Origin of the sequence: Hahella sp. CR1 (genome assembly GCF_029813005.1) — a bacterium.
In the GTDB taxonomy this organism is placed as follows: Bacteria; Pseudomonadota; Gammaproteobacteria; order Pseudomonadales; family Oleiphilaceae; genus Hahella.
This window is the reverse complement of record NZ_JAPELK010000005.1, coordinates 288,357-346,027: the sequence shown is the minus strand read 5'-3', so window position 1 is coordinate 346,027 and position 57,671 is coordinate 288,357. Positions and strand designations below refer to the sequence as shown.

52 protein-coding genes (2 of these 52 cut by a window edge) are annotated in these 57,671 nt (G+C 54.5%); 20 read left to right on the top strand and 32 right to left on the bottom strand.

The genetic code is table 11. From position 1 onward, the window contains the following. The 3 genes from ONV78_RS14765 to ONV78_RS14755 all read right to left on the bottom strand — a co-directional run. Nucleotides 1-33: the 5' portion of an ATP-binding protein gene (locus tag ONV78_RS14765; RefSeq protein ID WP_279504156.1), read on the bottom strand. The gene continues 2,472 nt to the left of window position 1, outside the view; 33 of the gene's 2,505 nt are visible here — the first part of the coding sequence; it begins with the start codon at nucleotides 31-33; its stop codon lies off the left edge, out of view. After that, complete coding sequence (locus ONV78_RS14760) at nucleotides 23-631, bottom strand: hypothetical protein (RefSeq protein WP_279504155.1); 609 nt, start codon at nucleotides 629-631, stop codon at nucleotides 23-25. The genes ONV78_RS14765 and ONV78_RS14760 overlap by 11 nt, the downstream gene beginning before the upstream one ends. A 205-nt stretch (nucleotides 632-836) precedes the next feature. Then, on the bottom strand, nucleotides 837-2,624 hold the full coding sequence (locus tag ONV78_RS14755; protein ID WP_279504153.1) for a GAF domain-containing protein: 1,788 nt from the start codon (nucleotides 2,622-2,624) through the stop codon (nucleotides 837-839). 316 nt (nucleotides 2,625-2,940) lie between these two features. Here ONV78_RS14755 and ltaE point away from each other — a divergent pair, with 316 nt between their 5' ends. After that, the gene (gene ltaE, locus ONV78_RS14750; protein ID WP_279504151.1) at nucleotides 2,941-3,948 is read left to right on the top strand and encodes a low-specificity L-threonine aldolase; all 1,008 of its coding nucleotides are present in this window, start codon (nucleotides 2,941-2,943) and stop codon (nucleotides 3,946-3,948) included. Nucleotides 3,949-4,167: 219 nt separating this feature from the next. Continuing rightward, nucleotides 4,168-4,917 carry a hypothetical protein gene (locus ONV78_RS14745; RefSeq protein WP_216736397.1) on the top strand — a complete coding sequence of 250 codons (750 nt, stop codon included), beginning with the start codon at nucleotides 4,168-4,170 and terminating at the stop codon, nucleotides 4,915-4,917. Between the two features lie 59 nt (nucleotides 4,918-4,976). Here the strand turns inward: ONV78_RS14745 and ONV78_RS14740 are convergent, their stop codons facing one another. Further along, nucleotides 4,977-5,366: a DUF2721 domain-containing protein gene (locus ONV78_RS14740; RefSeq protein ID WP_216736396.1), complete on the bottom strand. Its 390-nt coding sequence runs from the start codon at nucleotides 5,364-5,366 to the stop codon at nucleotides 4,977-4,979. Nucleotides 5,367-5,576: 210 nt separating this feature from the next. Here ONV78_RS14740 and ONV78_RS14735 point away from each other — a divergent pair, with 210 nt between their 5' ends. After that, entirely contained in the window at nucleotides 5,577-6,107 is a 531-nt protein-coding gene (locus tag ONV78_RS14735) for a hypothetical protein (RefSeq protein WP_279504146.1), read from the top strand. 82 nt (nucleotides 6,108-6,189) lie between these two features. Here the strand turns inward: ONV78_RS14735 and choV are convergent, their stop codons facing one another. The 7 genes from choV to ONV78_RS14700 all read right to left on the bottom strand — a co-directional run bounded on the left by choV (nucleotide 6,190) and on the right by ONV78_RS14700 (nucleotide 13,864). Continuing rightward, on the bottom strand, nucleotides 6,190-7,368 hold the full coding sequence (gene choV, locus ONV78_RS14730; protein WP_279504142.1) for a choline ABC transporter ATP-binding protein: 1,179 nt from the start codon (nucleotides 7,366-7,368) through the stop codon (nucleotides 6,190-6,192). Between the two features lie 45 nt (nucleotides 7,369-7,413). After that, on the bottom strand, nucleotides 7,414-8,259 hold the full coding sequence (choW, locus tag ONV78_RS14725; protein WP_216736394.1) for a choline ABC transporter permease subunit: 846 nt from the start codon (nucleotides 8,257-8,259) through the stop codon (nucleotides 7,414-7,416). 12 nt (nucleotides 8,260-8,271) lie between these two features. Then, a complete protein-coding gene (locus tag ONV78_RS14720) occupies nucleotides 8,272-9,210 on the bottom strand; it encodes a choline ABC transporter substrate-binding protein (protein WP_279504139.1) in 939 nt (312 codons plus the stop codon). Between the two features lie 66 nt (nucleotides 9,211-9,276). Continuing rightward, a complete protein-coding gene (gene betA / locus ONV78_RS14715) occupies nucleotides 9,277-10,953 on the bottom strand; it encodes a choline dehydrogenase (RefSeq protein WP_279504137.1) in 1,677 nt (558 codons plus the stop codon). A 9-nt stretch (nucleotides 10,954-10,962) separates the two neighbouring features. Next, nucleotides 10,963-12,426, bottom strand: a complete 1,464-nt coding sequence (gene betB / locus ONV78_RS14710) for a betaine-aldehyde dehydrogenase (protein ID WP_279504135.1) — start codon at nucleotides 12,424-12,426, stop codon at nucleotides 10,963-10,965. After that, on the bottom strand, nucleotides 12,423-13,019 hold the full coding sequence (betI, locus tag ONV78_RS14705) for a transcriptional regulator BetI (protein WP_216736390.1): 597 nt from the start codon (nucleotides 13,017-13,019) through the stop codon (nucleotides 12,423-12,425). Before betI ends, betB begins: the two co-directional genes overlap by 4 nt. A gap of 368 nt (nucleotides 13,020-13,387) precedes the next feature. Then, nucleotides 13,388-13,864, bottom strand: a complete 477-nt coding sequence (locus ONV78_RS14700) for a helix-turn-helix domain-containing protein (RefSeq protein WP_279504132.1) — start codon at nucleotides 13,862-13,864, stop codon at nucleotides 13,388-13,390. Nucleotides 13,865-14,000: 136 nt separating this feature from the next. Here ONV78_RS14700 and ONV78_RS14695 point away from each other — a divergent pair, with 136 nt between their 5' ends. Beyond that, nucleotides 14,001-16,304, top strand: a complete 2,304-nt coding sequence (locus tag ONV78_RS14695) for a molybdopterin-dependent oxidoreductase (RefSeq protein WP_279504130.1) — start codon at nucleotides 14,001-14,003, stop codon at nucleotides 16,302-16,304. Between the two features lie 127 nt (nucleotides 16,305-16,431). Here the strand turns inward: ONV78_RS14695 and ONV78_RS14690 are convergent, their stop codons facing one another. Continuing rightward, entirely contained in the window at nucleotides 16,432-17,328 is an 897-nt protein-coding gene (locus ONV78_RS14690; protein WP_279504128.1) for an alpha/beta fold hydrolase, read from the bottom strand. Nucleotides 17,329-17,523: 195 nt separating this feature from the next. On the opposite strand from ONV78_RS14690, the gene ONV78_RS14685 reads away from it, so the two are divergent. Then, the gene (locus tag ONV78_RS14685; RefSeq protein ID WP_279504126.1) at nucleotides 17,524-18,567 is read left to right on the top strand and encodes a GlxA family transcriptional regulator; all 1,044 of its coding nucleotides are present in this window, start codon (nucleotides 17,524-17,526) and stop codon (nucleotides 18,565-18,567) included. On the opposite strand, the gene ONV78_RS14680 is transcribed toward ONV78_RS14685, so the two are convergent. From ONV78_RS14680 to ONV78_RS14665, 4 genes are all read right to left on the bottom strand, one after another. Continuing rightward, nucleotides 18,564-20,030 (bottom strand): sensor histidine kinase, encoded by a 1,467-nt coding sequence (locus tag ONV78_RS14680; protein ID WP_279504124.1) that lies wholly within the window; start codon nucleotides 20,028-20,030, stop codon nucleotides 18,564-18,566. The two genes, ONV78_RS14685 and ONV78_RS14680, sit on opposite strands and share 4 nt — an antisense overlap. A 26-nt stretch (nucleotides 20,031-20,056) precedes the next feature. Next, on the bottom strand, nucleotides 20,057-20,827 hold the full coding sequence (locus tag ONV78_RS14675) for a hypothetical protein (RefSeq protein ID WP_279504123.1): 771 nt from the start codon (nucleotides 20,825-20,827) through the stop codon (nucleotides 20,057-20,059). A gap of 34 nt (nucleotides 20,828-20,861) precedes the next feature. After that, a complete protein-coding gene (locus ONV78_RS14670; RefSeq protein WP_216736383.1) occupies nucleotides 20,862-21,617 on the bottom strand; it encodes a ribonuclease Z in 756 nt (251 codons plus the stop codon). 251 nt (nucleotides 21,618-21,868) lie between these two features. Further along, nucleotides 21,869-22,552, bottom strand: coding sequence for a hypothetical protein (locus tag ONV78_RS14665; RefSeq protein ID WP_216736382.1), 684 nt, complete (start codon nucleotides 22,550-22,552; stop codon nucleotides 21,869-21,871). A gap of 666 nt (nucleotides 22,553-23,218) precedes the next feature. Between ONV78_RS14665 and ONV78_RS14660 the strand changes: the two genes are divergently transcribed. The 6 genes from ONV78_RS14660 (at nucleotide 23,219) to ONV78_RS14635 (ending at nucleotide 29,445) form a co-directional block, all read left to right on the top strand. Further along, a complete protein-coding gene (locus ONV78_RS14660; protein ID WP_279504118.1) occupies nucleotides 23,219-23,917 on the top strand; it encodes a type IV pili methyl-accepting chemotaxis transducer N-terminal domain-containing protein in 699 nt (232 codons plus the stop codon). Nucleotides 23,918-24,299: 382 nt separating this feature from the next. Continuing rightward, nucleotides 24,300-25,085 (top strand): type IV pili methyl-accepting chemotaxis transducer N-terminal domain-containing protein, encoded by a 786-nt coding sequence (locus ONV78_RS14655; protein WP_279504116.1) that lies wholly within the window; start codon nucleotides 24,300-24,302, stop codon nucleotides 25,083-25,085. A gap of 184 nt (nucleotides 25,086-25,269) precedes the next feature. After that, on the top strand, nucleotides 25,270-26,118 hold the full coding sequence (locus ONV78_RS14650) for an alpha/beta hydrolase (RefSeq protein WP_279504114.1): 849 nt from the start codon (nucleotides 25,270-25,272) through the stop codon (nucleotides 26,116-26,118). Between the two features lie 181 nt (nucleotides 26,119-26,299). Beyond that, nucleotides 26,300-27,217 (top strand): hypothetical protein, encoded by a 918-nt coding sequence (locus ONV78_RS14645; RefSeq protein ID WP_279504112.1) that lies wholly within the window; start codon nucleotides 26,300-26,302, stop codon nucleotides 27,215-27,217. A gap of 157 nt (nucleotides 27,218-27,374) precedes the next feature. Beyond that, a complete protein-coding gene (locus tag ONV78_RS14640; RefSeq protein WP_279504110.1) occupies nucleotides 27,375-28,646 on the top strand; it encodes a pectate lyase in 1,272 nt (423 codons plus the stop codon). A 145-nt stretch (nucleotides 28,647-28,791) separates the two neighbouring features. After that, complete coding sequence (locus ONV78_RS14635; RefSeq protein ID WP_279504108.1) at nucleotides 28,792-29,445, top strand: HAD family phosphatase; 654 nt, start codon at nucleotides 28,792-28,794, stop codon at nucleotides 29,443-29,445. 38 nt (nucleotides 29,446-29,483) lie between these two features. On the opposite strand, the gene ONV78_RS14630 is transcribed toward ONV78_RS14635, so the two are convergent. Both ONV78_RS14630 and ONV78_RS14625 read right to left on the bottom strand, forming a co-directional pair. Beyond that, nucleotides 29,484-29,708 (bottom strand): hypothetical protein, encoded by a 225-nt coding sequence (locus ONV78_RS14630; protein WP_127968414.1) that lies wholly within the window; start codon nucleotides 29,706-29,708, stop codon nucleotides 29,484-29,486. A gap of 134 nt (nucleotides 29,709-29,842) precedes the next feature. Further along, the gene (locus ONV78_RS14625) at nucleotides 29,843-32,155 is read right to left on the bottom strand and encodes a M4 family metallopeptidase (protein ID WP_279504105.1); all 2,313 of its coding nucleotides are present in this window, start codon (nucleotides 32,153-32,155) and stop codon (nucleotides 29,843-29,845) included. 265 nt (nucleotides 32,156-32,420) lie between these two features. Between ONV78_RS14625 and ONV78_RS14620 the strand changes: the two genes are divergently transcribed. After that, a complete protein-coding gene (locus ONV78_RS14620; RefSeq protein ID WP_216739983.1) occupies nucleotides 32,421-33,449 on the top strand; it encodes an AraC family transcriptional regulator in 1,029 nt (342 codons plus the stop codon). Between the two features lie 11 nt (nucleotides 33,450-33,460). On the opposite strand, the gene ONV78_RS14615 is transcribed toward ONV78_RS14620, so the two are convergent. After that, a complete protein-coding gene (locus ONV78_RS14615) occupies nucleotides 33,461-33,712 on the bottom strand; it encodes a hypothetical protein (protein WP_011394796.1) in 252 nt (83 codons plus the stop codon). Nucleotides 33,713-34,045: 333 nt separating this feature from the next. On the opposite strand from ONV78_RS14615, the gene ONV78_RS14610 reads away from it, so the two are divergent. The 5 genes from ONV78_RS14610 (at nucleotide 34,046) to fos (ending at nucleotide 37,061) form a co-directional block, all read left to right on the top strand. Beyond that, nucleotides 34,046-34,720, top strand: a complete 675-nt coding sequence (locus ONV78_RS14610; RefSeq protein ID WP_279504102.1) for an alpha/beta fold hydrolase — start codon at nucleotides 34,046-34,048, stop codon at nucleotides 34,718-34,720. A 34-nt stretch (nucleotides 34,721-34,754) separates the two neighbouring features. Then, complete coding sequence (locus ONV78_RS14605) at nucleotides 34,755-35,630, top strand: SGNH/GDSL hydrolase family protein (protein WP_279504097.1); 876 nt, start codon at nucleotides 34,755-34,757, stop codon at nucleotides 35,628-35,630. Nucleotides 35,631-35,719: 89 nt separating this feature from the next. Then, a complete protein-coding gene (locus tag ONV78_RS14600) occupies nucleotides 35,720-36,175 on the top strand; it encodes a thioesterase family protein (RefSeq protein WP_127968402.1) in 456 nt (151 codons plus the stop codon). Nucleotides 36,176-36,188: 13 nt separating this feature from the next. Then, nucleotides 36,189-36,617 (top strand): hypothetical protein, encoded by a 429-nt coding sequence (locus tag ONV78_RS14595; protein WP_279504095.1) that lies wholly within the window; start codon nucleotides 36,189-36,191, stop codon nucleotides 36,615-36,617. Nucleotides 36,618-36,629: 12 nt separating this feature from the next. After that, nucleotides 36,630-37,061 carry a fosfomycin resistance glutathione transferase gene (fos, locus tag ONV78_RS14590; RefSeq protein WP_279504093.1) on the top strand — a complete coding sequence of 144 codons (432 nt, stop codon included), beginning with the start codon at nucleotides 36,630-36,632 and terminating at the stop codon, nucleotides 37,059-37,061. Here the strand turns inward: fos and ONV78_RS14585 are convergent. The 5 genes from ONV78_RS14585 to ONV78_RS14565 form a co-directional block, all read right to left on the bottom strand. Continuing rightward, nucleotides 37,050-37,925 carry a hypothetical protein gene (locus ONV78_RS14585; RefSeq protein WP_279504091.1) on the bottom strand — a complete coding sequence of 292 codons (876 nt, stop codon included), beginning with the start codon at nucleotides 37,923-37,925 and terminating at the stop codon, nucleotides 37,050-37,052. The genes fos and ONV78_RS14585 overlap by 12 nt on opposite strands. 161 nt (nucleotides 37,926-38,086) lie before the next feature. Then, complete coding sequence (locus ONV78_RS14580) at nucleotides 38,087-38,809, bottom strand: hypothetical protein (protein WP_279504089.1); 723 nt, start codon at nucleotides 38,807-38,809, stop codon at nucleotides 38,087-38,089. Between the two features lie 111 nt (nucleotides 38,810-38,920). Continuing rightward, nucleotides 38,921-40,132, bottom strand: a complete 1,212-nt coding sequence (locus ONV78_RS14575) for an Ig-like domain-containing protein (RefSeq protein ID WP_279504088.1) — start codon at nucleotides 40,130-40,132, stop codon at nucleotides 38,921-38,923. Next, on the bottom strand, nucleotides 40,122-40,637 hold the full coding sequence (locus ONV78_RS14570; RefSeq protein ID WP_279504086.1) for an outer membrane beta-barrel protein: 516 nt from the start codon (nucleotides 40,635-40,637) through the stop codon (nucleotides 40,122-40,124). Before ONV78_RS14570 ends, ONV78_RS14575 begins: the two co-directional genes overlap by 11 nt. 361 nt (nucleotides 40,638-40,998) lie before the next feature. Next, entirely contained in the window at nucleotides 40,999-41,577 is a 579-nt protein-coding gene (locus ONV78_RS14565; RefSeq protein WP_279504084.1) for an HD domain-containing protein, read from the bottom strand. A gap of 382 nt (nucleotides 41,578-41,959) precedes the next feature. On the opposite strand from ONV78_RS14565, the gene ONV78_RS14560 reads away from it, so the two are divergent. Then, nucleotides 41,960-43,048 (top strand): beta-galactosidase, encoded by a 1,089-nt coding sequence (locus tag ONV78_RS14560; protein WP_279504083.1) that lies wholly within the window; start codon nucleotides 41,960-41,962, stop codon nucleotides 43,046-43,048. 184 nt (nucleotides 43,049-43,232) lie between these two features. On the opposite strand, the gene ONV78_RS14555 is transcribed toward ONV78_RS14560, so the two are convergent. The 4 genes from ONV78_RS14555 to panB form a co-directional block, all read right to left on the bottom strand. Then, nucleotides 43,233-44,123, bottom strand: coding sequence for a transporter substrate-binding domain-containing protein (locus tag ONV78_RS14555; protein WP_279504082.1), 891 nt, complete (start codon nucleotides 44,121-44,123; stop codon nucleotides 43,233-43,235). Nucleotides 44,124-44,267: 144 nt separating this feature from the next. Continuing rightward, nucleotides 44,268-44,777 (bottom strand): endonuclease V, encoded by a 510-nt coding sequence (locus ONV78_RS14550; RefSeq protein WP_279504081.1) that lies wholly within the window; start codon nucleotides 44,775-44,777, stop codon nucleotides 44,268-44,270. Between the two features lie 56 nt (nucleotides 44,778-44,833). After that, nucleotides 44,834-45,412: an exonuclease domain-containing protein gene (locus ONV78_RS14545; RefSeq protein WP_279504080.1), complete on the bottom strand. Its 579-nt coding sequence runs from the start codon at nucleotides 45,410-45,412 to the stop codon at nucleotides 44,834-44,836. Between the two features lie 98 nt (nucleotides 45,413-45,510). Further along, a complete protein-coding gene (gene panB / locus ONV78_RS14540; RefSeq protein ID WP_279504078.1) occupies nucleotides 45,511-46,347 on the bottom strand; it encodes a 3-methyl-2-oxobutanoate hydroxymethyltransferase in 837 nt (278 codons plus the stop codon). A 339-nt stretch (nucleotides 46,348-46,686) separates the two neighbouring features. Between panB and ONV78_RS14535 the strand changes: the two genes are divergently transcribed. Continuing rightward, nucleotides 46,687-50,478 (top strand): response regulator, encoded by a 3,792-nt coding sequence (locus tag ONV78_RS14535; protein ID WP_279504076.1) that lies wholly within the window; start codon nucleotides 46,687-46,689, stop codon nucleotides 50,476-50,478. Nucleotides 50,479-50,522: 44 nt separating this feature from the next. Here the strand turns inward: ONV78_RS14535 and ONV78_RS14530 are convergent, their stop codons facing one another. The 4 genes from ONV78_RS14530 to ONV78_RS14515 form a co-directional block, all read right to left on the bottom strand. Next, nucleotides 50,523-51,287, bottom strand: a complete 765-nt coding sequence (locus ONV78_RS14530) for an SDR family oxidoreductase (protein WP_279504074.1) — start codon at nucleotides 51,285-51,287, stop codon at nucleotides 50,523-50,525. A 233-nt stretch (nucleotides 51,288-51,520) separates the two neighbouring features. Continuing rightward, nucleotides 51,521-53,188: a lytic polysaccharide monooxygenase gene (locus tag ONV78_RS14525; RefSeq protein ID WP_279504072.1), complete on the bottom strand. Its 1,668-nt coding sequence runs from the start codon at nucleotides 53,186-53,188 to the stop codon at nucleotides 51,521-51,523. Nucleotides 53,189-53,455: 267 nt separating this feature from the next. After that, complete coding sequence (locus tag ONV78_RS14520) at nucleotides 53,456-54,184, bottom strand: carbonic anhydrase family protein (protein WP_216739959.1); 729 nt, start codon at nucleotides 54,182-54,184, stop codon at nucleotides 53,456-53,458. Nucleotides 54,185-54,318: 134 nt separating this feature from the next. Beyond that, complete coding sequence (locus ONV78_RS14515; protein WP_127968365.1) at nucleotides 54,319-54,786, bottom strand: thioredoxin family protein; 468 nt, start codon at nucleotides 54,784-54,786, stop codon at nucleotides 54,319-54,321. A 413-nt stretch (nucleotides 54,787-55,199) separates the two neighbouring features. Here ONV78_RS14515 and ONV78_RS14510 point away from each other — a divergent pair, with 413 nt between their 5' ends. Further along, on the top strand, nucleotides 55,200-57,671 hold the 5' portion of the coding sequence (locus ONV78_RS14510) for a monovalent cation/H+ antiporter subunit A (protein ID WP_279504069.1). Its footprint extends 363 nt past the window's final position; the window shows 2,472 of its 2,835 coding nt (coding positions 1-2,472); its start codon is at nucleotides 55,200-55,202; its stop codon lies off the right edge, out of view.

Sequence of the window (57,671 nt, the reverse complement as noted above, 5' to 3'; positions counted from 1 at the left end):
GCGGGATCGCTCTGCACGGATGTCACGGGCCATATGTTTTCGCCACCTTCAGAAAAAACGCTTTGATACGAATCTGCGATTCCGCCAACGTCTGCAAATTGATGTAAGGCTTTATATGCGCCTCGACCGCCAGTCCGCCCAAAACGCCTTTGGACACATCCCCTTCAAACGGAGAGAAAAGCACCACCTGTTTGTCGACGCCGAACTCGATCAATTGCTTAAGTTCGTCGTCAAACAGTTTTTCAATGATGAAAATACCGGCGGGTGGCGCTGTCTGATATTTGCTCAAGGCGAAATCATTGGAGATCTCAACCCGAATGGGCAGCCCTCGCACCCGCGCCTGCAGCTCGCCCTCGCCCAGCTCCAACAACTCACGGCCATAGAACTCCGCTTTGGCGCTGTTGTTGGCGTATATAAGCACTATTTTTAAATAATCGTCGTGGGTCTTCTTGGACTCGATATCCTGATCCGCCGCCAGCAGGGAGCGGAATAACTTCAAGCCGGTGCGGATGCGGCGCTCCTCCATGGTGTCCGCATGCGCCGTTAACGCCCAGGCGCAACTGAGAAGCAACAGGAGTAAGGATAGAAGCTGCCTGAAATTATGCGAGCCGGTAACAAAATGAATTGGCATACAGGCTTATTGGAGCTTGCCGCATGACTTGCGGCGACGCGCTCGCGCTGCATATTCGTCGCCTGTTCGGACGCCAAGAGGCTGTTGACGTTTCGGCATTATTTGTTCGCTAATTTGATCCGCATGAGTGGGCACAACCTTTCCACGAATCGAATTATAAATCAAGTTGAGAGATGGCATAGCCCGCTATGCGGGCCGCTTAGCCTCAGACCGCCTGCTTGCGGGGACTGGCGCGATATCCGCTGTCGATGGAAAGGGCGCACAGGCCCGCCAGCGCCCGCACGAACGCCAGCCTCTCCTCCGGCGCGGACAGGCCATTTTCTTCATCGGGCTGAAACAGCAGACAGAGCAGACCAATGCGACGCCCCTGGCGGTTCTTGAGCGGCATCGCCACAGCGCTGAGGCGTTCGCTGCCGACGTGATTCAACAGGCTCTCATGGGTGCCGCAACGGGCTGCGGAATCGTAGGTGACGGCGATGACGCTCAGGTCCTCTTGGTAGGTCGCCTGCACAAAGGCGATATTCTGATCAGACAAACGCAGCGACGGCATTGCGTGATGAGTTTTAGCGCCATGACGCGTCTGGAAGCACGCCGGCCACAAATGCTCCTCTTCAGGGTCGATCAGGTAGACCAGTGACCCTTCCGCCTGACTCATATGCATCGCATTCAGGGACACCTCATGCAGCAGGCGCTCGAAATCCTGCTCTTCCGCCAGAGTACGAGTCAGCCCAGTGAAGCGGCTGATGGTGTTCTTCATCAGTTCAATCGCGGACGCCAGGGAGTCGATGTCGCTGATGGATGACTTCACGGTTAATGGCGACACAAAATCCAGGCGCTGGATACGGCGGGTTTCCTCCGCCAGATTTCTGAGCGGGCGCGCAATCTGATTGGCGAAAAACAGGGCGAACGGCAAGGCCAGTATCACGATAACCAGTGTGATAATGCCTGACTGATTGGTGATTTCGTACGCCTCCGCCAACAACTCGGACTCCGGCGCCAGTATCATCAGGTTGGCGGTGAAGCCCACCAGGTTAACGGGACGGGTCACTCCCAACCAACGTTCGCCGTGGGAGTCAAAGAAGAAGTCGGAGCCGGCGGATTCCTTCTGCCGCGCGATGAAGTCGCGAATCTCAGGACTTTTCAGATCCGCCAGTTGCAGGATGCGCAATTTCTCAGGATCGTTATCCACGACTATGGTGGCGGGGTCCAGACTACCGATCACGCTACCGTCATGGGTATAGATCAGCATTTGCGACGAAGGACTGACCCGATTCTCCTGCAAGGTCTGCGACAGCGACTCCAGGGTGATGTCCGCCGCGAACACCGCACCGCTGGCGGGGTCCTGCTTTACCGCCGTCACTCCGACCTTACCGATAAAATAATACAAATAAGGCTGCGTGGTGGTGACGTCGCGAGTATAGGCCGCCAGACGATACCAGGGGCGCACGGTGGGATCGTAATTGGAGTAGCCGAGGTCTTTCTCGCCAATTCGATTCAGCGCTTCATCGTAGTAAAAGCGCATGAAAGCGTTGGCGCCGTCGCTGCGCTCGATGTTGTCCACCACATAATGGGCGCCCAATGGCGCGTCAAAACGTTTCAGCAGATATTCCGAGTTCAGGTTGCGAATGATGAAGTATTCTGAGTCCGCATACCCTACGGATAACGCGGCGACTTGCGGCTGCGCCCGTAAAACGGCGACCAGGCTGGGTAAGTGCTGTAAGCGGCCTTCCAGGTCGCTTTCCTGCATCAACGGCGATAGTGAGAGTAGTTTGACGGTGGCGGAAACGGGAGAGTAGCCTGCGTAAAACGCGCCGCTGACGTCCGTGGCCACTCTATCGAACAAGTGATGGGTGGACGTTATGAATATGTCCGACATTTTCTGGTGATGAAACCAGCCCAATACCGCGCCGAAGGTCAGTAACAGCGCAATAAAGGCCATCGCCAAATGGAACTGGATCGAGTGCTTGGCTCTACGTCTTTTGGTTCGAAACACATTGTCGTCCGAATCTGGGCGTGTTAATCCTTACTACCCTCAATACGGTTTATTTAGCCGCATAAACCGTCGACTACAGAGGCATACGTAGTAACACGTAACTTTAACACAATTGGGAGGGCCAGGCTCCGCAATTTCGCGATTAATCCGTAATATTCGCTCTGGTCTAGTCCTTTAAAAAAGTCAGGGGCGCTCAGAATTACCAAATTAGTATTGGCTTGACAACTCGTACCTGTCCTCACGGACAGGATATTCGGCGTCAATGATTTGAGCAGCCCGGTCAAAACAGAACATTCTATCGCATTGGGATCCAATTATGATTGATTTTCGCAGCGACACTGTCACCCGCCCCAGCCAGACCATGAGAGCCGCCATGGCGGCCGCAGAAGTCGGCGATGATGTCTACGGCGATGACCCAACGGTTAACCGCTTGCAGGACATGGCGGCGGAGATGCTGGGCTATGAAGCCGCCTTGTTCGCCTGCAGCGGCACCCAGACCAATCTGCTGGCGCTGCTCACCCACTGCCAGCGCGGCGACGAGTATCTGGTAGGCCAACAGGCGCACACCTATAAATATGAAGGCGGCGGCGCAGCGGTGCTGGGAGGCATTCAACCTCAACCTATCGAGCACGATGCGGACGGAACCATCCCTCTGGCGAAAATCGAGGCGGCCATCAAGCCTGACGACTTTCATTTCGCCCGCACCCGTCTGCTAAGCCTGGAAAACACGATAGGCGGCAAGGTGATTCCGCAAGATTACATCCGAAACGCAACGGACCTTGCCCGCCACCGGGGTCTCGCCACTCACCTGGACGGAGCCCGCCTGTTCAATGCGACCGTCAAGCAAGGCATTGAACCCAAAGAGGCCACGCAATACTTCGACTCCGTCTCCATTTGCCTGTCAAAAGGCCTCGGCGCGCCGGTTGGCTCGCTCTTGTGCGGCGACAAGGCCTTTATCGACACCGCCCGGCGCTGGCGAAAAGTCTGTGGCGGCGGCATGCGGCAAGCTGGCGTCCTGGCCGCAGCAGGCATCATTGCGTTGCAATCAGGGGTTGAACGTCTACAAGAGGATCACGACAACGCCACTTATCTGGCGCAACGTCTGGCGGAGACCAACCTGTTCGACATAGATATAAATCTGGTGCAGACCAACATGGTGTTCGCCGCCTACCGGGGGGACGACCTCAACGCGCTGGCGCAGTATCTGAAGTCACAAAATATCTTAATTTCTCCGTCACCTACGATTCGGTTCGTTACGCATCTCGATATCTCACGGGATGACATTGAGCACTTGGCGCAAGCACTGCTGGCGTTTAAAAAATAAACGCTACGTATATTGGAGTCTGAATAAAGGCTCCAATACTTTCCCCGCTCAGTAACGCTACAAACAGTTCCCTTTTTGAGCAACTTCCCACCTCACACCGAGGGCTACGTAACTCTTTGTAAAAAATAAATTTTCCAGTCTGGCTACCTGTTAGGAATAATATGCTATATTTTGTCTGTTAATTATTATTAATAAAACAACGGGCATTAAGGAATAACTATGAGCGACGTTTATTCTACTCCGCAATCCAACCTCACTCCGGAGCGTAGTGGAGACCGCAGGTGGGGCTCGCTGGAAGACGGCGTTAACGGCAACTACCACTTTCGGGTGGGCGAACTGATCAGCGAGGCCTGGGAGCGCACCAATGGTGCGAAAATGACCCTCATCCTCGCGGGAATAGTCTATATCGCGGTAATGTTCGGCGTGACAATCGTCACAAGCATCATTTTCGGCATTATCACTCCAGACAACGCCGTGATCGCCCTCATTCTCGGTCTTGTAAACCAGATTGTCATTTCCGCAGTCACCATCCCTATTGCAATGGGCATGTTCATTCTGGGATTAAAGCGTTCAGTTGATGCGCCTATCAATGTAGGAGAAATCTTCAACTACTTCAGCAAAGTCGTCCCGCTACTTATTGGCGTGATCCTGATGTACCTGTTGATCGCCCTCGGATTTGTACTGCTGATCATCCCAGGCATCTATCTAGCTGTTAGTTATTATTTGGCGTTGCCTTTAATTGCAGAAAAGGGCCTTTCTCCGTGGCAGGCTCTGGAAGCCTCTCGTAAAGCCATCACCAAGCGCTGGTTCGCCGTTTTTGGCTTGTTCTTGCTGCTGGGCTTGATTAATTTTGTGGCAATGATCCCATTGGGCATTGGCTTGATTTGGACCTTGCCCATGACCATGATTTGTTACGGCGCACTGTACCGTAATATCTTCGGCGTGGAAGAGGAAACTATGGCGGGTTAATCGCCAAGCGGCTTCTTGTGCGAAAAAGCCAGCGTAATGCTGGCTTTTTTATGTAGATATCAGAGATCTTCCAGGTTATTCAACTGGATGCTCAACGCAGCGCCAGAGATATGAATCTCCACCAAACATATAATCAGAGAGCCGATTAAAAACAATAAACTCCCTCCAAGCAGCCCTTCCCCCACGTACTCCAACTGTAAAATCAGACTGCCCATGGAGAGCGTGCATAAAATAAAAGCCATCACTCCAAGAGTCTGCATCCAGCGAATCAAATGAATCCGCTTCCGCAAATGCAGAATCTGCTGCTTCATATGACGTTCCTTCGTCTCATTCAACTGCTTGTACAAAGAGCGAATCAACTGGGCAATCACCAGAAAACGGTTGGTGTAAGCCAGCAATAGCAGGGAGATGGCGGGAAACAGTAGTGCAGGTGTAGAGATGTTCAGCATCGTTGAAAGCTTAGGGCCTTAAGAAACAAACTAATTACCAATCAGATCACAAAGCCTATCCCTTTTCCACAAGCGCCTCTAGAATGGGCGCTCAAGAATAAGACAGGTGATATCAAACCAGGAGCCATTCTGATCTGATATGACAATCAGACTAGCGGAAGACACATGGTCGCTGTTGTTGACTGCAAGTACTAGTGAAAATGATCTCCAATGAAAAAAGCTTTAAGCATTACCATCTGTCTATCGATAACTTTAACGCTGTTATTTTCTTTTATTATTACAAATAGTTGGCGACTTCTTGACGGCTTCGCAGACCTCGAAAAAATATACTCTGTCTCCATTTACTTACAAGCAGTTCTTGCTTTTATAACCTGCCTTATTAGCTACGCTTACTTTCTATCTAAAAAATCTACAAAGGCAATGCTCGGAGGCGCAGTAGTTTCTGCAGTTATATATGTTGTCAGCACTTATACGGTTACCCTTTCATACAGAATTAACTCGTTTTCAACCAGCATTAGCGGATTCATCGTTAGTGAAATTCCGTTTTCTGAGTCACAAACATTAGAGCGAAAGTGGTATGGATACCTTGTAAGCTCAGACAATGGCTCAACCCCTCTCGTTGTTTCCGCATCCCCTCTTTTTAGCCAGACGGAGGCGATCGACTCGTTAATAAATAATCATAGTCTCTGTAAAAAATTGACGGATGGTCAGTGCCAAGAATACGAGCTTTCCTGGCCATAACTACGGAACTCGTCAAACAGCCAGACGAAAACTTAATGGAAGGAAAGAAAGAAAACGGCTCGCATTCTGCGAGCCGTTGAGGTCAGTTGTCGTCGAGGTGACGGCCCAGGAGGGCGTGGTAGATGTTCTGGTCGTTGATGACGCCGGATATTTCTTTTTCTCCGCCAACCAGTATCGCGTGGCCGGTGAAGTGGCGGATGGCCACTACGTCTCGCATGAGCGTATCCGCTGGGATAATCGTGGGCAGCTTTTGCAGGCTTTCCACGTCTTGCTCCGTACTCCAGCGTTGCACAGGAAATACGGCGTCCGCGTACCGAACCTGGCTTTCTTCCAGCTTGTCCGCCGTTTTAAGCCAGTAGTCGTAGCGCTTGCTGACGCAGATTTCGTCCGCCGCCTTTTCCTCTTTGGTCAACGGACGCATCAGTGATTGCGCCAGCAACACATTGACCGGGTTGGTGTGCGAGACAAAGCTGCGCACATATTCATTAGCGGGGTTCAGCACAATGTTTTCTGGCGTGTCATGTTGCACGATGCAGCCATCTTTCATAATGGCGATGTGACTGCCGAGCTTCAGCGCTTCATCCAAATCGTGACTGACAAAAATCACGGTTTTGTTCAGCTTTTCCTGCAGTCGCAACAGCTCATCCTGCAACTGATTTCGAATCAGCGGGTCCAAAGCCGAGAACGGCTCGTCCATCAGGATAATATCGGACTCCATCGCCAGCGCCCGCGCCAGGCCGACACGCTGCTGCATGCCGCCGGACAGTTCGCCGGGCTTGGTGTCGCGCCATTGCGCCAACCCCACCAGTTCCAACTGCTCGTCCACACGCTTTCTTACCTGTGCGCGGCTCATGCCTTTCATTTCCAGACCAAAAGCGACATTCTCTCCCACCGTCAGCCAAGGCATCAGCGCAAACTTCTGGAACACCATGGTGATGCGCTCCAGTCGCAGCTTGCGCTGCTGCTCCACCGACAAGGCAAAGAAGTCCTGCTCGCCGTCTTCCGTGGTGATGAGGACCTGTCCCCGGCTCACGTCATTCAAGCCATTCGCTGTGCGCAACAAGCTGGACTTACCGGAACCGGACAGCCCCATCAGCACACAGATCTCGCCCTTTTCTACTCGCAAGCTGGCGTTATTGACGGCGACGGTGTGACCGGTGCGGTCGAGAATCGCTTCCCTGTCCAGACCTTCATCCAGCATGCCTAAGGCCTGCTGGGGCTGGTCGCCGAACACCACGTCTACGTTTTTAAACTCAATCATGGCAATTGCCCACTACTTTTTCAGCAGAGACCAAGCGCAATGCGCTCAGGCTCTTTTAAACAGTCTGTCCAATAAAATGGCGATCAGTACGATAGCCAGGCCAGCTTCAAACCCGGTGGCGATATCCACGGTATTCAAAGCGCGCACCACCGGCTTGCCCAGTCCGTCCGCGCCAACCAGGGCCGCGATAACCACCATGGACAGAGACAACATGATGCACTGAGTGACGCCCGCCATAATGCTGGACATCGCCGCGGGGATTTCGACTTTCAGCAACAATACGCTGGGTTTACAGCCGAACGCTTTACCCGCTTCCAATAATTCTTCCGGCACCTGCGTGATGCCCAGATGGGTCAAACGGATCGGCGCGGCGATGGCGAAGATCACGGTTGAAATCAGGCCAGGTACGACGCCCAGACCGAACAGGGTCAGGGTCGGAATCAGATAAACAAAGGTCGGGATCGTCTGCATCAGGTCCAGCAATGGCCGCATACCACGATACAACCAGGGACGATGCGCGGCGGCGATGCCGATAGGAACCCCGAACAGCACGCAGAATCCGGTCGCAAACAGAACCAGCGCCAGTGTTTCGATGGTTTCCTCCCAGTACCCCATATTCCAGATGAGACCCAGGGCGAACAGTGCGAATAACGGCGATGACCAGTTGCGATGACGCCAGGCGGCGAATGCCACGATGGCGGCGATAAATAACCAGGGCGGCGCAAACAGCAGCGCTTCGGTGAGCCCCTGGATCAGGTATTCCAGACAAACGGCGACACCGTCGAAGAAGGCGCCGCCATGGTCGATGAGCACATCGACCAGGCTTTCCATCCAATCGCCGACTGGCAGTTTGTAGCTGCTGAGAGCGCTTAAATTACTACTCCAGTCCATACCTGCGCCTGCTTACATCAGGTCCAGGTGTTTTTTCACTGCCGGCGCCGCTGGCTTGCCGTCAATGGTTTCCACACCCTGCAACCAGGCTTCGACGCTGTCGAAGTTTTCCTTCAGCCAGGCTTTGGCCGCCGCTTCAGGCTTTTTCTTGTCATCCAGAATCGCGCCCATGACTTCGTTTTCCATCTGCAGGGAAAACTCCAGGTTGTTCAGCAGTTGCGCCAGATTGCCGCACTCGCTCATCAGGCCTTTACGCACGTTAGTGAATACAGATGCGCCGCCGAAGTTGGGACCGAAATAGTCATCGCCGCCGCTGAGATAGGTCAGCTCGAAATTAGCATTCATCGGATGCGGCTCCCAGGCCAGAAACACAATCCACTCTTTACGCTTAACGGCTCTTTTCAGCTGCGACAGCATGCCTGCTTCACTGGACTCCACCACTTTGAAATCTTTCAGAGCGAAGGCGTCTTTATCGATCATATCCTGAATCAGACGGTTGCCGTCGTTGCCAGGCTCAATGCCGTAAATACGGTCTTTGAACTTATCCGCATGCTTGGCGATATCTGCGAATGTTTTCACGCCCGCTTCCGCCACATAAGAAGGCACCGCCAACGTATACTTGGCGCCTTCCAGGTTCTTGCCGACAACTTCCACAGACTTGTTTTCCACATAGGGGCGAATATCCGCTTCCATGGTCGGCATCCAGTTGCCCAAGAACACGTCCACATCGCCGTTCTCCAGCGACTTGTAGGTCACCGGCACAGACAGTAACTGGGATTCCGTGGAATAGCCCAGCCCCTGCAGAATGACGGAGGTCAACGCAGTCGTGGCGGTGATGTCAGTCCAGCCGACATCCGCAAAAGTGACTTCTTTGCAGCTTTGCGCGCTATAGGCGTTAACACTCGTCAATAACATCAGACCGCTGATCAACAGTCGCTTGAAGTGGTTCATTATTTTTCCTCTCTTCAATCGTTCCAGAAATGGTTGGGGTCCGCCCTGCCAACAGGACGGCCTTGGCTACCGCTGCTTGTTCGCGTAGTCGGGATGAATCCAGACTGGCGCGTCGCTGGGCGGCAGCATCGAAACGCCGAGAATGTGATCTGCGCACTTCTCGGCCATCATAATGGTCGGCGCGTTCAGGTTGCCGCTGACGATGCTGGGCATGATGGATGCGTCCACCACTCTCAGTCCTTCAACGCCCCTGACCTTCGCCTCGGAATTCACCACCGCCATCGGGTCGTCATCCGCACCCATTTTGCAGGTGCAGGAGGGGTGGTAAGCGCTATCCGCCTTGTCACGGATAAATGCGTCTATTTGCTCGTCGCTGGTCACCGCGGGTCCAGGGCGCAGCTCTTCGCCACGGAATGGATCAAACGCTTGTTGCTCGAATATTTCCCGGGTCAGCTTCACGCACTGACGCATTTCCCAGCGGTCACGCTCGGTCGCCAGATAATTCGGCTCCAGCAGCGGATGTTTACGCGGGTCGCGGGACAGAATCTTGAGATAGCCAGTGGAGGTTGGACGCATAGGACCGACATGCGCCTGATAGGCGTGCAACTGCGGGTCCACGCGCCCATGATCGATCACCTGCGACGGCAGGAAGTGATATTGGATATCCGGGTGCTTCACGCCTGCTTCAGTGCGGATAAAGCCGCCTGCTTCCAAATGCGCGGTGCGGCAGGCGCCGCTGTCGTGATTAAGGAACCACTTCACGCCTTCCAGCGTCTTACGGGGCTGCTTGGTATAGGTGTACAAGGTCAGCGGCTGCGAACAGGCTTGCTGAACGTAGAACTCCAAGTGATCCTGCAGGTTCTGACCTACGCCGGGCACATGCGCAACAACGGGAATCCCCAGAGACTGCAACTGAGTTTCATCGCCAATGCCGGAGAGCATCAAGGTCTGCGGCGAGTTGATAGCGCCGCCGGATAAAATGACTTCCCGCTCCGCTTTCACTTTGATCAGCACGCCGTTTTGCTCGTATTCGACGCCAATGCAACGGCCCTTATCGAACAACAGACGGGTCACCATTGCGCCGGTCTCAGCCGTCAGGTTGGGACGCGACAAAGCCGGACGCAGATACGCCTGAGCGGCGCTCCAGCGTTTGCCGTGCTTGATGGTCATGTCCATCACGCCCACGCCTTCCTGCTGATAGCCGTTCATGTCCTCGGTGTAGGGATAGCCGGCTTCCATTCCCGCTTTGATGAACGCGTCGAACAACGGATTCTTTTCGTCCCCGGTATGCACGTTCAAGGGGCCGGCGTTGCCGCGATAGGCGTCGCCCCCGCGTTCACGGGTCTCCGCCTTACGAAAGTACGGCAACACGTCTTTATACGCCCAGCCCTTGGCGCCTTCTTCTTCCCAGCGGTCATAATCCAGCGCGTGACCACGGATATACACCATGGCGTTGAGGGCGGAACCGCCGCCCCACACTCTTCCCCGCGGCCAATACAGGCGACGGTTGTTCATGAACGCCTGGGGTTCGGTGTGGTAGTACCAGTTGTACTTGTCGTCCGCCAGATTGAAAGTCAGTGCGGCGGGCATGTGAATCTTCCAGGTATCGTCTTTGCGACCCGCTTCCAGCGCCAGCACGTTGAACTTGCCGCTTTCGGACAGGCGATTGGCCAGAACGCATCCAGCGGAGCCGGTCCCGACGATGATGTAATCAAAACTATTGGTAAACTGCTTGTCAGCCATAACGCTCGCTCAAAAAGGTGATTCCAGGTCCGTCATGCCGACGTAGACGGCCTTGATTTGGGTGTAGTGATTCAGGGTGGCCATGCCGTTTTCGCGGCCGATGCCGGATTGCTTGTAACCGCCCACCGGCATCTCCGCCGGTGAATAGCCGAAGCTGTTAATCCAGCAAATGCCCGCCTGCAGCTTGCCGATCACACGATGGGCGCGACGGATGTCATTGGTGAACACGGCAGCGGCCAAGCCGTATTCCGTATCATTGGCGCGCGCAATGACCTCTTCTTCGTCCTCAAAGCTGAGCACGCTCATGACGGGCCCAAATATCTCTTCCCGCACGATTCTCATGTCATCGCGACAGTCGGCGAATACCGTGGGGGCGACGAAGTAGCCGTTTTCCACGCCTTGCGGGCGCACCTGTTCACCACCGCAGACCAGCCTTGCGCCCTCCTGCTTGCCCAGCTCGATGTAGCCCATGACTTTTTCCAGGTGCGGCGCGGAGATCAACGCCCCCAGATTGGTGTCGGGATGCATGGGATCGCCAATGCGCACATTGCTTTCAACGCGGTCTTTCACTCGCGCCAGAAAACGGTCGTAAATCTCTTTATGCACAAACACCCGCGTGCCGTGGGTGCAGACTTCACCCTGGGTATAGAAGTTTCCAAGCAACGCCGCGGAGACGGCGTTTTCCAGATCGCAATCATTGAAGATCACCAGCGGCGATTTACCGCCCAGCTCCATCGTCACGTCTTTCAGAGTGGAGGCGGAGTCCGCCATCACTTTCTTGCCGGTTCCCACTTCCCCCGTGAAGGAGACTTTGGCGATGCCAGGATGGGCGGTCAGCATGCGGCCGACGCGATGATCGCCTTGCACCACATTGAAGACGCCGGCGGGAACGCCCGCTTCAATGAAAATCTCCGCCAACTTCAAAGCGCCCAACGGGGTTTCTTCGGAAGGCTTGAACACCATCGCATTGCCCGCCGCCAAGGCTGGCGCAGATTTCCAGCAGGCGATCTGCAAGGGGTAATTCCAGGCCCCGATGCCGGCGCAAACGCCTAAAGGTTCTCGACGGGTGTAGTAAAAATCTTCGCCCAGGGATTGCTGATTGCCTTCGATCGACGCCGCCAGGCCAGCGAAAAACTCAATACTGTCTGCGCCGGTCACCACATCCACGACACTTGCTTCCTGCCAGGGCTTACCGGTATCCAGCACTTCGATGCGCGCCAGCTCGTCGTTTCTGTCCCGTAACAAGGCCACGGCCTTCTGCAGCACTCGCCCTCGTTGCATGCCGGTCAACGCGGACCACTCCGCGAACCCGCGCTGTGAGGACTCCACCGCCGCCTGCACCAGACTTTCACAAGCCTGCTCAACGCGATAGATCAGTTCGCCTGTAGCGGGATTCACCACATCAAAGGTCTCGCTCGATGTGGACGCCCGATAAGCGCCGTCAACAAAAGACTGATAAACAGGAATGCTCATGCTTTATGTTTTCCTTCAAACAACTCACTTACGTAGTTCTTACAAATACGTTCCGCCTGCACCACGGACAAACCGCCAGAGCTGAGCGCGCTGCGCAGCCACAACCCATCGATCAGAGCGGCGATCGCGTGGGCCTGATCCTCCACCTGGGAAGGCGGTAGAATTTCCCGCAGGCTTACTTTCAAATTAGAGAACAATCGCCGTTCATTAACCCTTTGCAACCGCGCCAGCTGTGGGTCATGCATCGCTTGAGCCCAAAAGGCCATCCAGGTTTTCGCCGCCCGTTCACTCACCTGCAGCTTGCTGAAGTTGGCTTCGACAATGGAAAGAAGACGACTGTAGGGCGAACCGTCCTTGGATTTGGCTAGCTCTTTCAGCAGGGAGGTTTTCAAGGCTTCCAGCAGGTAGCGGACAGTCGCCTCCATCAGCGCCTGCTTGCCTCCGAAGTAGTGACTGATAATTCCTGTAGAAACTCCCGCGTAACGGCTAATGGAATTAATAGTCGTGCCTTGAATGCCATAGGCTTCCACCGACTTCAGGGTGGCTTCGATAAGCTGCTCTTTCTTCTCTGCTTCGACGACGATTTTGGGCATTTTTTATTGATTGAATGTTCAATTAAAAACATACCCTAATAGTTTGAACTCAATATTTCAATTTTGAAAAACAAGAGGAGACGAGAAGAAAGACTAACGAAAAACAGATTAAATTACTTTAATTACAAACAATTAAGCACACATAAAAGAAGAGCATTCTCTCATTGTAATTTTTTGTAACCACACAATATTTAGCATTCTAATTAGAAATGAGAAGAATTTTCTGGAATTACTTTGAGTAGCAATAATTTCTCAAAGAAAAGCTGACAAGAAGTGGGTGCACGACAGAAGAGAAACGGAGAAACGGAGAAACGGAGAAACGGAAATTATCTCAGCGCGGTAAAGGCGTCAGGCGGCGCGCCCTGGTTTTATTCGCCCGCCTTTTTCGCTAGCCCACTAAGCCCGGGACCTAGCATGGGTTTTACAGACTTGGCGTCTATCGGTTCGCCGCATTCAGAGCAAACCTGCGTGGCCGTCATCTTCTTACCGCAACCCAGGTGGACATACTCCACCGGCGGGCCCGCATCGCCAGCCATGTATTTATCGCCCCACCCCGCCATAGCGAGAATCACAGGGTATAAATCCATCCCTTTGCGGGTAAGCCTATACTCATAACGGGCGGGACTCTCCTGGTACAACGCTTTGCGCAGCACGCCGCTTTCCACCAGCTTGTTCAGACGATCCGACAGGCGATGGCGCGTGATCTCCAGACGCTTTTGAAACTGCTCAAACCGACGCACGCCCAGAAACGCTTCGCGAATGACCAACAGAGTCCAGCGGTCGCCAATGACCGATAGGGTGCGTGCGATTGAACAAGGGATATCTTGGATTTCATTCCAGCGCATAGGCGAATATGGCGTCTTATCTGGGTTAGCGGAAGAGGAATGGAGAATGACGGGAAGTATAGCTTTACAGGTTCCAGTTTGGAATTTACTATTTTGATAGTTCCAAAATAGAACTAACAAGAAAAGGAGAGTGATCATGCATGGTACCGAGACGGCTGAAAAGCACGCAGATCAACATGAGTGGCGGCCTACCGCATGCATTCTATGCAGCATCAATTGCGGCTTGGAAATGCAGGTGGACAAGGGACGCATCGTCAAAGTCAGAGGGGATAAACTGGCGCCGAATTCAGAAGGCTACATCTGCCAGAAAGCCGCCAAACTTGATCACTACCAGAATCACCCAGCCCGTCTGCGGCAGCCTCTAAAACGTCAGCCAAACGGCGAGTACGCGCCTATCTCCTGGGACGCCGCCATCGCCGAGATCACTGCGCGCATGCGCGACATCAAGGCCCAACATGGGGGCGGCGCATTCGCCTACTATGGAGGCGGCGGTCAGGGTAACCACCTGGGCGGCAGTTATTCCGGGGCTTTGCGGGCGGCTTTGGATACGCCCTATTTATATACCGCGCTGGCGCAGGAAAAGACGGGGGATTTCTGGGTAAACGGAAAACTGTTCGGCCGCGAAAGCTGCTTTGTGCTGGAGGGCATGGAACACTCTGATTACTGCATCGTGCTGGGCACCAACCCTTATATGGCCCACGGCGTGCGCAAAACCCGGGACCTGCTGAAAGCCTACAAGAAAGACCCCAACCGCACCCTGGTCGTCGTTGACCCACGCGTCAGCGAGACCGCCAAAGACGCGGACATTCATTTGCGGGTGCGCCCAGGTATGGACGCTTACCTGCTCGCCGCCATCATCGCCGTCATTTTTCAGGAGGCGCTGGAAGATACAGAATTCCTGCGTCAACACACTAACGGCTATGACGAATTGCGCCGTCATTTCATCGATCTGCCAGTGGAGCAGTACGCCACCATCGCCGGCGTCGATCCCGAGTTAGCGCGGCAGGTCGCCCGAGGTTTCGCCACCGCTAAATCCGCCACAGTCAGAGCCGACCTTGGCATCCAACACAGTTTACACAGCACGCTGAATTCCTATCTGGAGAAGCTATTGTTTCTGGTGACCGGCAATTTCAATAAACAGGGCGGCAATCATTTGATGGCGCAATTCGCCCCGTTGATCGGTCATTCCAAAGCCGATGACAAGAAAACCGCTGTCGCTGGGATGTATGGCATCGCCAAGCTGTTTCCGCCCAACATTTTGCCCCAGGAAATCGATAGCGATCATCCTGACCGCATCCGCGCCTTAGTGGTGGACAGCGCCAATCCCGCCCTGTCCGCCGCTGATACGGAAGCCTATCGAAAAGCATTCGACAAACTGGAGCTGATGGTGGTGATTGATGTGGCGATGACGGAAACCGCCCGCCACGCGCACTACATATTGCCGGCGGACAGTCAGTTTGAAAAAGTGGAGTCCACCTATTTCACATTCGGTTTCCCCACTAACTATTACCATCTGCGTCGCCCCATACTGCCCCGCAGCGGCGACACGCTTCCCGAGCCGGAAATCTACCGACGCCTGTTGGTGGGTCTGGGAGCGATTCCCGACCGCTTTCCGCTACTGGAAAAGGCCGCCAAACTGGACCGTCGCTTGCCGGTCAGCCGCGCCTTTCCGTTAGCGCTGGCGGCGGCGCTGAAACGCCATCCGCAGTGGCGCCAATACGTCCCAGTCATTTTATACGCCACCCTTGGCAAGGCATTGCCGGAAGGCATGCAATCCGCTGCGGCGATCTGGGGCGTCTGCCAGATGTACGCCGCCAAGTTCGGCTCGCAGGTTCGGCGCACCGGACTGCAAGGTAAGGGCTACACGCTGGGCTTGGCGTTGTTCAATCGTTTTCTGGAGAGTCCCAGACCTGCGCCCATCGCCACTTTCAAGGTGGAGGAAACCTGGAACCTGATCAAAACCAAGGATCGCAAAATAAACCTGTATATACCCGAACTGACTGAGTGGCTGGATCGTTTGCAAACAGAGGCTCTCAGTGAAGAGAGGGACTATCCGTTCATCCTCGCCGCTGGCGAACGCCGCGCCTATAACGCCAACCAGATCTACCGTGGACCGGAGTGGCGCAAGACGGACAAGGAGGGCCTGTTACGCATTCATCCCTCCGATCTGGCCAAGCTGGGACTGGTTTCCGGGGATAAAGTGCGCTGCCGTTCCCGACGTGGAGCCGTGGAGGCTATCGCCTCCGCAGATGAGAGCGTTTTGCCTGGAGTACTGACGTTGCCTCACGGTTTCGGCATGCTCTATCAGGATGAGCAGGGAAGACAGTTACGCAATGGTCCGGCGATCAACGTGCTGACGGACGCACAACACTGCGATCCCATCGCCAAGACGCCTTATCACAAATACGTTCCGGTTGCGCTGGAAGCCGTTGACGTCTAACCAGCAATCCCAGCCGCCGCAAAAAAGGCGACGATACGCACTCACCTAAAGAATGATTACGTCGTATCGTCGCTGCGCCGGTCTGACCGAGGAGACCGTCCCTTAACCACAATGCCCCTCACCGGCGTCAATCAGGGAGTCGGTTTATGAACTTCACTACTTCCTCAACGACGCGTTCATCCCGAAGCACCCGATAATGCCCCAGCCCCGCGGTCTGCAAGAAACGACTACCGCGCCATTTGAGGGCGAGGGCTTCACCGTACGCAGCAGGAACTTCCGCATCATCTGTATCTGATACGATCATCCCTTGCGCCTGGATGAGTGGGACATTTTTCATCAATGACAAACGGTCCCAAATATCGTCGCCAAACTCCTGCTCCATCAGTTTGCAATGAGCGAGCATGACGGCGTCCGGAACCTGCAAACGCTGTTGAAACATATCCAGCACCACCTGCATGTCCGCCGGCGGCGCCAGCATAATGACTTTGTTGGTCAATAACCCTTCCCGCACCGCCATGGCGGCGGCGATAGAGCCCAGGGAATGAGCCACCACTGCGTGCACGCCCAGAGTCTGCGCCGCCACTTGCAGAATCGCATCCCGCATCTGCAGAACATTAGTGCGCACGCCTTGCGCCCGTCCATGACCGGGCGCATCAAACGCCACAACCCGATACCCATTGTCCACCAGGGGTTTCACCATCGCGCCAAACTGCACGCCAGACCCGGACCAGCCATGGGCGCACAACACCACAGGGCCGCTTCCCCAGCTATAGACAGGGATCGTCAACGCGCCCACTTTCAGATTCATAAACACATCCGCCTTGTCCAACAGGGCGTCAAAGCGCGAGTCCAAACCATAACGTTGCGGCGTGAACCACAGGCGATTCAGCATTCGGCCCGCGCCTTGAGAGGAAATACGGGCATAGGCGCGAATCGCCCAGCGCATGGCTTTCAAGGCGAAGGGAACCTGCGGTTCCCGCAGAGGCTTGGATGGAGCGACAACCAGGGGAATGTTCGCGGACATGGGACTTCTCCTCTTAACTTGCTGGATACAATCGCCTGCGTCACGCCTTTTTTTCGTGGCGTTGTCGCAGCGGCTATGACTACAAGATAAGGTTTGCAATGCATTAGCGGGAGTGTCATATTTGACACTTAAATTGCTTTTTATGACATTTCGTCTTTTCTTTTTTCACTGCCGAATTGGATGAAGGAGTCGCCCATGAAGATCGTTTTACTCGCCCTTCCCCACTGCGCCGCCGCCTCCGTGCATGGCATTCTGGATATATTCACGACAGCGAATTACTGTCACGCCCGACTGTCCGGCGCCGCCGGCAAACGCCCTTTGGAGCCGTACTTCAACATCAAAGTCGTGACGCAGAATGACCAGCCCGTTACTGCCTACAACGGCATGGCCATTGCGCCGAATGCGGCGTTCGAGTCAGTAGAGCCGGATTTGATTATCGTCGCCTCCGCAATTGAGGCCATCACCGCCGGCGCCGCCCTGCCGGAACATCTGGCGCAATTTCATGACGCTTATGAATGGCTCCGCCGCCATACCGAACGCGGGACCATCGTCGCCAGCGCCTGCACTGGCAGCTTCGTTCTGGCCGAAGCCGGACTTCTGGAAGGCAAAACCGTCACCACCCACTGGCGCGCCGCAGAACATTTCCGCCAGCGCTACCCGGAAATCAGGTTGGACATAGATCGATTGCTCATCGATAGCGGCGACATCATCTGCGCTGGCGGCGCCACCGCCTATATCGATCTCAGCTTTCATCTGATCGAACGTTTCGCGGGCCAAGGGCTGGCGTCAGCGGTGTCCAAACTGCACCTGTTTGACAGCAAACGCCAACAACAAACGCCTTACATCACCTTCTATGGCTACAAGTCCCACAAAGACAACGCCGTGAAAAAAGCGCAGGAATGGATGGAGTCTCACTACGCCGAGCATTTTTCCGTGGACGATGTAGCGGCCTTGGCCGGACTGGGTGGACGCACATTCAAACGCCGCTTCAAGGAAGCCACCGGCGAGAATCCGATCAATTACCTGCAACAATTAAGGGTGGAAGCGGTGAAGCACCAACTGGAGACGACACTCAAGTCGTCGAATGAAATCATCTGGGAGGTCGGGTACGAGGATATCAGTTCGTTCCGGCGACTCTTTAAACGAGCCACCGGGTGCACGATGGAGCAATACCGCAAACGCTTCAGTTATGTGACGCCGCCGCGAGTCGGCATACCTGCGCTGGAAGGGCGTATTTAGGCGGGAATAGACACTTTGATGCGGGCGCCCGCCTGGGTGTTTTCCGACTCGAAGCGCCCGCCCAGGCTCATGGCGCGTTCGCGCATGGAGATCAACCCAATGCCGGCGTCCTTATCCTGGGAGGGCTTGAAGCCCACGCCATCGTCCTGAATCACCAATTCATAGTCCTTGGGACGATGTAAGGAAATCGCCACCTCTTTCGCCGAGGCATGCTTAACCGCATTGGTGACGGCTTCCTGCACAATGCGATAAATGCCGATATTGCGCTCTTCATCCAGATTGTCGCAGTGGTCGCCAATCGACAGCATAAACGAACACCCATTTGAGGACTGATTGTAATTGTTGACCAGTTCCTCCAGGGCGCCGCCCAAGCCGAGCGTATCGATAATCTCAGGTCGCAGCCGGGAAACCAGACTTCTGGCCGAGCTGTAGGCATCCGTGACGATGGATGTAATTTTCCTTCCCATGCTGGCGATCTGCGCGTCTTCACCACCCTCCCGAGCCAACTGCTCAATTTTCTGGGAGTACATCTTGATAGCGACCAGCGTGGCGTTGAAGTTGTCGTGAATTTCCTGGGCGATCAGTTTGCGTTCGCCTTCCAACGCAGTACGCAGCGTCTTTCCGAGCATGCGATTTTCCTCAACCGCCACTTCAAGGGCATGAGTTCTCTCGCGCACCTGCGCTTCGAGGATATTCTTGTGATCAAGAATTTTTTCGCGGTAGGCCAGAAACGACTGCAGCAACTGCCGTATCTCCACAATGTTGCTGCCGGCGAATTGATGCGATCCCAATCGGCTTAACTCCTCCTTGGCGTCAGTGTCGTCCACAGAGTCGACAAAGCGCGTCAGCTCCCTCACCGGGGCGGTCAGCGCCCGCGATAATAACAGCGAAAGCGCCACGCCAGTCGCCAGGATAAAAATCAGCGCCATGGAGCTGATAATCAGAGTATCCACGAGATGCTCGCGCTTGATCATCCGTGGTACGAGAAAGGTCACCAGGGAACCGATTTCTTCTCCCGAGGAGTGCTCAAGCACTGGCGTTACTTTGCGAATGAAGGCGACACCATCCGCTACCGCCTCGAAAGGCGCCGCAGGCGTCCCCTCAAACTTAAACGCGCTATCCTCAAGGTTCTCCCAGTCATAACAGCAGGGAACGTCCACCGCTGCGGATTTGTGACTGGTCGCCGCCACCTTGCCGTCGGCGTCCAGCACATAGGCGAACAGCAGAGGGCTCTCCTTAACCAGCTGCGCCAAGGCGTCTTCAATATGGACAAAGTTGCCCCGTCCAAGCAGCACGGAAATATGCTGTCGGTTAATCAACCCGGAAGTCTGATCGGAGACCTTGATCGAGTTCGCCAGCACCTGATACTGGTGTACGAAAAAGGACACCGCGAACCCAAACAAAGCGACCAGAACCGTAAACTTGATGCAACGCTGAAACGAGTACTTTCTAAAACTATCCATATTGTTAGACGCACTTTGTTAGCTGATTAAATTCCCTTAAAAGAATATACGCTGTAGATATACTCTTCGCCCTTGCGCACCGCATAGGGGCCGCCGCACTCAATAGGCAGCGCCGTATCCTCCTTGGAGAAAATCAGCATGACGTCTCCCGCGCCATACGTCCGCTGATTGCCGTTCAATTGCAGGAATTCGACTTTGCCTTTATCAAATCCCGGGTCCAGATCTTTTACCGACACCTGATAGGTATCCGGGCAAGCGATAGGATCATAGGAAAATACGGAAGGGGCCTTATAGGCTTCCGCAGGCGCGCCAATGACGTTGGTCATGTCAATGGAAGCGCCGCCATATTGCAGCCGGTTGTCTAATTCGCCATACACCACCGCCTTCACATACCAGGCCCAAAAAGCGGCCTTTTTCAGATACTTATCTTCCACCTTCGCTTCCTCGCGAGTGGGCAGAATGACCTGAACTTCACCATCTCTCTTACTTAACGGCGCGGCGTCCTTGGCGCTCGCCAGGATGGTTTGCGGATTGTTGGCGATCTGCGCGGGCATGAACGTGATGTAGTCGTCGTCGCCAATGAAGTAAACGTTATCGTAACGCCACTCCTTGGGCGGCAGCTCGCTCACCGGCACCCCGGTGAAAACGTGCTCTTTTTTCTCACTGTTCAGGTATCGGTGCGGCGTATTGGAGTATACGTCGATGCGTTTGGCGCTTTTGTTCGTCTCCACCACGCGATAGTCCGCAGCGTTTTTATTGATGACGAAGATTTCCTTGGCGGCGACGTTGAGTGACAACGCCCAAACGCCGGCCGTCAGTAGCGCGCTGGTTTTAAAATTCGAAAGTTTGCCCCGAACGGGTGATAAACAGTCTGTCCTTTTCAATCTCATTCTCCCTTACTAACTTATCGTAGGTCTCAGTAATCACGCTGATTTCATTCCGGCACATATGAGTGACGCCAACACTGGCGGCCACGTCGGATTGAGCAAGTTGCAGCACTTCGCTGAATGAATAGTGACTGGGGATGTTGTTGTTAAGCTCGTAGACTTCCTGCAAATGCAGTTCGACGCCTTGAATCAGCTCAACGGCTTCCGGCGTCAGCTTGCCATCTCCGGATATGGAGAAGGAGCGGCCGTCAAAATCCAGTCGATACAATAAGTTCGGGATAGAGTGTACGGTGGGCGCGCAGCGAATGGAAACATCCCCGTATTTTTTACTGTCCAGGGTGTCGAACTCGGCGAACTCAATCGTGTACTTGAAATACTTGGACACGCCAGGGTAGCCGTGCTCAAGGAGACTTTTAATGAAACTTTCCGTGCCCGCCGGTCCCCAGATCTTCAGGGGGCGGGTTCTTTTTTCTTCCAGATAGCGGACCAGCAAAGGTACGACTCCGAAGGAGTGGTCCGCATGGTGGTGGGTCAGCAAAACCAGATCAATATTCTGGTGCAAATCGCCCGCCCATAAGCGGGGTGGAACCTGATAACCGCAGTCGATAAGAATGGAGCTATCGGCGGACTGCAACAGGAATGAGGTGTTGCACTCTTCCGAGAAGGCCTCTCCATTACCGACAATCAGCAAATTCTTCATAACAAAAGCTTTCCGTGTTTTCCATTTTCCATCTCATCGCGCAACGCGTGGATGGCGCTCCCATGCCTGCATGGCGGCAACCTGTTGATTGCCGTCGGGATTATGCCACTAACCTATGGGTTTATAAACGGGACGCCAATGACTGTAATGTAAGGCGCTGAGATAGGTTGAAATGAAGGATCAAGGAAAACGCAGAGGCAGGCCGGCGTTGAGTCGCCGGCTGTGCAAATACGTGAAAGGAAAGCGCGCTGTCAGAGAGGTTGGAAATTCGGGAACAGTTCACGGGTAATGCCAGGTCCGCCGCCTTTACCTACGTTGTAATAGAAGGTCCACAGCCCCCCTGTGCGGACGCCAAAGACGCTCGTGGGCGTCCCGTAACCTTCTCTCGCTTTGGCCCCGTAATCACTTGGTTTCAACATCTGCAGACCAGCGTGTGCAATCACATTGTTGGTGATCAATTGCTCGGTGACTTGCCCATAGAACTGATCCTGCGCCGCTTGCAGATCAAAGTTATATTCCTTGATATCTCCACTGTTGGGGAAGCTCACCAAGCCTTCGTTAGCTGGCTGGCAGTTCATATGGACGACAAAGGGAGATACCTGATTACCAGATACAACAAAGCAGCACCCGGTCAGATTGGCGGTGACGAAGAAGTTACACGCCCCCTGAAGCTGTCCGGCTACAGCCCGCCACCCGCGCCATGGCAACCAATAGCAGTTACCATTGTGAGCAGTGGCGACTGTGACCGTATTTCCGCCAGCCACATGTGCGCCTTCTTGCAGGTTGGCCCGCTCAAGCTGGTTCACCAGATAGCAGTTGCGTTGGATGTTGTTGCATTTGACGCTGTAGGTAGCGTGAGAAATATTTGAGGATTCCGCGCCGGTCACGGTAATTGACTTGTTCGCATTCTGTTTAAAAATATCCGCCAGGGCCATCTTGTCGTCTCCTTAAACTCGTTATTGCCGACAGTCACCGCAGCCTCGCCTTGGTTCTTACTCGTTTTGGGAAAAGGCGTCCCTTCGCGCGCGTGACCGGATACTGAAGCTAGCGTCAACCCGACTCAAACGCCCTTCATATTTTTTATAATGTTTTGTTATCAGGACTAATTTTATTCATCTATAGACCACTACGCGGAATAAGTCAGTGAGAGTCCGGCCGCTTTTTTAATCAAAAAAACAGCCATCCATTGATGTTTTTTCAAACATAACTACGAATACGCATGGCGATAAAAACGTGACGTACAATTCGTAAAAGAAAAACAATGTAAAATTTATTAAAAATAATACAGTATAACGAATTATATACCCGCCTCTTTTTCCTCATTGAAATGCAACTTTTAGTTACATAAATGTGCATTAAACTCACTGTTACAAAACATATTGACACATATATTTGATAGGAAACGAACAACATCTATTGACTTCGTAAATTACTTATATGTCAAAAGCCATTTGGCGCTTGATTTTTGATCTAAATCCTTCAATATGCACGCCATTTTTAGCACTAGGTAAACTTTAATGCAGTCGTTCAGAAAGATTTGTTTCTTACTTGTCACACTTACCGCATTCGGCGCCGGCCTGGCTCGCGCGGAAATATCGAGCATGGATCAGGCTCTGGACATCGCGGGTCAACAAAGAATGTTGAGTCAAAGAATCGTTAAAGCATATTTATTGATTGGTCAGGACATTCTTCCTGACAAATCATCGATTCAATTACATGACAGTGTGGCGCAATTTGAATCTCAACTGTCCGACTTGGAAGGTTATTTGAAAGCAGGCGAAATGGCGCGCGATTTGAAATCCGTCCGTAAAGAGTGGGCCGCTTTCCGTAAACTGGCCACCACCGCGCCCAATCAGGAAAACGCAGCGAAACTGATCCAGCAAAGTGAAGAACTGTTGAGCCTGACTCAAGGCGTCACCAGCAATCTGGAAAAACAAGTAGCCAGCACCAAAGGACGTCTGATTAATATCTCCAACGAACAAGGCATGCTGTCCCAGAAAATCGCCATGTACTACTCTGCCATGAGCTGGAACCTGGGCGTTTCCGACCTGGAAAACGATTTTAAAGCCGCGGTCAAAAAGTACGATGCAGGTTTGAGCGAGCTGCGTAAAGCGGACGCCAACAGCGAAGATATCAACAAGGCGCTGGATAAAGTTATTTCACAGTGGTCATTCTCCCACTCTGGTTTCGAAAAAATGGACGGTCATGATTTCGTCCCCTTCGTGATCGCGACGACCACTGAAAGCATGCTGAAAAGCATGCGCAAGATTTCCGACATGTACGCAGGTCTGAAAAGCTAATCCGCAAGGATTGAACTCTTAAACCGAGTTCCTGTTTTATTCGTCTTCTTCGTTTAGTGCGGCGCAAGCCGCACTCTTTTTTCCCGCTTACTCAGCCTCTTTTCCCTCTCGCATTCAGCAGGCGTCGCTCATCGCGTAAAAGTGCTCCGCTTCATCCAAATACGCAACTACTCCTCTCTTTCTTATTGTTTCTAAAAGCCTTTTCGCCATTCTCAAAAACCGCTCTTTGTCCATACCCACAAATTTCCGGTTCATTTGGCGCCTAACTTGCGCCAGATCAGCGATGCGTTAACTACCTACCCAGTTATCGCGCTGTAAGCATCTGATATTTATAGGCTTTAACTTAGACTGCACCAGATTGAATCACATGAGGTAAACGCATATGCGCCATATAAGGAACTTTAGTCTGCTTGTTCTCTCCCTGCTTGCACTCTCCTGGAGCCACATTGTTATCGCAGACATTACCGACCTGGACGAAGCCATCAACAAGGCTGGGCGCCAACGTATGTTGAGTCAGCGAATTGTGAAGTCATATTTGCTGATGGGTCAGGATATTCAACCAGATAAATCTTCAAGCCAGCTCACAGAGAGCGTCGCCTTATTCGAACAACAACTGGGAGAACTGGAAGCCTACTCCAAGTCGCCGCAAATCTCGGGGCAGCTCAAGTCCGTGCGTAAGGAGTGGACTGGGTTTCGTCAATTGGCGACGGCTAAGCCCGCGAAGGACAAGGCCATTGAGCTGATCAACGCTGGAGAGCGTGTTCTCGCGCTCAGCAATAAAATCGTACAGTCACTGGAGCAACAGTCGGGCAGTCCCAAGAACAAAATGATCAACCTCTCCGGCCGACAACGGATGCTGTCCCAGCGCATTGCGCTATATTATTCCGCGTTGAGCTGGAATCTGGAGCAGGCGGATCTACAAGACAGTTTCACCCAGGCCGTGCAGGAATATGATCAGGCGTTACATGAGCTGCGTCAGGCGAAAATCAACAATCAGGACATCAACGCCGCCTTGGACAAAGTGATTTCCCAGTGGAGCTTCTCTCGCTCAGGGTTTCAGTTGATGCAAGGTCAGAACTTTGTGCCTTTCATCATCGCCACCACGACGGAAGGAATGCTGAAGAATATGGAGAGAATTACGGGCCTTTACGAGAATCTGCAAAGCTAACTCCTTACTTCGTCCCTTCTCTCGGCGCAGCTCAATGCTGCGTCGTCTCACCCCGCCTCATTGTCTAACTCTGAAATAACCAGTTTCCGAAAGGGCCGCAAATCGACATACTTATCCCCGTCCCGCTATATGTGTTTCGGCGCCGATGTAGATATCTATCGCGATGATGAAGTCCTCCAACCCCATGAAAAAACTTAAAAAACGTATCGCTTTCGCCACGGGCGCACTGGTTTTAGGTCTCGCGGCGGTATGGACCGCCGGAGGCGCGCTATCCGCCTCCGTCAATCATCCCCTTCCCTCACCGCCCGCCTCCCTGAACGCGCAAGCAGTGCAGTTTGACGGCGTCAGCGGTTGGTATGCCCCCGCCATCGGCCAGCAATGCGTGTTGCTTCTACACGGCGTACGCTCCGATCGCACCAGTATGATCAGACGCGCCCTGTTCCTGCAGGAATCAGGATATTCCTCATTGCTGATAGACCTTCAAGCCCATGGCGAAACGCCTGGGGAGCACATCACGTTTGGCTACCGTGAGTCGGACAACGTCAGATCCGCTGTCGCCTATTTGCGCACGCAACGCCAGTGCGCCAAAGTGGCGATTATTGGCGTCTCTCTCGGCGGAGCCGCAAGCCTGCTGGGACAGTCGCCCGCGCCAGCGGACGCCTATGTTCTGGAAGCCGTTTACCCGAACATCGAACAAGCCGTCAGCAATCGTTTGTCTATGCGACTCGGCGCGCTGGGAGAATGGCTGACGCCATTGTTAACCGCACAAATCCCATTACGTTTAGGCGTCAGTCTGGATGAGTTGAAGCCGGAAGAAGCCATCAAACGTGTGCGGGCGCCCGTCCTGATCATTGCCGGTACGGAGGATGAACACACGACATTGCCAGAATCAAAACGCCTTTTCGCCAATGCCCCAGAGCCCAAATCTCTCTGGTTGGCGGTGGGCGCCCATCATCAGGATTTCTATGACTTCTCGGCACAAGAGTACGAGGAGCGGATAACCAGATTTCTTCGCACGTCCCTGGAGCATTAATCGCTCCATTCCTCAAGATAAAACCCCGCAATTGCCATGGCTAGACAGCTGAGCACTCAACCAGTCTATGCCGTTTAACCGGTTTTCACGCCGCAGGTAGATTAACTAACATTTGATGCGCTTAACGCCCATTAATTGATAAACGATCACAACAACCTCAATACATACAGGAGTCACGGATATGACCAGGTTCTCAGCAGGCATGTCGGCATGCGCGCTCGTCTGTGCTGCGGCAGCCACTTACCTGTGGGTTGAAAATAAAAATCTGGAATTAAAATTTGACCAGGAAAGAAAACGTTTTCAAGAACATACGCAGCAGCAAGACGCTCGCTACCTGGAGGCCGTAGCTGCGTTCAACGCCTACCTGGAACATCCCGTAGAACGGCGGAAACAGCAAGCATCTCCGGAGAATCCAGTGTCACGCATTACCTTTGGGCCAGCCATAACCACACACTCATCTCTAACGCTCAGCGCCGCACAACCACTACTGGAGGCGGAAGAATCAAGCTTGCGACAAGCGGTCAGCGAAAAATACCGCGTCTTGTTTTCCGAAATATCCCTCGACGCCACAACAGAGAAACAATTGCAAAGTCTGCTGCTGGAGCGAGAGCGCCTCGCCGCGCTGCCCACAGTGAACTATTTCTCCGCCCCGGAAAGTTTTGAAGAGCACGCCCAGCTGCGCACCCAGGCGCTGGACGAGGTGGACCAACGCATTGTCGATCTGCTGGATGCAAACAGCTCGCGCCTGTTTGAACTCACCCGCAATTCAGAGTTTGAACAACATCAACTGAAAGAAGTCACTGACAGTCTGAGCGCAGTCAATCCGCTTAGTCACGAGCAGGAGCGCACGCTGCTCCTCGCCAAACTCCGCCACAAAGAAGCATTCAATATCGCCATGCGCGACTACGCCGTCGCCCAGAGCAACAAACGCGCTATGGCGGATGAAGCAGTCAAAGCGCTAACCCGTTATCGGGATGACTATCTGCAGGAAGCTTCCGCCTATCTCGACGAAGAGCAAATGGCGGCGTTAACGGATTTTGAAGCGCTGAGCTTTGAAGAAATGGAAGACAGCCTGCTCGCCTCACTGCAAACGCAATGAGCGGGTCGGCTTCATAAAGGCAGTCTACACAGGAGGGAATCTACGCCAAACAAAGTTGAACTGGTTAAGGCCAGCACCGCACATAAAAACTAATAAGCCAATAACAACACAAGCGCATTCGTTTTCAGGGTCAACAAAAACCATAAATTCGGAGAACATGATGTTTCGTAAATTCGCTTTAGGCCTGACTCTGCTTGCCTCAGCAACAAGTCTTCAGGCCGCCGCCAATAGACCAGACGGCTTCGCCACGCTTTGTAAAAGCGGTCAAACCTGTATGGTCAGCAGTCAAACTCAGGTAGCTTTTGGAGCCGCCGGTAAATTCGTCTATAAATCGCTAAACGGCGCATTCTCCTGTGACGTCGCCACTTTCGGGGTCGATCCAAACCCGGCCAAGTCGGTGAAGGAATGCTCCATTCGTGAAAACGTCGCCAGCCCCGGTGACGGCGCGGGAGCCGCAATCACCGTCGCCTTGCAAGCCAACGCCGACGACGGCAGGGTGAAGTTGTCGTGGAGCGCCAGCGGCGCCCTGCGTAATGTGCAGGTGATGCGCGACACCGACGCCAACCCTATTGGCCGTCAGCGCATCGCCAGACTGGCCGGCTCCGACCGCACTTTCACCGACACCAAGGTCAACAATGGCGCCACCTACTGGTACTGGATCAAGTACACAGACACTAACGGCGCCGTCGCCAGCACCGCCGCACAGTCCGCCACGCCATCCGGCGGTTCCGGCAATGCTGATGAATGTTTCGCCGGCGCCACGATTAAAAACAAAAGCGTGGATTGCGGCGGCAAGACTATCGGACTGTCCTGCAACAGCGATGATGAACACCAGCCGCCGGTGCTTACGCTGATCAACGCCAGCGTGAAGAACCTGCGCATCGCCGCTGATGGCGGTTCCGACGGTATTCACTGCGACAGCGGCAATTGCACGCTGGAAAATGTGGTCTGGGAAGACATCTGTGAAGACGCAGCCACTCACTCGGCGGAAGGCGGGACCATGACCATCATTGGCGGCTGGGCTTACAACAGGAATGGCGGTCCTGGCGGCAAGCCGGACAAGATCTTCCAGCATAACTCCAAGAACAGCACAACCATTATCACTGGCGGCTTCACCATCAAAGGCGATAACGGCAAGTTATGGCGCTCCTGCGGCGACTGCAAAAACAATGGCGGCCCCCGGCATTTGATCGTCGATAACGTCATCGTCGAAGGCTCGCTGTCCAGTGGACTCGCCGGCGTCAACAGCAATTACAAGGACACCGCCACCATTCGCAACCTGAAAGTCAAAAACTACAAATCCGGCAAGCCCAAAATCTGCGTGGAATATAAAGGCGTGAACAAAGGCGACGGCAAGTCCGAGAAAAAAGGCGAAGCCTGGAACACCGCCAGCTGTAAGGTGGACCACTCGGACGTTTCCAGTTACTGATTTCTACATCTCTTGATCAAAAGGTTTCTCCGCGCTGGAGAAACCTTTTCTTGGGCGCGCCTATACGCACGTATAAATGCCGTTAGGGCCATCCGCCCGGTATACTGTCCGAACACCCTACCTCTCACTCACCCTGGATCAATGCATGCAGAAGTATATGTACGACGCTGTTATTTTTGACTGCGATGGCGTGCTGGTGGATACCGAGCGCCTCACCAACGAAGTATTCATGAGCCTGCTGGCGGAACAGGGACTGCATTTGTCCCATATGGAAATGCATACCCACTTCACTGGACAAACCACGGAAGCCAACCTGATCACCGCCGCCGGCCTGCTGGGGCGGGCGTTACCGGAGGACACCCACCATCGCCTGCGCACCGGCTTCTGGGAAGCCATGCACACTGGTCTGAAAACGGTCCCTTACGTAGAAGAGACACTACGGGCGATCCATCTACCCAAGGCCATGGCGACCAACGCCCTGCGTGAAGACATGGACTTCAAACTCAATCGGACCGGCCTGCATACGTATTTCGATCACTGTTTCTGCGTCGAAGATGTTGAGAACCCCAAGCCGGCGCCGGATATCTATCTGCACGCCGCCTCCGCACTGGAAGTAGCGCCTGAACGCTGTGTGGTGGTGGAAGACTCCACAGCGGGCATCACCGCCGCTGTGGCCGCAGGTATGACGGTGTACGCCTATAGTGCGGACATGGATGCGGAAAAACAAAAGGCCGCGGGTGCGGCCTTATGCTTTCATGACATGAGAGAACTGGTCCATTTATTGAGCCGGCGACCATAACGCAATCCGGGCGGCCACTGACTCACTACGCGCCTGCCTCAGGCGCTCTCCAACGCTAATAGATTCAGAGGCATGCCCACCTCTGCTTCTATTTTTTTGTACTCCTCCTCCAGATAATGAAGAAGGTGATTCAAACTCACCAAATACTCGAAGTGACTTTCCGAATCGTTTAAGAAGCCGCCGTCCATAATCGCGCGATTGAATTGAATCGCATCCGATACGGCTTGCAGAAGAATGGGAGCAAGTTCATTTCTGATATTCATTTTGATTTTGTCTCTATACTGCCGCGTTGTTATTTTTGAGGGAGGCAGTCTCCTCCGGGCTGAAGGCCCGACGCCGCATCAACGTCCCAACGGCGCCGGAAACAAAAGGGGCGACAAGCGCCCCTCAACGCAGATTATCTCAGCGTGATTTCGTCAATAGCGTACCAACGGCCGTAGTTGCCGTAGCGCATGGTAACCAGTACGTACTGAGAGTTGGCTTGCAGCGGGATATCCGCCGCGCCGGAGCGGTACTGTCTGATGCGTTGCGCACGCACCCACTGGCCGTTCTGCCAGACATAGATGTCATAAGAACCAGCGAAGTTGCCGCCATCCCAGTTGATGGTCATACCGGACATGCTTCTGGCGCTGCCCAGATCCAACATCACCCACTGTTGCTGATAGCTGTTGTAGATAGTGGAAGACACCCAAGGCGTAGACAGAGAACCGTCATGCAGATTCGAAGCCTGGTATCTGCTGCTGTAGGTGCTGGAGGCTTTCGCGCTGGAAACTGAAACGGAGCCAGTATCGCCGCCGTTATCTCCACCGTCGTCCCCTCCGTTATCACCGCCGTCATCTCCGCCATTGTCGCCGCCGTCGTCTCCACCGTCATCGCCGCCATCGTCACAAGGCGTCCAGCTGCCCTGCACTTTTACAGCGTCGAAAGACTCATGAATGGAGTGCCATTCCTGGGAGCATTCGCCGTACAGCGTTTCCGCTGATTGCGCCAGACGCGTCCGCGCGGAAGCGAAGTTGGTGGAAGCGGTGAACAAATTGGTGTTGGCGTGATAGTAGATCGCCAGCGCTTTTTCCATTCCTATGCCGGTCACCCGGTTGGTGGTTTTACCGCGAGGGTGAACGCCGCCTTCAGACAGCAGATAGAACGCCAGGTTCATGATGCCGCTGTTAAGGTGAACGCCGCCGTTGTCTTCCGAGCCCGTGTAACGAGAGTCGTAGCTGTCACGGCTCTGCCCGTCGGCCACAGGGTCGGTCATATCGCGCATCATGCTGCCGTTCGGAGAAGCCTTCTCACCCAGCGTCCAGTTGCTGCGCTGAGGCTTCAGACCGCCGGAAGGCTTACCGCTGGAGCTGCCGCCAGACATCATGTAAGTTTCAGCGCCAGCGCCGAAGATATCAGACAACGCTTCGTTGATCGCACCGGACTCATTGCGATAGGTCAGGTTACTTTCGGAGAACGTCACGCCGTGAGTCAGCTCGTGCGCGACGATATCCAGCGCGCCAGCGGGGTTCTGCAGCATGCTGCCGCCTTCGCCATAGATCATCTGCTCGCCGTTGAAGTAAGCGTTATCGCCGGAACAGCCGCCATTCGGAGAAGAGAACATCGCGTGTACGGTGCTGACCATCTTCTTACCGCGGCCGTCAAAAGAGTCGCGGTTGAACATGTTGTCGTAGAACCAGTAGGTGTAACCGGAGTTGTCGTAAGCGGATTTGGCGTGCTCATCTGCATTAGGCGACACTTCACGGCCCGGCAGGATGTTGCTGCCCCAGTTAGGGTCGAAACACTGACGGTCGATGGAGTGTACGCTACGCGACAACGCCGAGTAGAAGCGCGGCAGTTTATCCACGATCTTGCCGCTGTTGGCGTCAACGAAGATTTCATCTACGCGATAGCCTTCGTCGGTGGTGGTGTATTCCACCACGGAGCGCCAGGTCAGGACCGGACCATCCGCTTCGGACACATAAATCTGCAGGCTGGGATCTTCGCGGAATCTTGGCTCGCCCTTTAGGGTGTCGCGCATACTGTCGACCGCCTTGTTGAACGCCACCTGACCGTTCAAACCAGGATTAACGTCCAATTGGATGCCCGGCTCGAATTCGCCGGTCACCAGACTGATTTCGTCCTGGCCGGACGCCTGCACCACTGTTTCACGGCCGTGCACAGGCACGCCGTTATATTCCTGGGCGAATTTGTAATAGACGTTGCCTTCGTCATCACGCTTGGAGGTTTTCAACTCCAGGTCGTCGTTTTCGCTGATATTCAGCAATTGCTTGCCGCCCATCATAATCGCCTGCTTGGCCATATTGGCGTCGCTGGCCACCAACGGCTGATCGCCGTTCGGTTTCAGATGGAAAGGCGCGCCAACCCCAGCGGTGCGCTCGCCCTGAAATAGGTCAGCGCCAGCCGCGGGGGGCGAAAACTGTGCATTGGGGGACTGATAACCCGTATCCGCCTGATCATCTAGATTGGCTACAAAGTCCTCAACATCCGCCATGCTGGGCGCGTCGCCTGCCGATTTCGCAGAGGCGGGCGCACCCGCTGGCGCGGCGCCAGGCGTCATCGCCGTCGCGGCTGCGACAGTCTGAGCGGATGATTGAGCGTTTTCCACCGACGCCGAAGTGGCGTCCGACGATCCATCGCCTAACTGGTGGTATAAGGCGTAGCTGCCTGTCATGGCGGCCATGACAGCTACTAAAAGCTTTAATTTCACGAGTAGTTCCCCTCTCTTGTTTCTATCATTTTGGTTTTATCGGAGCGGAACATCCTAGCTATTGAGAATCCATTCGACATGTCATTGCGCGCTATTCACCTGTCACTTGCTGCCATTTTTTTAACAGTGTGAAGTACGCCTATTTCGTTAGGTTATTTGGCCGAGTTTTCCCTGGCCCTTGATTTGCTATATTCGAATACGCATGGGCGGCGACCCTGCGGCAGGCTAGTTATTTCGCCAAGTCTATGGAAGAGAAACTACTCTTATGACGCCACAACTGGACGAACCCTTCATCATCGCCAACTGGGTGAAAATGTGTCTGGACGCCTTTGAGAAACAAGGGCTGGACGCCTATGATTTAATGCAGTCTGCGCAGCTGTGCGCCTCCGAATTGCAGTCTCCCCTCGCCCCCGTGCACACCGATAAAATCAACGCCTTGTTCGACGCCGTCATTGCAACGACCCAATGCGAAAGCATCGGCATCGACGCTGGCAAAAATATCAGTCTGACCACCTTCCACGCCCTGGGCTACGCGGTTATCGCCAGTCAGTCTTTGTGGGAGGGATTTTCTCGCGTGATTCGTTATAACTACGGCATTTCCAACGTCACCCGACTGTATCTGCAAACCAACGGCGATGAAGTGGAGTTGGGCGTGGTGCGCGAAGGCGAGGCGCCGCTGCACGACGCCATTCTGGACGCCGCAGCCTGCATGATGGTGCGCATCTGCCGCTTTCTGACGCCGCAGGGAACGGACTTGTTGCGTGTTTCCATGGGGCGCGATAGACCCGCGGATTATGAAAACTACGAGCGCTATTTCCGCAGTCCGGTCAGTTGGGGCGACAGTCGCTACCGTCTGGTTTTCAGCCGTAACTATTTTCACTGCCGCCTGCCTAACGCCGATGTGTTGTTGGCGAATGAAAACGAGCGACTTTGCGAAATCTACTTCGGACGCCTGTTCAACAGAAAACTGACTCAGCGAGTGCGCTCGCTGTTGCGCCAGACCATGGCGACTGAGGAAACGTCTTTACAGAAAGTGGCGCATACGCTGCACTTAAGTGAACGTTCGCTACAACGTCATCTCAGTCAGGAGGGAACCAACTTCCGTGAGCTGGTTGATGAGGTGCGGCAGGAAATAGCGGAGCGTTATCTGAAGTCCTCTTCCATGAGCATCTCCCAGATCGCATATAGTCTGGGATTCAACGACGCCGGCAATTTCAGCCGCGCCTTTAAACGCTGGTTTTCCTGCTCGCCGGAGACTTACCGGCAAAGCCTGCAGGAGTCCCCGTTACTGTAAACGACCCCGCCTCAGGCGGTATCCGCATGAGCGGTCGTTTCCTGTTTCGCCCATTTACTGGCGGCGCGCCAGTTCATTGAGAGAAAAACTGCATTCGCCAGAAAAATGGCGGTGCTCTGGCCCATGATTCCTACCATCATCCATCCCACATTGGCCAGCATCATCAGCCAAAACCCAGCTTTGTTCTTATTGCCGATCTGCCACACTGCGACAAACGTCAACAACATGGCGATCCAGTCCACACCATAAAATCGCATATCCATCTCAGCCCCCTGCTTAAAGCCCCTTGCATACGAGATAGTTCATTCATACATTCGCTTTATTTGTTTAATTATTAAGCGAAAATTCCTTGTGGATAGCATCCAACGCGTTAGCTAACCTTAGCCATTGGTCTAGTATAGATGATTGCCCGCACCGAGTGTGTTTTCAATTGTTTTAGCTTGTCCTTTATCAATTAACGCCTAACGCCAGCGCCTTGTTTGGTATTGAAAAACGCAACTTAAAGGTTTATCAGGCGCAACCCTATCCTCTGAGGCGCCCCTACATACATCCACGCATCTAGACTCTACAGACCTGTCTCTTAGTGGAGCCCGATCATGATTCATCACCCCCTTTCCCTGGCGCGGCAGCCGGTTGTGCTATTGCACGGATTGGCGCGCACGTCCCGCAGTCTGAACCGTATGCAACGCTATCTCGACGCACAGGGTTTCGATACGGTCAACCTGAACTATCCTTCCACGCGACTCTCCCTGGAAGCACTGGCGACGCAGCATCTCTATCCCGCCTTACTCGCTCGCTTCGGCGCCGACAGCTTGCCACTGCATTTCGTCACACACTCCATGGGCGGTATCCTGGTCAGGGTTTTGCGGGCATCGAAGCCTGACATTTCCATAGGTCGGGTCGTTATGCTCAGCCCGCCCAGTCAGGGTAGCGAAGTGGTCGACAAATTAGGCAAGCTGAGGTTATTCAAGTTGATTAACGGTCCGGCTGGCGGGCAACTGGGCGCCGTCGACAACCAGTTACTGCAAAATCTGGGCTCACCCGACTTTGAATGCGGCGTCATCACCGGCGACCGCTCCGTAAATCCTCTGCTCTCCCTCATGATCAAAGGTCCCAATGACGGTAAAGTGTCGGTTGAGCGGGCAAAGCTGACGGGCATGAGAGACTTTCTGGTGCTCCCTGCAACGCATCCGTTTATCATGCGCAACCAGACTGCGCTGGAACAAACCCTGCATTTCCTGCGGGAGGGACGCTTTCAACACAAGCGCTGAATCATCAGGAACATAAGGACAGGCAATACAGGTCATGGCGAGACAGATAGGACAACACTACATCAGCGGAAATTTAAACGAGTTTATTGACGGCGTCAGACAGGGCGTGCGGCGCGAGTATCCGAATATCCTGCTGGAAGGCGATTCCTGGTTTGATTACCCCGGCCGCGGCTGGGGCGCCTTAAACGCTCCCAATAATATCTTTGAAGCGATCGCCATGTTGGAGCCGCAGGGCGCCAACTGGCTGGACCTCGCCATTTCCGGCGCCACAACCTTACAGATGCAACCGCATTTACAGCACTACCGCAGGCTGAAACACGCCCACGTCCGACTTGACTATATCTTCATCAGCGCAGGCGGCAACGACATATTCGCCAATCTGGCGCCGATCCTTGCGCCCTACAAACCGGACCTAACGGCGCAGCAATGCCTGCGGCAGGATATTCTTGATACTGTGTTGAGCAATATCACGGATTTCTACAAAAGCAGCCTGGAAATGCGCGACCGTTATCACCCCAACGCCATCGTCGTGAGCCATGGCTACAGTGCGCCGCTGAGCCGTGAACGGGGATGGAAACTGTTTCTGCTTCTACGCTCGGGTCCCTGGATCTCATCGGTATTCGAACTGCATGGATACCCGCCCGCAGAAGCATCGCCCTTGCGTCATGACATCATCCGCATCATACATGGACGTCTGTCCGACGCCCTCGCTGAAACGCTCTCCCAATACGACAATACGCTGTTCTACGACGCGCAGACACGTCGTCTGAATCTGACCGGCAAAGAATTCTGGGCGGATGAAATTCACCTCTCCGCAAAGGGGTATAAAAACTTCGGCGCGGACTTCATCCAGTTTCTGGAGGAAAATCAGGGCTACGCCTGGAGGCGGAAACAGGCTATAAAAGCGTAATGTCAACAAACCTTTATGTCTCATAGGCTGCGTAATGACGCCTCTGCTTTAATGAGACATTCCGCCCAACAAGGTGAAAGGCGCATTGCATGGACAAAGCACAGCTGATAGAAACGATTACCGCTTATTTTAACGAGCATATCCCCTTTAACCGGCTGGTCGGCATCAAAGTCCGCGAGGTCAGCAAGGAGAAAGTCGTGCTGGGACTGGAAATGAAGCCGGAGCTGGTCGGCAATACGTTTCAGAACATCCTGCACGGCGGCGTCACCGCAACGCTGCTTGATGTGGCTGGCGGTCTGGTGGCGACGATCAGCATCATTGAGCGGCTTACGGAAATTGATCCAAAAGAAGTGCAGCGTAAACTGCGCAGGCTCGGCACGATAGATATGCGGGTGGATTATCTGCGCCCCGGGCGCGGCGCGTTTTTCGTCGCCTCCGCCAGCGTCATTCGTCACGGCCAGTCGATAGCGGTAACGCGCATGGAGCTGGTCAATGACAGAGAACAGACGATCGCGCTGGGCACGGCGACTTACACAGTATCCTAAGGAGATTTTCAGGATGAACCTCAAACCTGCAGCGCTGTTGTGCTGTCTGTTATCCCCCTCCGCTTTCGGCGGCGAGACCGCCAAAGATTTCCTCGGAGATTTCATCATCGGCGCGTACCAACTCATCGGCAAAGCGCCCGACTCCACCAGTACCTATCAAGGCGCGTTGCAAATCTATTCCGAGAATCACCAACTCAAGATCAAGCGGGAAATCGGCGGCGCCGTGATATTCGGCGAGGCGGCGATTGAAGACGCCGCGCATGGCGAAGCCACGGTCTTGCGCATGCGTTTTCTAGAAAACAGCATCGCCTATGAGAGCACGTGTCTGGTGCAGAGCGATCTCGATAACTACGCCCGCATCAGCTGTCATCTGTATCAGGCGAATAAAGGCAGTAAAACACCCGGCCTGGAAGCCCTGTTCATCGACCACAGCAAAATCTGACGTCAGATAGCCATGTTGAAAAACGAAGGCGCTCCGCGCGGATTATTGAATGGTCTCAACCATATCACCATTGCGGTCAGCGACCTGGACGTCGCGTTCGAGTTCTACGTTTCTCTGTTGGGAATGACGCCTCACGCCAAGTGGAAACAAGGCGCTTATCTGTCGGCGGGCGAACTCTGGTTATGTCTTTCTCTGGACGCCAGCCAACCCAGCGGCGATTACTCACACATCGCCTTCGATATCGCCGAGAAAGACTTCCCTCTAATGAGAGAAACGCTCAACCAGGCAGGTGTGAAGCAATGGAAGCAAAACCGCAGCGAAGGCGATTCGCTGTATATTCTCGATCCCGACGGCCATAAGCTCGAAATCCATGTCGGCTCTCTGCAATCCAGGCTGCGGTCGCTGCATGAGAAACCTTACGAAAGACTGCAACTATTCGACTGACGGCGCGCTTTCATTCAGGGGCGACTCCGGCAGCCACCAGTGCGTATCCGGCGCCTCCGTCCCAGCAGGAAGAGTGGGATTCTGCAATAGGAATACACGTCGACGCGGTAACTGCGCGCGATCTAAAAACGGTTGGTGATGCGCAAGGAACAGCTGCTTGAAGGAACCGTCCTGAAGCGCCGCGTTTAGCCCTTTTTCAATCAATCGCGCCAGGGTTTCATCCCCCTTGCCCACAAAGAAGTACACCGGATAGGGGTAATACAACGCCAGCGTGGGCTCCACCGCCAGATCGGGGTATTGCGCCTGACGCTCCTCCAGCTCTTTCCAGGCTTCGTTCAGCCCCCTGGGAAAGTAATCGAAGCGCATCTCCATCAGCATATCGAATAAAAGCCCGTATTGCGGGGAGTCCTCCACCTTGAGATGGTTGCCGCGCAAGATGTCAATGTCGCTCCATTGCGCGCCAAAGCCAGCGACAAAATGCTCGCGCAGATCATCCAGGTTCTTCACCAGGCTCAATGCGGGAAGACTGTGTTTATGCGTCAAAAATACGCGATAGCCCAGTATTCCCCGTAGAATGGGAATTTTCACCGCCCGAAAGCGCCGCTCCAGATCAACGGTGGTGGGCAGGAACGCAACATCCAGCTGGCCACGCTCCAGTAAAGCCAAGCCTCTTGCCGCAGTGACATTGTCCTGCAGGGGACGCAGCATGAATTCATTACCAACCCCCGCCTTTAACAACGCCAGTTGCAGCAACTGAATGCGATATTCGTAACGACTGTCTTTTTGATAATAACGGAGAGGACGCTGATCCGCGCAGGCGGAAACCGCCATCAACGTCAGCCACAGGCCACACAACAGCTTCATACCCTGATCCCGTATTCAATGAGGCGGTACGCTTCGCGACGACAAACCTCTGAAGACAGGGGCTGACATAAGTAGCAGCTCCTGCCGTTTGCGGACATATAGGAAAACGCTAATTGTCCGCTGGATTATTAGGGAAATATTAGCAGGGATGAAGCGTTGTATCAGTCGCCGCCACCACAACCTCCGCCGCAGCTGCTTCCACAACTGCTGCCGCTGTCTGAGCTGCTGTCGCTGTCATTATCATTGTAGCGCCGGCCGGAGCCGCTCCCCCAATCGCCACCGCAGTCGCTGGAACAACTGGAGCTGGAACTAGAGCACCCTATATTAGACGCGCAATGGTCATTGCGACCTGTACAATCCAGCGAATAGTAAAAGCCATCGGGAATTTTCAATTCCGCATCCAGGGCGAACAGAATGGGCAACGCCTTGGGCCGCAGAGGATCAATGTTCTCCCTTAAACAGCTCAAGCGCCAGGCCAGTTTCACCCCATACTGCACATTTGTAGCTTTGCCCATACCTTCCGCTGGCGTGTGATGTAAAAAGCGCCCAAAAGCTTCGTCGCAGAATTTTTCATAACGACGGGTGAACAAAATAAATTCGTGCCAGGCGACATCCACTACCTGCGACGGCATGGACACCATTCGTCCATTCGCCATGCGGCAGATATGAAAGTATTCACGCAGACCAGTGAGAACTCTTTCGACCTGCGCAGGGGTCAAATGCGGATATTTCCTCGCGATACGCCGATCAATGGTGGGAGGGAAACGGTAGTTATCGATAAATCGGACGCGTCTATTGCGCACCGCTTTGCGATACTGCTGATAACCAAAATAGGAAAGACCCGCCAGGACAGCAAGTACAAGGACATTAATCAGATAATTCAAGGCAGCCTCCTTAACAACGCCGGTGCCCATTATCCACATCCTTGCCCTACCCGAAAAGAGAAAGGGGCGATAAATCGCCCCTTTTACATAGAGTTAGAGAATAATCCCCAACTATTTCTCAATATTGATGGGTAAGGATTTTGATTTGTCGTCATATTCAGCTCTAACGGTAATAGATGTACCGCTGTATCCGCTGAAATCATTCTTCATGGTGAGTTTGCCATCGCCATTGATATCCGCGATTTCGTCGCCGGTAGTAATTTCCCAGTCCGCTTTAGAGGAGATATTGGTCTTGGAATTGTCAGTGTATACCTCATAGAAGCTTAACTGCCGCACCTCACCTTCTTCCAGAGCCGTCTCGCCTTTGACGTCGGACAACTCATAGTGGGAAATCTCCAAAACATTTACTTTAGTGTCCGCAGAAAGACCGCCGCATGCCGCCGTGACGGTTGTTGTACCCGTGGACACGCCTGCGACCTTACCGCCATCAACCGTGGCCACGCCCGTGTTGCCGCTGGTCCAGATAGCATTGGAGGTGATGCCGACGTTGTTGGTTCCGTCGCTGTAGTCGCCACTGACTGTCAGTGTCGTGCTGCCGGACTTGCTGACCGAAACCTCGCTGCCTTCATTAATCTTCAAAGAGGCCAGCGTATCGTTGACCGTGATAGGCAAGTCCGTAGATTTTACTGCACCCCGGCTGACAGACACATTTACGTTGCCGCTGTTATGGGTCAACAGCGTGCTACTGTCGCTGCTAATCGTCGCCACGGCGCTATCACTGCTAATCCAGGATAACCCTGAAACAATTGGACGCTGAGAGCCGTCGGTGTAGGTTCCCGTTGCGCTCAGGGTCAGGCTGCGGCACTCATCTACTTCGGAATCGCTCGCGCTCGCCTCAATAGTGGATAAGGTGGCGTCAGACACCGTAACCGTCAGTTGCGCGTTGAGGTTCACCAGTGATGCGGTAATCACCACATCCTGATTGCCAACCGGGGTTCCAGTCGTCATTTTGCCGGCATTGTCGACTGTCGCCAGAGCGCCATCGTCAGTGCTCCATTTCACTTTACTGGTGATGTCCTGGGTCGAGCCGTTATTCAGCTCCGCCACCACCTTCAGCTGCCAGCTCTCATTAGGCTCAAACAGCACTTTGTCAGAGGTAGAAGTCAGGGTCAGACTCTTAGCGTCCAGTTTTCCTGCATCGACCGCGTCATTCAACGCATCCGTATCGCCAGAGCCTCCGCCGCAGGCGGACAGCAACGCAGAGCACAACGCCAGCGCGGCAAAACCGGCTACAACACGGGTTTTTCTGAGGTTAGAAATCATATTGCAATCCCAGACCAAAGTTTCTGATCTTCACGCCATCATCTTCAAACACATGATAGTAGCCAGCGGACAGTTTCACGCTGGGATAGGCTCTGAGCGGCTCTTCCAACCTGATCGCCAGACTGGTTCCATCGAATGAGAGATCGGAAGTTTTGCCTCCCACTTCGGTTTCCAGCTCAGTGGCGACGTAACCGACTCCCAATGTCAGCAACGTGGTGTCGCTCAGTACGCCGGTGTAAGTCAAATAACCGCCCGCCATGCTGTTCAGCTCCATATTGACGTTCGCTTCCTCGGAATCAGTAACGCCTGTAGAGAATAAAGCTTCCAGACCAACGCCGTTTTCAAGACGTCCGCCCAAACGAACATTGGCTGCAGGGATGTAAAATTTTTCGGAGGAGGCTTTCACCATTCCTACGCCCCCATCCGCTCCCACATACCAAGTTTCCGCCAGAACTGGCGCAGAGAAACAGGCTAAGCAAGTAAAGATACAAGTTATTTGACGCATTGGACTTCTTTCCGTGATTGGTTTTGGGCAGTGCCAAGACTGCAGAAAAGTAAAGGTATATTATGGAAATCAATCAGCTATTGCTAATTACAAAAACCGGCTTAAACAAGTTGTAATAATTTACTGAAGCGGTAGAGGAAAATCAGGGAAGGGGTTAACCGCCTGAGGCGCGCAATGCGTCGCCGGCAGGCGGTAATATAGTGCTGGGTTTATCAGTAAGCACTATAGGTGGGCGTAAATTACCTTGAATGCCGCTTAACGTCCAGCGTAAAACGCTTAAGCCAATTGATAACGCCGAGCAGGTCACATGTTATTTAGCCTGTACTTTTCGGCTCTCCACCACACTGTTTTAAAATAATTTTTAGCCTAAAAAACCTTTTTGATGGGCTTCATGCAGGCGACCGCTGATCATCTCCCACAGTGCTTCATTGAAGTCGGCCAGGATTCCCGTTTTCGACAGCACTTGTTCCAGACGCACGCCATTCTCCACCCAGCTTTGACAGCCGTTATTCAGGTTGATCAATACCGGCATCAATCGATCCATGGCGTAGGCGTAGCGAGACTCTGGGGTCCGCCTCTCTTCATATTCCAGCCACAAGGCTTTGAATTCGTTCCCCACTTCCGACGGCAGCATTCCGAATATCCGTTCCGCCGCCTTCATTTCATTTTCCGTGTCCGCATGGGCGGCGGAGAAGACAAACTTGTCGCCAGCGTCAATTTCCACCACGTCATGCAATAACAGCATGCGCACGACCCGGTTGATATCCACCTTCTCTTTCGCGTAACTCTCCAGGGACATCGCCAGCACCGCAATTTGCCAACTGTGCTCAGCCGAATTTTCCCGGCGATCGGTTCCAATCACTTTGGTCATGCGATTGACGCTTTTCAGCTTTTCCAGTTCGATGATGAAACTGAAAATCTTCTGCAGCTCTACTTTCATGAATGCCATTTCCTCGTCACTGTCATCTTAGGCGGCCGTTAACGCGGCGGAGTATATCCCTTTAACGTCATAGCAGACACCTCAACAAGCGGAACGGTCACATTTCCGGTGTGCGGCAAGTCCCATTTCTGCGGTTTCACGCCAGAAATATATTCTTTAATTTCACATACATACAGATACATACCCGGTCAAAACCATTAACTTGCGTTGGCTTATGGTAACGCCCCGGCAGGCGCGTCACAGTTTTACGGAAACTGCCTTTAACCCCTCCTTCATGATGCCTATTCTGCGCCCAACGAATGAGCTGAGCGGTACTTTCGAGAGTTATTAACCCGATATCCATCGTCCCATTCATGGGCAGAACATAAGCAGGTATAGCATCATGTACAAGGAGATCTTCGCCACCCGTTCACACACATTTTCTTCTATCCGCAACAACTGGAAAGCGGCTTTCAATTCTTTGCTCATCAGCGGAGCCATCGTCGCTTCCGGCGCCGTCTCCAGCACAGCCAACGCCATGCAGAGTCCGAACCTGTCAGGTATTTACTGTAGCTGCAGCCCAACCACTGAACGCAACTCCTCGGTATTCCACAACGCCGGAGAAATCGAATACATGGACGGCGTACTGGTGCGCATCAGCTGGGCTCTGCTGGAGCCAACCCCCGGGGTCTACGACTGGAGCCGCCTGGACAGCCAGCTGGCGAAAGCGCAACAGGAAGGCGTAAAAATCGCGTTGGCGATCACAAACGGAGCGGAGGCGCCCTCCTGGCTGAAGTCGGAAGGCGCGCAAACCCTGGACTACCTGTTCCGTAGCGTGTATCCCAAAAGCATGCCGTTGCCATGGGACAGCGTTTTCCTGGATCGTTATTCGCAGTTCATCGACGCCCTGGGTCAACGCTATGACGGCAATCCCAACATCGCGCTGGTGCACATGACCAACTCCACTACCAACGGTTTTGAAATGCAGTATTTCTTCGACCGTGATACAGAGAACCGTTTCAGATCCATGGGGTTCTCCAACGAGGCGCTGGTGGAATCCTGGAAGCAGATTATGGACGCTTACGACGACGCGTTCCCCAACACTAAACTGGACGTGGAAATTCATCCGGTATTCCGTAGCCCGGTAGTGGCTCAGGAAGTCGCCGCCTACGGCCACGCCAGCATCGGTCAGAGATTTGGTTTGTTCGCCGCCTGGTTCAGCGAAGAGAACGCGATGACCGCCTATCCGGACATGTACAATTTGCTAGTGTCCGCTCAGGCGACCAGCTTCGCAGCAGTGCAGATCGTTGGCACCGCGTCTTCCGACCGCGCCAACATCCAGCTCACCGAAGAAGAGTTGCTCGGCTCCATTCAGTTCGCGCTGGATTCCGGCTTCAACTATATCGAAGTCTGGGCGGCTGACCTGAAGAGCGACGCTCTGAGCGACGATCTGACGCTCGTGCACACCAGCATCCAACTGGCGTCAGAATAGCCCCCCCCCTTCGGCGAGGCTTGCCGAAACTCTCTCCACAAGGAATCAGTGACCATGGCGACCTGTAAACACGCAGGGAACGGGATCATTTTGTCCCGTCAACACGACGCCGGTCCTCTTCAGGGCTGGCGTCCCTGCGTCAACCAGGAGTGAACCGTATCCGCCGCTCACCGCGACGATCAGTTCATTGGGAATGGTTCTTCACGTATGCTTCCACGTCAAACCAGAGCGATTCGTCATCCAACGGCGTCTGTTCGGTCAGTAGCGGATTATGCAGCTGAAATATACGACGATGTTTGAAGTCCACCGCCTGCAACGCGCGGCGATGGGGCTCAAATCCATACAGCAGACGTTCGAACTTGCCATTATCGATAGCGTTGCGCAGTCCCAGACGTATCCGTTCCGCCAAATCGACATCCTCCCGCCGCACAAAGAAGTAAACCGCCGTTGGGTAATGCAGAAGAATACTCTCTTCCACCATCAAACTATCCTGATCATAGGCGGCCAGCTCATCCCAGGCTTCCAACACGCTGCGCGGGAAGTAGTCAAAGCCGCCCTGCGCCAGCAGTTTGAACAATCCCTTGTACCAGGAGCTGGTGTTCAGGCGATAGCCATTAGCCTGCAGGATCTGCGCATCAGGCCAGTCGTGGCCCTGATAGGCCAGCAACGCCTGGAGCTGCTCAGGCTCAGTGATCGCATTAAATTTGTAACGGTCTTCTTTACGGATGACCAGCACCCGATAGCCGATCAAACCTTGCATCAAGGGAATACGGATGGCGCGAAAGTTGGTTTCTCTCTCTTCAGAGGTCATGGACCAGACCACATCGACCAGCCCTTCCTGCAGGCTTTTAAACGCCCGCCCTTGCGACATAGGGGCCTGGATCTGCTTCATCTCGTAGGGGCCCACCTTCGATGCGGACTCTTCCAGCGTCAGATGCAGCACGCCAATGAAGTAATTTTTGCGGATATCGCCAACGTCTTCCGGCCCCACATGGCGCACCACCACGGGTTCCGCGCTGAGGACAGCGGATACGCCCAAACAACAGCTAAGACACAGACATAACAGATAACGCACATGGCTCCCCGCTCTGCGGCTCGCTCGCAAAGCTCTGTCATCCGTCCTGAATTCATTACAAAACCCACTGACCCGCATTGAAAATCTTCTCAGCAAGTCACAGGCATTATTTTTCAGTATAGAACAGAGGAGGAAATACTCTCGTTATGGACGCCAGGAGCCTCGACACAGTTGGTCGACCCGCTTGAGAAGTGTGGGGATGCGGTGCCTGCCGCTCATTGCAAAAATCCAGTCCCGAGCCTGAGTCAGTGGGACGCCCACGGCGGAAACATACAGAGGTTTAAGGCTGTCGCCGCGTAAGATTTCACGGTCCTGCGGCGTGTCCAGAAAGGCTTTTTTCGCCACGCCAATGACCGGAATACGTTGTTGCAACGCGTTATGCAGATGCATGCCAAGTCCGGGGCGATCATCCGCGCCCAGCGTGACATAGCCGTCCACAACAATGATATCGACGGATTCGGGAATCACGTCCAGCAACTGCAAAATGCAGGGCAGCTCACGCTTGTAGAACTGGCCAGGCTCATAATCCTGCACTTCGCTGACATGCGTCAGCACCGCTCGCGTCGGCTCCGGATCGCTCCAGTCTTTGAACAGCACGCCCGCCACGGTTGCGCCGCCATCGTCTTCGTATTGTACGTCTACAGCTAGAATCAATGTTTCACCTTTTCCCGACCCACTATTTTTCCTGATTCACTCGTTTTCCTGACCCACTACTTTTTCTGAACGACTATTTTTGGTACGACTATATAAGGCATCAGTTTCGCCATATTGCGGGCGTCGTCGATACCTCTGTGATGACAGCCTTCCAGGGACAAACCGACAACGCGCAAGGCGCCCGCCATGCCATACTTTTTCTTGAGCCCTTGCGTCTCTGAGAACTGCTTCTTGATATTGAGATGCCCGCTGGCGAAAGGATAGGCGACCCGATGATATTGGCAATCCTGCTCGAACTGACCTTTATCGTAATCCCCCCAAGAGCAAAACAGATAATTGGGGTAATGGCGCATCCAGTCTTGCAGAGACTCAATCGCCTCCGGGTAAGTCGGCGCGTCATCGACTTGCTTTTGCTTGATTGTAGTCAGCCCACGACAGAAGTCCGTTAACTGCGGGTGTCGCACTGGCCGAATAAAGGTCTGGAACTCATCCACCACCGCCAGGGACGCGGCGTCCACCATCACTGCGCCAATTTCAATGGTTTCCATTTCCCTACGGGGAACGGAGCCCTGGTCGCAACAGGTGGCCTCAAGATCAATGATCAGGTAGTAATCAGGTTTTACAGGTAAATCCATTTTAATACTTCTTCAATAACTTCTAATGTCAGAGATAAAGCCGTCGCAGTCTCAACTGCGCGTACGGCGACGGCGTTATCTTCGGATTTCGCGAGGAGTCAGCCTCCTTCGCTGTTTTTGCGTACGCCAAAGCAATGTTCCATTGCCGGGAACTCGCCGGAGCGCACTTCATGAGCGTACCTGGAGAAGGCCTCTTTAATAGGCTGGCTCAAATCCACGTAGCGTTTGGCGAATTTGGGCGTATAGCCCGAAAACAGACCAAGTATATCCTCGGTCACCAACACTTGGCCATCGCACTCCGGCGAAGCGCCGATGCCGACGGTAGGAATGCTCACCGCCGCGGTGACTTTGCGCGCCGCCTCTTCAAACGCGCCCTCCACCAATAAGGCGAATGCGCCCGTGTCTTCAAAGGCCCGCCCCAGTTTGATGAACGCGTTGATTTCTTCCTCAGTGCGGATCTGCGCCTTGAACCCGCCCTGCACATTCGCGTGCTGCGGCGTCAGGCCAATATGGGGCATCACCGGGATACCCCGACGCACCAGAAAATCGACGGTTTCCAGTAACTCCTCGCCGCCTTCCATTTTCACGCCCTGCGCCTGGGTCTCCACCAGAACCCGGGCAGCATTGCGATATGCCTGTTGCGGCGACTCCTGAAAAGTCCCGAATGGCATATCTACAATCACACAGGCTTTGCTGACTCCCCGGGTCACCGCCGCGCCATGGTTGATCATCATGTCCAAAGTGACGGACATGGTGGAGTTAAAGCCGTAGGCCACCATGCCTGTGGAGTCGCCGACGATAATCAAGTCCACGAACTCATCCATCATTTGCGCCATGGGCGTCGTGTAGGCGGTCAGGGAAACGATGCTTCCCCTGCCTTTCATCGACCGTATCTGCGGAATAGTGATGCGCTTTCTGTCAACGTGCGTGCTCATAAACCCTCCCAGGTCCGTCGCCTTTGCTTATTCAGTGTTTTCAGTTATTTGCATGGGATGGTTATTTTTATTTGGGCAAAACTATAACGAATTATTATGTTTTCCCCAATAACATCGACTATGTCGACGCAAGCATCGCAGTCATTGCGGAAGCGAGCCCGGCGATACATGCTAAGCTAGAATCTAAGGCTTGTTGACGATACAGAAACGCCATCAGGTCTGCGGCGAAGAAAGCGGTTCCCCGCGCAAACAAAGACAGACTTCAGACATGAAAAACGCTGGACGGCCTAGCCGCTGGCGCCGAACTCAATGTAGCGGAACTCTTGGACGAAGCGATTTATGAACAGCCAGCCTGGGATAAAGGAAGGCGCTACTCTTGACCGCCCCATGCAACAGCCTGATAGCAGCGGCCTCGGCAGGTCCAAGTGGCTGTATCGCTGCGCTGCGCTGATCATCACGGTTGGCGTCATCGCCGCCGGCTTTTATATCGACCGTCTCAACAACATTCGTCATGAGCAGGAAGTCCGCAACGACGTACTCAGCCAGTTGAGCGTGGTGCGCGCACGCCTGGAAGGCGCCATCAGCAGCAATATCCAAACAGTTCGTGGTCTGGTGGCGGCCATCAGCGTTGAGCCGGACATGAACCAGGATCGCTTCACCGAGTTCGCACACCCCCTGTTCGATGGCCGCGCGCAATTACGCAACATCGGCGCAGCGCCGGATATGGTTATCCGGCTGATTTATCCGCTGCAAGGCAATGAAGGCGCCATTGGACTGGATTTGAGCGCGACGCCCGACCAGCGAGAGGCCGCCGAACAGGCGCGACATTCCGGCCAACCGCTGGTGACGGGCCCTGTCAAACTGGTGCAGGGAGGCTACGGATTTATCGGGCGCATTCCTGTTTTCACTTACTCCGAAAGCGGTAAAAAAGAGCGCTTCTGGGGGCTGGTGTCCGCGGTTATTGACGTCGAGGAGCTATATAGAGCCAGCGGCCTGACCAGCGCAGCCCAGGGGCTGGATATCGCTATCCGCTCCGCCTATAACAACGACACGGACAGCGACGTATTCTATGGCGATCCGGAAATTTTTCACGCCAACCCGGTTATCGCTGAAGTCACGCTGCCCAACGGGGCCTGGCGTATCGGCGCCACGCCCCAGGGCGGCTGGCCGCAATTGGCGGAAGGCGCCATCGCACTGCGCATCAGCGTCCTCACAATCGGGCTGCTGATATTGACGCCGACGCTACTGGTGTTCCGGCAAATACGCAAACGCCATGAAAATGAAATGTTGCTGCGCAGCCTGTTTGACTTGTCCCCTTTGGGCATCGCCCTCAATGACTACAAAACCGGCGACTTCCTGGAGGTCAACAACGCATTACTGGGCCCGACGGGGTACACCCGCAAAGAGTTTCTCATGCTGAGTTACTGGGACATCACCCCCAAGGACTACGAAGAACTGGAGTCGCAACAATTGGAGCAACTCAGCATTCGTGGACGCTACGGGCCCTACGAGAAAGAGTACATACGCAAGAGCGGCGATCGCTATCCGGTGCTGTTGAACGGCGTGCTGATTTCCGATACCCAGGGTCGGGAATATATCTGGTCGATCATCGAGGACATCTCCGAGCGCAAACAGGCGGAGGCGGCAAGTCGCGTCGCACGCCAGCAAATCGAACAATCCCAGAAGGAGTTGCAGAACTTCTTCGATCTCTCCACCAACTTCCTGTGCATCGCCAACACCGAAGGCTACTTCGAAAGAATCAACTTCACCTTCAGCAAAGTGTTGGGTTATTCGGAGCGAGAACTGCTGTCGGAACCCATCGTTCACTTCATACACCCTGACGATGTGGAAAGCACATTGCTGGAGCTGAAAAAACTGGCCCGGGGCAAGCCCGCCATCTCTTTCGTCAATCGTTATCGCTGTTACAGCGGAGAAATCGTGACCCTGCTATGGAACGCCGCCTGTGATCCGGCTTCCGGCAAAATCTACGCTACGGCGGTGGACATAACCGCCCAACGCAATGCGCAAATGGAGCTGACTGAGGCGAAAGAAGCCGCCGAAGCCGCCGCCCGCGCCAAGAGCGACTTTCTGGCTACCATGAGTCATGAGATTCGCACACCGATGAACGGCGTTTTGGGCATGCTTAATCTAGTGCTGCATTCCAAACTTGATTCGGAACAGCAGCGCAAGGTCAATATCGCCAAATCCAGCGCGGAGTCCTTACTGAGCCTGATCAACGACATCCTCGATTTCTCTAAAGTGGATGCGGGCAAACTGGAGCTGGAGCTTCTCGACTTCGACCTGCGCCATCATCTGGACGAGTTCGCCGGCACCATGGCTTTGCGGGCTCAGGAGAAAGAGCTGGAGCTAGTGCTGGATCAAAGCGCCGTCGAGCAATCCATGGTGCGGGGCGACCCCGGACGGCTGCGGCAGATCCTCACCAATCTGGTCAGCAACGCCATCAAATTCACCGCCGAAGGCGAAATCGTCATCCGCTGCCAGTTGCAACCGGAAGAGGATCACCTGCTGTTAACCGTGTCCGTTACCGACACCGGCATCGGCATTCCCGCAGAGAAAATCGGTGGGCTGTTCGAACCCTTCACCCAGGTGGACGCTTCCACTACCCGTCAGTTCGGCGGCACCGGGTTGGGACTGGCTATTTGCAAACGCCTTAGCGAGCTGATGGACGGCGGCATTACCGTCCATAGCGAACAAGGCAAAGGCAGTTGCTTCGAATTTTGCATCCGTCTGCAACGCAGCGAACTGACGCAACCGATTCTTCCCAAAGTGGATATGCGTGCGCTTTCTTTGCTGGTGGTGGACGATAACGCCGCCAATCGCGAAGTGCTCTGCGGGCAGCTCAGAATGTGGGGCGCGCATGTGCTTGAAACCGCCAGCGGCGAAGAAGCGCTCGCCATGTGCGAGGCGAAAATCAATGGCTCTCCCGCCGTTTACGGACGTCCCTTCGACATCGCCATTCTGGACATGCATATGCCGCAAATGGATGGCGCTATGCTGGGACGTGAACTCAAGGCCAACGCGGCTTACCGCAATATGGCGTTAGTAATGATGACCAGCATCGGCCACCGGGGCGATGCGCGTTATTTCGCAGAACTGGGTTTCAGCGCCTATCTGCCCAAGCCGGTTACCGTTGCGGAGTTGAGCGCCGCACTCTCCGTGGTGGCGGAAGGCGGCGATGCGTTGCGTCAGGCCAAGCCGCTGGTCACACGCCATTACGCGCGCTCCCTCCCCGCCAGTGACGCCGCAGAATCGGACACGGCGGAAACGCATCCGCCGATGCAATGGCCAGCGCACAGTCGCCTCTTGCTGGTGGAAGACAATCAGGTTAACCAGGAGGTGGCGCAACTGATGCTGGAGGAAATGGGATTGCCGGCGGATGTCGCAGGCAACGGCCTGGAGGCGTTGGCGGCTCTGCAAAGCGCGCTGGAGGAAGCGCCTTATAATTTAGTGCTGATGGATTGCCAGATGCCGGAAATGGACGGCTATGAAGCCACCCGTCAAATTCGCGCAGGGAAAGCCGGCGAGCATAACCGTCATATCCCCATTGTCGCCATGACCGCCAACGCCATGAAAGGCGATCGCGAAAAATGCCTCGCGTCGGGCATGGATGATTATCTCAGTAAGCCGATCAGCGCCAGCGGTTTGGAGGAAAAGCTCAAGCTCTGGCTGTTCCGCCGCTCCAGCGCCAGACCTGGCCTCCAGATATTAGGCGCCGCATCAGAAGAAGGGGCTGAGGCGGATACCGTAGGTCAGGAGCCATTGCAGCTTTGGGATGAAAAAGCGGCGTTGGAAAGTCTGATGGGGAAACATGCACTGTTGAGTCGCCTACTCGGCGGATTTTGCAGTCGACTGCCGGAGCGCCTGGCGGCGCTGCAGGAAGCCATCAGCGAAAGCGATACCGGCAAAGTGGAGTTCATCGCCCACTCGATCAAAGGCGCGGCGGGGCAACTGCACGCGCAGCAACTGCAGCACGCCGCCAGCGCATTAGAGAACGCCGCCAGCCTGGATGACATCGAAGAAGTTAACCGCCTGCTGCCGGGCTTTGTCTCCGCCAGTGAGCAACTGGCCCGGCATTTCGACCACTACCTCAACACCCGGCCGGTCAGTTAAGCCAAAGAGGCGCTATATAAACCACAGCCGATAAACCGTTGGTTCTATAGCCCGCCGGCTACGTCCAATATTGCTCCCGTGACATAGGACGCTTCCTCCGACAACAACCATAAAATCGCATTGGCCAGCTCTTCCGGCTGGCCGCCACGGCGCATGGGGATATTCGCTTTCACCCGATCCACGCGACCTGGCTCGCCGCCGCTGGCGTGGATTTCCGTGTATACCGATCCGGGCCGCACGCCATTGACTCTCACGCCTTCCTGCGCCAGCTCTTTCGCCAGGCCCACGGTCATAGAGTCTACCGCGCCCTTGGAAGCGGCGTAGTCGATGTATTCCCCTGGAGAGCCCAGTTTCGCCGCCGTGGAGGAGACATTCACAATCACGCCGCCGCAGCCGCCATAGATCGTGGACATGCGTTTGATCGCTTCCCGCGAGCACAGAAAGTAGCTGACGACATTGTTGCGAAAGATGCGCGTCAGCCGTTCGGCGTCCATATGATCCAGACGCATCTGCCGCTCCAGCACGCCGACATTATTAACCAGGGCGGTCACCTTCCCGAGTTCGCGATCCACCGTCGCAAACAAGGCCTGCACGCCCTCCTCCTGAGAAACGTCAGCCTGCACGGCGATCGCTTCGCCGCCGTTATTGCGAATCGCCGCCACCACTTGCTGCGCCGCATCATGGTTGTTCAGATAGTTCACGCACACCGCGTAACCACGAGCGCCCGCCAGCATCGCCGCCGCCGCGCCAATTCCTCTTCCTGCGCCAGTAATAATGACGACTTTTTTGCTGGTTGATGTACCGGACATACTGCGACGACTCCTTAGTAAACGTTTCTCTTATCATCACGACAGACTAAAGAGTAACGTAAAAAGGCGTCCTCGCGGTCAAGCAAAAGGTCTGACTTTTCTTCGAAAGAGCCAATGCCTCTGAATTATCAGAGGCATTGGTTTGGAGGTATTTGGAGGTATTGGTTTGGAGGCAATAAGTTAAGAGGTAGTGGTTAAGAGGTATTGCCGTTTAACAGGCGATTGTTAACACACTATTGCCCGCACTCACTCCCGTTAAGCTTAATGATCGCAGGAACGCTGGCGGAAGCAGCGCCTTTTTTGCCGATGAAGCCGAAGGTGGAGGTTCCTCCATTAGCGGCCAAAGTCCCGTTCCATTGCGTCGCAGGAACCGCGGCGGTCACCCCGGCGCCATCAGCGCTGAAGTTGGCGTTCCAGCCATAGTCGAAGCTTTCGCCCGCCCCCAGTGTCCAGGCCAACTCGTAACCACGCACGGGATCGTCGCTGTTATTGGTGACAGTCACCACGGTATGGAATCCGCCATCCCACTCATTCACCACATCGTAGTAGACCGCGCAGTCCGCGGCGGGCTCATCGCCGCCTTTCTTCACTTGCAGATAGGCGTTCGCCACCGCCGCGTCGGTCTTGGCGTAGACCTTGTTCGCCACGGGGTCGCGCACCGGGCTCACCTCGCCATCCGCGTTCACCACGCCGACTTTGATTTCCGCTCCCGCCGCGTTGACCGCCTGCGCCAGCGCATAAGGCCATTCCGCCGCTGCAGAATCAGCGTCGCCCAGCGCCAAAGGCTGCGCCGGATAGTAAAGATCACGCCCGTCCTGCAGCACCACGCGTACACTGACCTTGTCGCCAGCGGCCAGATTCATTGGCTGCGCAGTGAGCGCGCCTAAGTCCAGCCATGGCGAAGAGCCCGCTGGCAGGTGCGTGATGGCGACGCTGGCGTCATCACTTTCGTCCGCATTGCTCACATGCAGAGAGATAGTGACGCGACCGGCGGTTTCCGGATTGGCCATACGCAAAGTAGCCACTTTCTGGCTGGCCCCTTCCAGTTCATAAAGACCTGGGTTCTGCGACGATACGCTCCATTGATAAGACAAGCCCTCGCCTTGAGATTCGCCAGCGTCCAGACGCAGCTCCCCTGCGCCAGTAAACTCGCTGACATCCGGCGTCAGACCGATTTTTGCGAAAACGTTTTCACCATCGCCCGGATCAGTCCCGTCGAACACCACGTCCACGCATCCATGGAATCGCTCAAAGGTGTATTGATTACGCCCCCACTCCCCATAGATCACGTGCCGACCGCTACGCTCAGGAATTTCGCAGGTCGTGCGGAAACGCGCGTTGCCTTTGTCCGGCTCCACATTGGGATTGGCGTCTGGGTTTTTGTCGTCATAGTTGAGAACGCAGAACGCTTCTTCATCAAAGTCATCCCACGTCAGCGCACGCCCGGATTGAAACTGGAACCCTGGCTTGGTGATCCAGTAGCGAAACTCTTCCGTGTCATCGAAGTGAGGACCCCAGGAAATATTCCAGGTAAAGGTTCTCGGACCTGGACTCATGTGGGAGGTAGGCCAGTCGATAGCGCTGTCCCAGGGAGTGGCGCCACCCTGCCAGGTTTCACTGCCGAAGCCACAGACATGCTCAGGCAACGGGTCCACCACAGCGCGTCCCTGGGCGTGAGTCAATACGCTCATGAACTGGTAACCGCCCACCGGGTCCTGGGCGAAAGCACCGCGGCATTCTTCGTATTCCGCTGTGCCATTGTCGATTTCATCGGGCTTGGTCACGGCGCCGCAATACCAGTTGCGGGAGGGCGGGTCTTCAATCAGGCCGTGGGCGTTAACGCCGCCAGCCAGGCATGCCAGCAATGCGCCGGCGGAGAGGGATCTACAGTTTCTGTTCATTGTTGTTCCTTCCGTAAACTCATTATTTGGCGGTAATGGGCGCGTGTCTTACGCGCTATAAGAAGCATAGCATTCAGATTTATGAATACGTTTTCATAATCCAAATTCACGATGAGCGGGTAAATCCCCCATACGCCCTAGAAAAATGGGGTGAGTTGTCAAGAAAGATGGGGGACCGCGAACTGGCGTTTGCTTTGGCCTGGGTCTGCCAGGTAAAAAACGGCAGGAAAAGCAGGCTCTATGGCAGAGCCTGCGCGAAGATAACGATCAATGCAGAATGACGCGGGCGTTTGTGCCCTGAACGGGACGGTTAGTTGGGCCGCCCATGGTTTCCGTGAACTGATTGATTTGCTCTTTGGAAGCCTTGCGGTAATCCTTCATCACCAGCCAGCGTACGCCTTCGGAACAAGGCGGCGTGGTCAACGAGCCGTTAAAGCGATAGTAGCCCGAGTTCGCTGACACCATGTCGCCGGCGTGAACCTCAGTCGGCAGCGCTTTGGCGCCGCCCGCTTCCTTCGGCATATGCTCCCAGACTTTCGCCAAATGTTCGTTATGGTCGCCCTCTTCATACAACACGGACAACACCGCTAACTCGCCTTTTTCATTGGCGTGCACAAAGTGCGCCTCCAGCGGGAAGCTCTTGCCGTCGACCGTATTCTCACTGGGGGCATGGAAGTGGAACTGCTTAAGTTCGAACTCCCGTCCTTCCACACTGGCTTTGCTGCCTGGCTTGTAATTCACCTGGATGGTATGACCGTTGTTGACGACCTCATGGCCGCCGCTGCTGTAGCTCATACCCACCGCAGGCAGTTCGCCTTTGATGAGGCCGCTGATATCCACCGGCGACTGATTTTTCCCGGCGGAGCACATGGTGTATTCCGGTTTCAGGTCTCCCCAGCGCTCGGGTTCATCATATCCCCAATGCGACTCGCCACTGGCCAATGCCTGCCCGCATGCGGTCACTCCAGCCAATACCCATATCAGACGTCTGATCATTTGCTTTTCTCCTTATTGACGAAAATGTGCAACCAGACACCGCTTAACTCGTTGTTTTCTGGCTCTTTATTTTTAGAGCATATTTACCTGTTTCTACGCCCGCACACAACCCGCAAGGCGAAACAGGGCGACGCTCATTGCTTCAACGTAGCCAGAAATTCAAAAAACTCAATAAACTTGTCTTTGCCCATACTGCGCGCTGTGGCCAACTGTCCGCCCCGGGTGGCGAACAGCACTTTGTCATCGTTATCGGTGACGACAATGGAGGGAATGCCTTTCTCAATGGGATTGCCGTAGGTCTCGACAATATCCAGATTCTTGTCCCAGTCGCCGATATCGACTTTGACGACCTTGAAGTGTTTGCTGACCAGCGCGGCGATCTCTGCATCCTGCATGGCTTCATCGAAAACGCGACAATCCGGACACCAGTTGGCGCCGAAGGTCAGTAATATCAGCTTATGATCCTCGCTCGCAGCGGAGCGGGCGGCTTGAATATCGCGCCTGGCGTCGGCGCTTTCATCGTAGGGTAAAGGGCCCGCTGCGGCCGTGAAGGCCAGCAGGCCCAACAGCAGACAGACGCAATTCCTGATCAACGTATGCATATTTCTCTCCTTGAAATGAGTGATGGCGATTAACGACTATTTAAAGTAGCGCAATGAGACGACTCTGCGCAGGCGGAAAATAGTAACGTGGAGACGCCCGACATGTTAATAACCCTGCGCATCAATTCCCTGTCCAACGACAAGTCGCTAAAGACCGGTTTTATCCTTCTCGAACGGCTAAAGACTACAAAGCGATCTATCAACGGACAACAGTAGAATAATTGATCATCAGGCCCTCAGCTTTCGCCAGGATTGACGTTTTTTTCGCCTCAGCCCCGTCCCGGCGCGCCGGAGAGACTATAATCCTGCCTTGAGCATTCCCTTTTGCAGTCAGACCTTTATAGTGTAAGGCCCCTGTCCGGATGCCCCGCGCCACACGGACAGGCAGGAAAAACAAAGGAGTACGTCTGCGGATGAGTTTGTATTTAATTCCACTGGCTCCCCTGTTGGGGGCGTTGGTTCCCTTATTCTCCGGACGCTCGGGCCGTAGCGCCCTGGCGCTCTCCGTCGCGTTGTTTCCAGCCTGGGCGCTGGTCTACATGCTGATCCAGGCGCAAGCCGTGCTGGATGGCGAAACCCTGCGCTTCGCGGTGGACTGGATACCCGCCATCGGGCTGCAACTGGCATTCCGTCTGGATGGACTCGGCCTGCTATTCTGCCTGCTGATACTGATCATCGGATTGCTGGTGATTCTGTATGCGCGCTACTACCTTTCCGAACAGGAAAACATGGGGCGGTTTTACTCCTACCTGCTTCTGTTTATGACAGCGATGCTCGGCATCGTGCTGTCCAATAACCTGTTGCAGCTCTGGCTGTTCTGGGAACTCACCAGCATCAGTTCATTCCTGCTGATCAGTTTCTGGTCCCACAAAAGCGACGCCCGTAAAGGCGCGCGCATGGCGCTGGCCATCACGGGCGCTGGCGGACTCGCGTTACTGGCGGGACTGCTGCTGATTGGAAATATGGTCGGCGACTACAGTCTGGACACCGTTTTGGCGAATGGCGCGTTGATCAAGGCGGACCCCGCTTATCCGGTCGCCCTGATTTTGCTGTTGCTGGGCGCGTTTACCAAATCCGCCCAGTTTCCATTTCATTTCTGGCTGCCTCACGCCATGGCGGCGCCGACGCCGGTCAGCGCGTATCTGCACTCCGCCACCATGGTAAAAGCCGGCATTTTCCTGCTGGCGCGGTTCTATCCGGCCATGTCCGGTACTGACATGTGGTTCCTCGCCGTCAGCATGACCGGGTTGATTACTCTTCTCTACGGCGCTTTCACTGCGTTGTTCCAGCACGATCTGAAAGGGTTGTTGGCCTACTCCACCATCAGCCACCTGGGACTGATCACCCTGCTGTTGGGTATGAATACCCGTTTGGCGGCGGTGGCGGCGGTGTTCCATATTATCAACCACGCCACCTTTAAGGCCTCGCTGTTTATGGCGGCGGGCATTATCGACCATGAGTCCGGCTCTCGCGATATGCGCAAGCTCAATGGCTTGTGGAAATACATGCCGCATACGGCGGCGCTGGCCATGGTGGCGGCGTCCTCCATGGCGGGCGTACCGCTGCTGAACGGTTTCCTGTCCAAGGAAATGTTCTTTGCGGAGACCCTGGATCAAAGCACCCTGGGCGGGTTGTCCTGGGTCATTCCCGTTCTCGCCACTGTCGGCGGCGCGTTTTCCGTGGCCTATTCGCTGCGTTTTATTCACGACGTTTTCTTCAATGGCGACCCCATTGATTTGCCGCGGACGCCTCACGAGCCGCCTCGGTACATGAAGGTTCCGGTGGAAATTCTGGTGGCGCTTTGTCTGCTGGTTGGCGTGTTCCCCAACTATGTCGTCAACAGCCTGCTGAACGCCGCTTCGGCCGCGGTGCTCAATGGGCGTCTGCCGGAATACAGCCTCGCCATCTGGCATGGCTTCAACATTCCCATGCTGATGAGTCTGGCGGCCATGGCTGGCGGCCTCTACATCTATTACAACCGGCGCATGCTGTTCCAGTTCCATGCCCAGTTTCCCCAGCACGACGCCAAACAAATCTTCGAAGGCGCGGTGCAATACGTCGCCAAACAGTGCGAGCGCATCATCGACGCGCTGGAGAACGGCTCACTGCAGCGCTACGTGTTTTTGCTGCTGCTGTTCGCGTTGATGTTTATGGCCGGTCCTTTGCTGGATTTACACCACAGCGCCGGCTCCCGCCCGCAACTGGAACTCAACGGCGTAGTGCTGACAGGAGCCATCCTGCTGAGCCTGAGCGCAGTGGCGACAGTAATCTGGGCGCGGCGACGCTTTATCGCCTTGTTGTCGCTGTCCGTGACGGGGCTGATCGTTTCCATCGCCTTCGCCTATTTCTCCGCGCCGGACCTGGCGTTGACGCAGCTGTCCGTTGAGATCATCACCGTCATACTGCTGATGCTGGCGCTGTTCTTCCTGCCACAGACCACCCTCAAAGAGTCGAGCCCCAACCGGCTGACCCGCGACCTCAGTCTTGCGGCGCTGATAGGCGGCGTGGTCGGAAGCATCAGCTATGCATTGATGACGCGTCCGCTGTTGAGCATTTCCGATTACTACCTGACTCACAGCAAAACCGGAGGCGGCGGCGATAATGTGGTCAACGTCATTCTGGTGGACTTCCGTGGCTTCGATACCCTGGGAGAAATCACCGTGCTGGGCATCGCCGCCCTGGGAATATATAAGCTGATCGCCGGCATGCGTCTGTACATGCCAGCGGGAGATGACAGCGGTCGTCCCTGGAGCCAGGACCGTCACCCGATGATCCTGGCCCTGGTGTCGCAAAACCTGCTGCCCCTGGCGCTGTTGGTGTCGGTTTACATCCTGCTGCGCGGCCATAACCTGCCCGGCGGCGGCTTTATCGCCGGTTTGATCACC

Bases quoted from the DNA above. Each gene is read 5' to 3' on its own strand.
- ONV78_RS14635 (WP_279504108.1), top strand. From the start codon at position 28,792: ATGCAGAAGTATATGTACGACGCTGTTATTTTTGACTGCGATGGCGTG.
- betI (WP_216736390.1), bottom strand. From the start codon at position 13,019: ATGCCCAAAATCGTCGTCGAAGCAGAGAAGAAAGAGCAGCTTATCGAA.
- ONV78_RS14535 (WP_279504076.1), top strand. From the start codon at position 46,687: ATGAACAGCCAGCCTGGGATAAAGGAAGGCGCTACTCTTGACCGCCCC.
- ONV78_RS14690 (WP_279504128.1), bottom strand. From the start codon at position 17,328: ATGTCCGCGAACATTCCCCTGGTTGTCGCTCCATCCAAGCCTCTGCGG.
- ONV78_RS14605 (WP_279504097.1), top strand. From the start codon at position 34,755: ATGGCGAGACAGATAGGACAACACTACATCAGCGGAAATTTAAACGAG.
- ONV78_RS14640 (WP_279504110.1), top strand. From the start codon at position 27,375: ATGATGTTTCGTAAATTCGCTTTAGGCCTGACTCTGCTTGCCTCAGCA.
- ONV78_RS14545 (WP_279504080.1), bottom strand. From the start codon at position 45,412: ATGGATTTACCTGTAAAACCTGATTACTACCTGATCATTGATCTTGAG.
- ONV78_RS14740 (WP_216736396.1), bottom strand. From the start codon at position 5,366: ATGCTGAACATCTCTACACCTGCACTACTGTTTCCCGCCATCTCCCTG.
- ONV78_RS14655 (WP_279504116.1), top strand. From the start codon at position 24,300: ATGCGCCATATAAGGAACTTTAGTCTGCTTGTTCTCTCCCTGCTTGCA.
- ONV78_RS14610 (WP_279504102.1), top strand. From the start codon at position 34,046: ATGATTCATCACCCCCTTTCCCTGGCGCGGCAGCCGGTTGTGCTATTG.
- ONV78_RS14565 (WP_279504084.1), bottom strand. From the start codon at position 41,577: ATGAAAGTAGAGCTGCAGAAGATTTTCAGTTTCATCATCGAACTGGAA.
- ONV78_RS14530 (WP_279504074.1), bottom strand. From the start codon at position 51,287: ATGTCCGGTACATCAACCAGCAAAAAAGTCGTCATTATTACTGGCGCA.
- ONV78_RS14600 (WP_127968402.1), top strand. From the start codon at position 35,720: ATGGACAAAGCACAGCTGATAGAAACGATTACCGCTTATTTTAACGAG.
- ONV78_RS14720 (WP_279504139.1), bottom strand. From the start codon at position 9,210: ATGAACCACTTCAAGCGACTGTTGATCAGCGGTCTGATGTTATTGACG.
- ONV78_RS14630 (WP_127968414.1), bottom strand. From the start codon at position 29,708: ATGAATATCAGAAATGAACTTGCTCCCATTCTTCTGCAAGCCGTATCG.
- ONV78_RS14745 (WP_216736397.1), top strand. From the start codon at position 4,168: ATGAGCGACGTTTATTCTACTCCGCAATCCAACCTCACTCCGGAGCGT.
- ONV78_RS14620 (WP_216739983.1), top strand. From the start codon at position 32,421: ATGACGCCACAACTGGACGAACCCTTCATCATCGCCAACTGGGTGAAA.
- ONV78_RS14615 (WP_011394796.1), bottom strand. From the start codon at position 33,712: ATGGATATGCGATTTTATGGTGTGGACTGGATCGCCATGTTGTTGACG.
- ONV78_RS14700 (WP_279504132.1), bottom strand. From the start codon at position 13,864: ATGCGCTGGAATGAAATCCAAGATATCCCTTGTTCAATCGCACGCACC.
- ONV78_RS14695 (WP_279504130.1), top strand. From the start codon at position 14,001: ATGCATGGTACCGAGACGGCTGAAAAGCACGCAGATCAACATGAGTGG.
- ONV78_RS14660 (WP_279504118.1), top strand. From the start codon at position 23,219: ATGGATCAGGCTCTGGACATCGCGGGTCAACAAAGAATGTTGAGTCAA.
- fos (WP_279504093.1), top strand. From the start codon at position 36,630: ATGTTGAAAAACGAAGGCGCTCCGCGCGGATTATTGAATGGTCTCAAC.
- ONV78_RS14525 (WP_279504072.1), bottom strand. From the start codon at position 53,188: ATGAACAGAAACTGTAGATCCCTCTCCGCCGGCGCATTGCTGGCATGC.
- ltaE (WP_279504151.1), top strand. From the start codon at position 2,941: ATGATTGATTTTCGCAGCGACACTGTCACCCGCCCCAGCCAGACCATG.
- betB (WP_279504135.1), bottom strand. From the start codon at position 12,426: ATGAGCATTCCTGTTTATCAGTCTTTTGTTGACGGCGCTTATCGGGCG.
- ONV78_RS14735 (WP_279504146.1), top strand. From the start codon at position 5,577: ATGAAAAAAGCTTTAAGCATTACCATCTGTCTATCGATAACTTTAACG.
- ONV78_RS14685 (WP_279504126.1), top strand. From the start codon at position 17,524: ATGAAGATCGTTTTACTCGCCCTTCCCCACTGCGCCGCCGCCTCCGTG.
- choV (WP_279504142.1), bottom strand. From the start codon at position 7,368: ATGATTGAGTTTAAAAACGTAGACGTGGTGTTCGGCGACCAGCCCCAG.
- panB (WP_279504078.1), bottom strand. From the start codon at position 46,347: ATGAGCACGCACGTTGACAGAAAGCGCATCACTATTCCGCAGATACGG.
- ONV78_RS14665 (WP_216736382.1), bottom strand. From the start codon at position 22,552: ATGGCCCTGGCGGATATTTTTAAACAGAATGCGAACAAGTCAATTACC.
- ONV78_RS14670 (WP_216736383.1), bottom strand. From the start codon at position 21,617: ATGAAGAATTTGCTGATTGTCGGTAATGGAGAGGCCTTCTCGGAAGAG.
- ONV78_RS14575 (WP_279504088.1), bottom strand. From the start codon at position 40,132: ATGATTTCTAACCTCAGAAAAACCCGTGTTGTAGCCGGTTTTGCCGCG.
- ONV78_RS14520 (WP_216739959.1), bottom strand. From the start codon at position 54,184: ATGATCAGACGTCTGATATGGGTATTGGCTGGAGTGACCGCATGCGGG.
- ONV78_RS14585 (WP_279504091.1), bottom strand. From the start codon at position 37,925: ATGAAGCTGTTGTGTGGCCTGTGGCTGACGTTGATGGCGGTTTCCGCC.
- ONV78_RS14680 (WP_279504124.1), bottom strand. From the start codon at position 20,030: ATGGATAGTTTTAGAAAGTACTCGTTTCAGCGTTGCATCAAGTTTACG.
- ONV78_RS14560 (WP_279504083.1), top strand. From the start codon at position 41,960: ATGTACAAGGAGATCTTCGCCACCCGTTCACACACATTTTCTTCTATC.
- ONV78_RS14650 (WP_279504114.1), top strand. From the start codon at position 25,270: ATGAAAAAACTTAAAAAACGTATCGCTTTCGCCACGGGCGCACTGGTT.
- ONV78_RS14760 (WP_279504155.1), bottom strand. From the start codon at position 631: ATGCCAATTCATTTTGTTACCGGCTCGCATAATTTCAGGCAGCTTCTA.
- betA (WP_279504137.1), bottom strand. From the start codon at position 10,953: ATGGCTGACAAGCAGTTTACCAATAGTTTTGATTACATCATCGTCGGG.
- choW (WP_216736394.1), bottom strand. From the start codon at position 8,259: ATGGACTGGAGTAGTAATTTAAGCGCTCTCAGCAGCTACAAACTGCCA.
- ONV78_RS14515 (WP_127968365.1), bottom strand. From the start codon at position 54,786: ATGCATACGTTGATCAGGAATTGCGTCTGTCTGCTGTTGGGCCTGCTG.
- ONV78_RS14570 (WP_279504086.1), bottom strand. From the start codon at position 40,637: ATGCGTCAAATAACTTGTATCTTTACTTGCTTAGCCTGTTTCTCTGCG.
- ONV78_RS14595 (WP_279504095.1), top strand. From the start codon at position 36,189: ATGAACCTCAAACCTGCAGCGCTGTTGTGCTGTCTGTTATCCCCCTCC.
- ONV78_RS14645 (WP_279504112.1), top strand. From the start codon at position 26,300: ATGACCAGGTTCTCAGCAGGCATGTCGGCATGCGCGCTCGTCTGTGCT.